The following is a 49,796-nucleotide window of genomic DNA, read 5'->3' on the forward strand; positions in this document are numbered from 1 at the left end:
GGCGAGAAGTTCTCACCGGAGGCAGCCCAGTATGCAATGGACAATCTCGATGCGGACTGGAATAAGAACGCACTGGAAAAGGCGAGAATCTACCAGGATTCGATGGCGATGTCCCCGGATGCGGTTTACGAGCAGCTGACGTCGGAATACGGCGAGCAGTTTACTCCGGAGGAAGCTCAGTACGCGGTGGATAACCTGTAGCAGCGGGCTTCGTTTGTTGATGACGCCAATTGGCCAGAGTCCAGTTGGATGCCTGCTGCAAAAGAACGGCTTCCGCTTCACCAGAATGCATTTGCTGCACACTGAACGGCTGCTGGTGAAGCGGAAACCGTCTCGGCAGTTTTAATGCGTGACCGGGCAGTTGAGCGAGTGTCTGCAGCACAACTTCGGCGCGGTACAATTCGTGCCGTTTATCAACCGCGCCCGCATCGGCGACCGCGGCGGCAAATCAGAAGTAACCGCGACACTGCGCCGCTACGCAGTCGCAGCACCTATCTTGCAGAAGACATCGCTGAGTTTCGAGTCTCCATCACAGAAGAGCAGCGGCAAGCTTTGTTGAGCGGGATTTCCGAGTACTCCGATGGCGATGAAGAAGTTTTCAGAGCGTATGCTCGCCTGTTGAAATCATCGGACTCAAAAGCCATGGAGTAGCCACATTCGCGGGGTGCGAGTCCCCGCCATGGCACTGCCCCGTTCACTCAATCGATAGTGGCGGGGTTTTCTTATGCCCAAAAACAGATTCACCCAGGAGTTAACGCAGGATTCAACGTGCAATAAGTGGCTCTTTTTTGGCTCATTTTTGGCGCAAAATACCCGTGAAAGTACGTGAAAGTGCGTGAAAAAGAGTGAAAGATAGTGAATACTCAGACAAGTAAAAACCCGCCCCCACCAGGCTAAAAGCCAGGTGAAAGCGGGTTTTAAAATCGTGCCCCCGGTGAGACTCGAACTCACACTGGACGGGTTTTGAATCCGTTGCCTCTGCCAATTGGGCTACAGGGGCGCAAAGCCGTCGATAAGCGAAAATGCTCTATCGAAGCGACTTTGACTAGTTTAGTCCATCGACCCCGAATTAGAAAAACGGCGCTGCGCATAAGCGACGACGCTGACGATTGCGGCGCCGAGAATGAACAGTCCGAGGGCGAGTCCCCAGTCGGAGCCGATGCCCTGGAGCTCGTTGTTTTCGGTCTGCCACGGCCAGAGAGCGCGCAGCGAACCGAGCATGAGGCCGGACATGGCGACCAACGTGAGCGCCTGGTGCGTACTCAGCAGCCATTCGAGGAGGCGGATGAACAGGACGATGCCGATCAGCGCGCCGACGAAGAACGTGCCGATGTAGGCGAAGTCACGGTCGTGAATTGCGCCCATGGTCGGTGCGTAGAGTCCGATGACCAGCAGGAAGAAAGAGCCCGAAACGCCCGGCAGAACCAGTGCGCACACGGCAATCGAGGCGGCGATGAGTACAAGCCAGAGAGGCGGCTGCGTCGGCGCGGCCTGTGGCAGGGAAGTAAGCGCGAACAGGGCGATGCTGAAGAACAGGAAGACGGCGATGGCCTTGCCGCGCATGCCCGGCTGACGCAGAGCGCCTGGCGGTAGCTCGTTCAGCGGCATGGTAATCGAGGCGGCGATCATGCCCATGAACAGTGCTCGAGAAGCGACTGGTTGGTTGGTGACGAAGTTCTCCATGATGCCTGCCATGGAGAAGACCACGGCAACCATGCCGATAGCCACCGGGATGAGCAGCCACCAGTCGATTCTGCGAAGGTCCTCCTTGAAGGTGCCCTTCGAAGTTGCCCGCGGCAGGTCGGTGATGCGCTTTGCCGATTCAATCAGGCGTCCGTAGATGCCCGTGATCAGCGCAAGGGTGCCGCCGGAGACCCCCGGAATCGTCTCGGCGAGACCAATGAGGCCACCGCGAACTGCGTTGGCGATGACACCCAGCGGGGTCGGCTTCGGGATTTCAGAGTAGGGGCTCGTGGTCGGCAGCGTGGTCGACTCTGCGCCAGGAGCGCTCGTATTTTCAGTAGACATCGCAGGCCATTGTATGTCTTCCACCTGAGAAGAAGCGTATTTCCGTGTGTGTATTAGTAGCTTCGGGGTGCGATTAAAGACACAAAACAAAAAAGCAGCGCCTGGGGTGGCGCTGCTGATTCAGTGAGTTACGCAGGAGTAGTCGGTGGCAGTGGGGGGGCAGTAGACGGTGGGCAGTGGAGCTGCTTTCTTAGCCGTGCTCAGTTCTTAGCCGTGTTCGATGATCTGCTGCAGGCAGCTGCCCAGGGCCTCCACCGAAATCCTCGGTGCGTTGGCCTCATCGATTAGGCCAGTATCAGAAAGAACTAGGTATCCGACGCAGAGGGAAATAGCCATTTGGCTGCGGTGCACAGCAGCATCGTGGCTAACGTCTTCCGGTCCGTCCTCTTCGACGCGGCGAATCAAGTCATCTGCAACAGCTTCATTGAACCGCTCGGCGATGACTTTTGCAGTTTCCTCGGAGTCGAGGGACCCGACAATCAGCGGAATCATGGACTGTCCGGCCATTCCTTGACCAGTCAAAATAGCGCTGGCCATCCGCTGGCCAAGTTCATTGAAGGGAGCTCGGCTGAGTGTGCCTTTGAACTGGCTGAAGTCAATCAGTTCGGCCATGAGACCTTCTTTGGAGCCGAAGTACTTGATGATGAGCGGCGCGCTAACGCCCGCATCGCTGGCAATTTCCTTCAGCGGCACGCTTCGCAAAGGCTTGCGCGCGAAGTGCCGAGCTGCAGCCGCGATGATGCGGTCGCGGGTGGACTGGGCGCTCCGTTGGAAATCGGTCGAATCGAACTCACTCATGCTGAAGAGTCTAAAGCCATGAAAGCGTAACTACGCCAATTGATTTCAGAGGCATGCGCAGGACGTGGTGATATGTTTTCGCGGCCACCTCAAAGAGGGGGTAATTTCTAGGTGCCTCATTTGGGGCAGGTTCCGTGCATGCTGTTGAACAATCGCTGGAAAATATGGAAAACTCCAGGAAAATAAGGCGAATATTAAAGTTGGATTACAGCATTTCGGAAACTGAAACCAGGTGCCAAGCGACGCTCGAGAGGCTCACTCTTGCGAATCACTGTTCAGGTGGACTAAGGGGCTGCTGAATCCGTTTCAAAATGCAGCCTGATTACCGTAATTATTGTTCACTGAAGCTGACCGGCCAACAGCTCATCCTCCGCAGCTCGCGATTCCTCAGCGCGCATCTCAGTTTTCCTACGCTGTTCAATATTTTCCTACACTGGGATGTCATGAAGAAGACCCTCATGCTTATCGACGGTCATTCCATGGCCTTCCGCGCGTTCTTTGCCCTTCCGGTGGATAATTTCTCAACCACCGGTGGTCAGACAACGAACGCGGTGTACGGCTTCCTTTCTATGCTGTCCAATATCCTCAGCGAGGAAAAGCCCACGCACGTGGCGGTCGCCTTCGATGTCGCCCGCGAGACCTTCCGCAACGAGATCTTCCCGGAGTATAAGGCTCAGCGTGAGAAGACTCCTGAGGAATTCCGTGGTCAGGTGCCGCTTATTCAGCAGGTGCTGAAAGAGATGGGCATCGTCACGCTGGAAAAGGACAACTACGAGGCCGACGACATTATCGCGACGTTGGCTACCCAAGCCAAGCCTGAGGGCTTCGAAACGCTCATCGTCACTGGTGACCGTGACTCGTTCCAGTTGGTCAACGACACCACGACGGTGCTTTATCCAATGCGCGGCGTCACCACGCTGCATCGCTTCACGCCTGCTGCTATCGAGAAGAAGTACGGTCTGACGCCGACTCAGTACCCGGATTTCGCGGCTCTCCGCGGCGACCCCTCCGACAATCTCCCGGGCATTCCGGGGGTCGGCGAGAAGACCGCGACGAAGTGGATTGTTCAGTACGGCACGCTGGCAAACCTCATCGACCACGCTGACGAAATCCGCGGCAAAGTCGGCGATAACTTCCGCGAGCGCGTCGCAAACGTCCAGCTGAACCGCGACATCACCGAAATGGTCAAGGATCTGCCCTTGCCGTACGGTCCGAACGAGCTCGAGCTCCGTCCCGCCGACGCCCAGGGAATCATCGACTTCTTCGACCGCCTCGAATTCGGCGACAACCTTCGCGAACGCGTCTTCCGCACCCTTTCCATCGAAGGCGCGGGCGTCACCGCCTCCACCAGCGACAGTGCGACAAAGCTCGAGGCTGTTTCGCTTGACGACGGCGCCCTGGCTGCCTGGCTCGATAATCTGCACGAGCCGGCCGCGTTGCAGGTCGGGGAGCACACCCTGATGATTGGCTCCGCAGATGAGAAGGGCAAGACCTCCGGCCAGGCTGTTTCTCTCGACTTGGGTGATCTTTCCGCCGAAGATGCCGACGCACTGCGCGAGTGGCTCGCTGGCGACCATCCGAAGCTGGTGCATGACTCTAAAACGGCCATGCATGCACTCTGGAACTACGACTTCGAGCTGGCCGGGGTCATCCACGACACCTTCCTGGCTGCGTATCTGCTGCGCCCAAGCCAGCGCAGCTACAGCTTGGACAACGTCGTCCAGCGTCACCTGGGCCAGACTCTTTCGCAGGCCGAGGGCCAGATGACCCTGCTCGATGGCCCGGCCGAAGACGCTTCCCATGTCGCCGCCGTCATCGACCTGGCTGAGCGATTGGCTGTCGAACTCGACGAGGCCGGGCTCTACAGTGTGTACGCCGACCTGGAAGTCCCGCTCGCCCCAGTGCTGGGTCGGATGGAGCGTGCCGGTATCGCTGTCGATGTTGATGCGCTCGAGGAGCTCCGAAAGCAGGCGCAGGCGGCTACCGATGAGGCGGAGAGTGAGGCTCGCAACCTCGTCGATAAGCCTGAGCTGAATCTCGGATCGCCGAAGCAGTTGCAAGAGGTCCTGTTTGACCAGCTGGGAATGCCCAAGACAAAGAAGACGAAGACGGGCTATTCCACGGCGGCGAAGGAAATTGAGGGGCTGGCGAAGGTCAACCCGCATCCGTTCCTGGATTACCTGTTGAAGTTCCGCGAGTCGCAGAAGATGAAGTCGACCGTGGAGGGGCTGATTAAGGCTGTCGCTGATGATGGCCGTATTCATACGACTTTTAATCAGGCGGTCGCGGCGACGGGGCGTCTGTCGTCGACGGAGCCGAATCTGCAGAACATCCCGGTGCGCACGGAGTTCGGGCGACGGATTCGTGAGGCGTTCGTGGTCGGCGATGGCTATGAGCAGCTGATCACCGCGGACTACTCGCAGATTGAGATGCGCGTGATGGCGCACCTATCGCAGGATCCGGGGCTGATTGAGGCCTACCGACAGGGCGAGGACCTGCACAACTACGTTGGTTCGAAGGTTTTCGGTGTCGGCATCGATGAGGTCACGCCCGAGCTGCGTCGTCGTGTGAAGGCGATGAGCTACGGACTGGCTTATGGGCTGAGTGCTTTTGGTCTGGCGCAGCAGCTCGACATTCCGCAGCGCGAGGCGAAAAAGCTCATGGAGGACTACTTCGAGCGCTTCGGCGGCGTGCGCGATTACCTGCACAAGGTTGTTGAGCGGGCGCGCAAGGACGGCTTTACGGCCACGATGTTCGATCGTCGTCGCTACCTGCCGGAACTCAACGCCGACAACCGCATCGCTCGCGATAACGCGGAACGTGCGGCATTGAACTCGCCGATTCAGGGGTCGGCGGCAGACATTATTAAGATTGCGATGCTCCGGGTCGACGATGCTTTACGACGGGGCGGGCTGCGCTCGCGTGTCCTCCTGCAGGTTCATGACGAACTGGTTGTGGAAGTTGCAGATGGGGAAGAGGGAGCCATCAAGGAGCTGTTGCATCGCGAGATGGACTCGGCGGCTGAATTGTTGGTTCCGTTGGATGTTTCTATCGGTGCTGGTGTGAACTGGGATACTGCTGCGCATTAGTGGTGCGAAGGTCGGGCCGTAGTGCTGGTCGGCGGACTTGATGCGGGCTTGCCGCGGATGTGTTGCGGACTTGAATGTCGCAGCTCAAATCGGTATTGTTCGCTAGGTATGCATTAGCGTGCCGACTTTGCAGCCTCGAGCTCCAGGGACATCGGGTTAACTAATTGCCAATGGCGAGATTCGCCGAAAGCGGATTTGGCCCGGTTGTCCAGGTGTTTCTTTGAGGGGCAAGGCCGAAATTGTCCGTTTTTCGATTTCTATCCGCTTCGGAGCACATCTTATATGTCCACTTCTAACGTCCCTCAGGTTGCCATCAACGACATTGGCACCGCTGAGGATTTCCTGGCCGCTGTCGACTCGACGATGAAGTACTTCAACGATGGTGACATCGTTGAAGGCACCGTCGTTAAGGTTGACCGCGACGAGGTTCTTCTCGACATCGGCTACAAGACTGAAGGTGTCATTCCTTCCCGCGAACTGTCCATCAAGCACGATGTCGACCCTGACGAAGTGGTCGAAGTTGGCGATGAGATCGACGCGCTGGTCCTGACCAAGGAAGACAAGGAAGGCCGCCTCATCCTGTCCAAGAAGCGCGCTCAGTACGAGCGTGCTTGGGGCACCATCGAGCAGCTCAAGGAGAACGACGAGCCGGTTACCGGTACCGTCATCGAGGTCGTCAAGGGCGGCCTGATCCTCGACATCGGCCTGCGCGGCTTCCTGCCGGCTTCCCTCGTCGAGATGCGTCGTGTCCGCGACCTCCAGCCGTACATCGGCCAGGAGATCGAGGCCAAGATCATCGAGCTCGACAAGAACCGCAACAACGTCGTTCTGTCCCGCCGTGCATGGCTCGAGCAGACCCAGTCTGAGGTCCGCTCCGAGTTCCTGCACCAGCTGCAGAAGGGCCAGGTCCGCAAGGGTGTCGTTTCCTCCATCGTCAACTTCGGCGCATTCGTCGATCTCGGCGGTGTTGACGGCCTGGTTCACGTTTCCGAGCTGTCCTGGAAGCACATCGACCACCCGTCCGAGGTTGTCCAGGTTGGCGACGAGGTCACCGTCGAGGTTCTCGAGGTCGACCTGAACCGCGAGCGCGTTTCCCTGTCCCTGAAGGCTACTCAGGAAGATCCGTGGCGCGTCTTCGCCCGCACTCACGCAATCGGCCAGATTGTTCCGGGCAAGGTCACCAAGCTGGTTCCGTTCGGTGCGTTCGTCCGCGTCGAGGAGGGCATCGAGGGCCTGGTTCACATCTCCGAGCTGGCTTCCCGCCACATCGACGTTCCGGACCAGATCGTCTCCGTCGACGAGCAGGTCATGGTCAAGGTCATCGACATCGACCTCGAGCGTCGTCGTATCTCCCTGTCCCTCAAGCAGGCTGACGAGGACTTCACCGAAGAGTTCGACCCGACCAAGTACGGCATGGGCGACTCCTACGACGAGCAGGGCAACTACATCTTCCCGGAGGGCTTCGACCCGGAGACCAACGAGTGGATGGAAGGCTTCGAGACTCAGCGCGCCGAGTGGGAGGCTCGCTACGCAGAGGCAGAGCGTCACCACCAGCTGCACGCTGCCCAGATCGAGCGTCACCGCGCTGCAGCTGCCGAGGCTGCAGAGACCGCTTCGAACTACTCCTCCGAGTCCGGCGAGGCAGCTCCGGCTGCTCCGGCCGCACCGGCTGCAGACAACGCAGGCGGCACCCTGGCTTCCGACGAGCAGCTCGCTGCTCTGCGCGAGAAGCTGGCTGGCAACTAAGCTAGGCCGCTAAGGGCTTATACGTCCCTTTGAGAAATCGCCCCGGCGAGGTTTTCCTCGCTGGGGCTTTTTCGTGCCTTCTTTGCTTTACGACGGGCACCTGCTCGGCCTTGTTCTTATAGCGGCGGCTTGGGGGCTTGCTGCATTTTTGGTCCTGGTGTTGGGGCTTTGGGCCATAAAGGTGGCGCCGCTGTTGCCTAAAGCGGGCTTGCGCTTCACCAGAAGTGGCTTGCTGCACAGTAACGGGCTGCTGGCGAAGCGCAAGCCGTCCTATTGGCCCTAAGGGCCCTAATGTCCTGGTGGCCTTGTCGATTTTGGTGGCTCTGGCTGCCCTTACTGCCGTTGACAGCCCGTCTCTCTACCCATATGATTGGTGACATGACAACAAAGGACGAAGCCAAACAGGTAGATAACGCTAATCACGTAGAGGATTCCTCCCACTCCACAGGCGGTGTGTACTCGCAGGAGGGTAAGGACTTTAACCGCGACACCCGCTATATCAACGACCGCATTGTCAAGAACGGTCGCGAGATAGGCGAGGGGATTAAGACGTGGCCCGTTGAAGCCGGGCGCTACCGTCTTGTTGCGGCTCGTGCGTGCCCGTGGGCACATCGCACGCTTATCGTTCGCAGGCTGCTCGGCTTGGAAGATGCAATTTCGGTCGGAATTCCAGGGCCGGTTCACGATGCCCGCTCCTGGACTTTCGATAAGGGGCCAGGTGGCCGCGACGAAATACTAGGCTACGAGCGCCTGCAGGAGGTATTCCTAAAGCGCTTCCCGGACTACCAGCGAGGCATTACCGTCCCCGCCATCGTTGACATCGAGTCGGGTGAGGTCGTCACCAACGACTTCCCTTGGATCACCTTGGACTTCATTACCGAGTGGGTCGAGTTCCACCGCGACGGCGCCCCGGATCTCTACCCGGAGGAGATGCGTGAGGAAATGGATGAGCTCATGCAGTTCATCTACACCGAAATCAATAACGGTGTCTACCGCTGCGGCTTCGCGGGTTCGCAGGAGTCCTATGACAAGGCTTACGACCGCCTGTTCAGCGCCCTAGACAAGGTTTCTGAGCGCTTAGAGACCCGCCGCTACCTCATGGGCGACCACATCACTGAGGCCGACATTCGCCTTTACACGACCCTCATCCGCTTCGATGCGGTCTACCACGGCCACTTCAAGTGCAACCGGAACAAGATCTCCGAGATGCCGGTTCTATACAACTACCTGCGCGATCTCTTCCAGACACCTGGCTTCGGCGACACCACTGACTTTGTCGACATCAAGCGCCACTACTACGAGGTCCACCGCGACCTCAATCCGCTTGGCATTGTCCCGAAGGGCCCGGAGCTCTCCGACCTGCTCCAGCCGCACGGCCGCGAAGCTCTAGGTGGCAGCCCATTTGGTAACGGTACTGCTCCGGATCCAGTCAACCCGGATCCCGTTGAAGAGGGCCACCGCATCGAGGATCTCGTCGTAAAGCACTAACGTGCCGGGGCGTGTCCACGTACCCTTAGAGACATGCTCAAAGTAGGACTAACCGGTGGCATGGGCAGTGGAAAATCTACGGTCGCCCGTAGGTTTGCCGAGCTCGGTGCCGCCATCATCGACGCTGATCAGATTGCTCGTGACGTCGTCGAACCCGGCGAACCGGCGCTGGCCGAACTCGCCGAAGCTTTCGGCGAGGGCATTTTGCTTGACGACGGCTCCCTCAACCGCGGCGAGCTTGCGAAGCGGGCCTTCGTATCCGCGGAGAAGACGGAGCTGCTGAACTCCATCACTCACCCGCGTATTGAGCAGCGCACCGAAGAGCAGTTCAACGCGGCAGGTGACGCCATCATCGTGTTCGACTCTCCGCTGCTAATTGAAATGGGGCAGTCGGAAGCGCAGGACCTCGTCGTGGTTGTGCATACCCCGGTGGAGGTTCGTCTCGACCGTCTGGTGGAAAGCCGCGGTGTAGACCGAGAGGATGCGAAGCAGCGCATCGCTAAGCAAATCAGCGATGACAAGCGCCTGCAGTTCGCCGATGTGGTCCTGGAAAACTCAGGCACCGAGGAGGATCTCGTGCGCCAGGTCGACCGGATTTGGGAGCGGATTATTCAGCCGCTGAATCAGATTCGTCAGCTGCAGGCCGGGCAGCAAGATAATTCCGCAGCCGGGTGATAGCCTTCTCAATCACCTCGGCGCGCTTGCAGAAAGCGAACCGCACCAGGTAGCGGTACTTTTCTGACTCTGGGTCATCCACAAAAGCGGTGACGGGGATGGCTGCGACGCGGCATTCCTTGACCAGGCGGGTGCAGGTCTCCAGGGCGTCGCCAAGCCCCCAGCTCGAGACATCGGCGACGACAAAATACCCTGCCTGCGGCGTGAAGGCATCGGCGCCAAGGCCCTCCAAGCCCTCGGCGAGGAGCCGCATGTTGCCCTCGAGCTGACCTGCCAGCTCGTCCACCCATGGGGCACATTCCTGCAGGCCACGGGCGACTGCGGGCTGAAGGGGAGTGGCGCCGACATAGCTCAAGAACTGCTTGGCCTTGACGACGCCATCGAGTAGCTCAGTCGGGGCGAGCGCCCAGCCAATCTTCCAGCCGGTGACGTTGAAGGTTTTTGCGGCACTGGACACGACAATGGTCCGCTCGCGCATGCCGGGCAGAGCGCTGATGGAAGAGTGTGACAATCCGTTGAAGTACAGGCGTTCGTAGACTTCGTCGGCAAGCACGAGTAGATGGTTTGCGATGGCGACATCGGCGATGGCCTGCAAGTCCTCGTCCGCGAGGACGGTGCCGGTGGGGTTGTGCGGCGAATTGATGATGATCATGGCCGTTTTGGCGGTGACGGCATCGGCAAGCGCGCTGCGGTCGAGCGACCAGGAGCGTGCCGTGCCGGAAGCTGCGGGGATGAGCGGCACCGCGGTATATGTGCAGTTAGCCAGTGCGATGGCGGCTTTGTACGAGTCGTAGTACGGCTCGATGACGATGACGTGGCTGCCGGGTTCGAGATGCCCCAAGGTGGTGGCGGCAATCGCCTCCGTGGCACCGACCGTGACGAGGCATTCGGTGTCGGCATCGTAGACCTGCCCCGTGCGGCGGGCGCGATCGGCGACGATAGCCTCGCGGAGCACCTTCATGCCGCGGCCGGGGCCGTACTGGTTGTTTCCGCCAGCTATCTGATGCCTCGCCTCCGCGAGCACCTCGTCCGGCCCATCCCAGTCGGGGAAGCCCTGTCCAAGATTGATTGCCTCGTGCTCAGTGGCGAGGCGGGACATGGTGGCGAAGATGGTCTCGCCGAAGGGGCGCAAGCGGGAAACGGTCATGGTTTCACTGTAGGCGGGAGTTTGCGGGCTTGTTGCGATTCCCCATCGGCGAATCGCGGCTGGCGGCCAGCAGTTGCACCGACTGCCGACCGCCACCTGGTGCGCTAGTACATGTAAATCTTCGCGTTGTTGCCGCCGGTGCACACGACAACGTCGTCTTGTGTGCTGCAGCTGAGGTCGTAGGTCTTCCCGGTCGCGGGACTCTTGGCCTTGATGTTTGGCTGCAGGTGGTCGCGGATATTGTCCTCCGAGGCGTTAAGCCCCTCGGTCTGCTGGTTGAAAACGGCCTTCGCAAAGTCGCAGCTGGTATTCGGGCCCGCCGCGATGAGGTTGAGGCCGTACCCATCGCCGTAGATGCAGGTGGTTGCCTGTTCGCCGGCCGCCATGAAGGTAGATCCCGGCGAGGGGTTGTTGTAGATTTCAGCGGTCATGTCCTGACGAAGCCGGCTCCCGTCGCCGTTGTCGCCTCTTTCGCTTGACGACGTCGACGCGCCACCAGTCTCCGCCGTCGATGTATCGCCTCCCTGGTCCGGTGCAGAACCGGTTGGGTTTGGCGTGTTGCCCGAACTCTTGTCAGACACGCCATCCTCGGTCTGAGTAACGGTAGTGGTTTCAACCGGAGCAGCAGATTCGGGCGCTGCTTCAGTTTCCTGTGTTGAGCAGGCGGTGAAAGCCAATGCGGTGGTAGCGAGGATGCCGGCCACAAGGGCTCGGTGTGAGGTTGCTTTTCGAGTGGTGGAACCTGGGCGAGTCGTAGCGGGCGTGTGGACTGGTGTGCGGCGCGAAGTGTTCATAGGCGCCAGGCTAGTTGCTGTTCGGTCAGTTTTCATTACAAAATAAATAACAATTTGGCAAGTGGATGGCTGTTTATCTCGCGATATCGGCTGTTTATCGCTGCTTATTGGCGTAGCCAACCGTTGGATTCCATTCCCAAACTTTCTGACAGGCAGGCCATCCTGGTTTATAGTCCACGCGGGGACGGCGCTTTTGCACCCATCGAATTGCCTGCTCGATTTCGTCGAGGACACTGTCGAGATTCCAATTGATGCATGAGTCTGTGAACCGCAGGACTATCCAGCCGTGCAGCGTGCCGGAGTTGGCCTTCCAGCGATCTGCGATGAACGAGTCCTCGTTAGCGTGGTACGTCTCTGAGTCGACTTCGATAGCTATTTTCCACTGGTCAAGCAGGATGTCGAAGCAGTAGGGGCCGATGTACTGGTTCATTCGGATGCGGTACCCGCGCTTGATTAGTGGACGGGCCAGCTTGCGCTCGAGTTCGCTGCATGAGCCGATTGGCGTGGTGGCGATGGTTTCACGCAGCCAGGCGGGAACTTTCCGCATCCGGCTGAGGTCGTGGTTGAGTCGCTTCTCGCCGTCCCGGCCGGCGTAGTGTGTTTCCAGGATTCTGCGTGCATAGTCTTTTGAAGCTCGTGCTGCCCAGAGTGCTTCGACAACTGGGAGGCCATTGATGCTGGTGTAGGACGGTAGGCGGCTGTGCCTAATGGAGAAGGTCTCGGCCTGAACTGATCCCGCGCCTTCTGCCTGGATAGGAAGTGTCAGGGGAAGTCTCAAGTGGATTTGAGCTGCGCTTTTACCGGTTAGCGCAATGCTTTTGTAATGCCCCGTGATTGCTCGGGCGACTGAGGCGGGAGAGTGGTCGTCAATGTAGAGGCCACGTACCAATTTAATTAGCCTGCCTTGTTGTAGGAGGGCTCTGGTCTTTTTCTCTCCGATGCCGAGTGCACGCAACTCGGCCGTGGTGAAACTTCCCATGGTCGGGACTCTAAGCTTTTTCGGCCCAGGGGATTTTCTGTGAGAGAGGCTCCACGTCCAATCTGTGGACAACTTTCAGGGTGTGGATAACCCAGGCCTCCCGCAGCCTTGCAGCCTTGCAGCCTCGCAGCCGCAGCCGCGGACCATCGATAAGACGGCTTGCGCTTCACCAGGAGTCAGTCCATGCGCACTAAGGGCCAGCTGGTGAAGCGGAACCCGCCTTTGCTGGCCTGGCAGCGACTTTATGCCAGCCTTGTCCAAATCTGTGCCGATTTTAATGTTGGTCCGGAACTCGACAGCCGCTCCTAAGCCCCTGGGCCCCAGCCCTGGACAGCCCAAAGCCCCAGGAAGTAACGTAACCAGCCGCTTTCAAGACAGCCTTCGCTACGCTGGGAACTATGGCATTTGCAGCAGAGCAACCCGTCCTCGCGCACTCGGAGTTCCGTCCCGTCGGTGAAGTCGAGCGCGCTGAGGGAAACTTCGAGGTCATCAGCGAGTTCGAGCCCTCGGGCGACCAGCCGCAGGCAATCGCGGAACTGTCGGAGCGCCTAGATAGAGGCGAGCGCGAGGTAGTCCTGATGGGTGCCACGGGCACCGGTAAGTCAGCCACCGCAGCGTGGTTGATCGAAAAGGTGCAGCGGCCAACCCTCGTCATGGCACCGAACAAGACGCTTGCGGCCCAGCTGGCCAATGAGCTCCGCAGCCTGCTGCCAAACAACGCGGTCGAGTACTTCGTTTCGTACTACGACTACTACCAACCCGAGGCCTACATCGCGCAGACCGATACCTATATTGAAAAGGATTCCTCCATCAACGAGGACGTGGAGCGCCTGCGCCACTCGGCTACTTCAGCGCTGCTGTCGCGTCGCGACGTAGTCGTCGTCAGCTCTGTTTCTTGCATCTATGGCCTGGGTACCCCGCAGTCATACCTCGACCGTTCGGTGTGGCTGAAGGAGGGCGAGGAAGTCGACCGCGACCAGTTCCTGCGCCTTTTGGTGGACATTCAGTACGCCCGCAATGACATTGCCTTTACCCGCGGCACCTTCCGAGTAAAAGGTGACGTGGTCGATATCATCCCGGCCTACGAAGAAAAGGCCGTGCGGGTGGAGTTCTTCGGCGACGAGATTGATTCGCTGTACTACCTCAATCCAGTCACAGGCGACGTCATCGACCAAGTCCCTGAGCTGCGCATCTTCCCAGCTACGCACTACGTCGCAGGCCCGGAGCGGATGGAACGGGCCGTCGCGGACATCAAGGCCGAACTCGCCGAACGCCTGGCGGATCTGGAAAACCGGGGCAAGTTGCTGGAAGCACAGCGTCTGCGCATGCGCACGGAGTACGACCTCGAAATGATTGAACAGGTCGGCTTCTGCTCCGGCATTGAGAACTACTCGCGCCACATCGATGGTCGCGCGCCGGGCTCGGCCCCCGCGACGCTCATTGACTATTTCCCGGAGGACTTCCTCACCATCATCGATGAGTCGCACGTCACCGTGCCGCAGATTGGCGGCATGTTCGAGGGCGATGCCTCCCGTAAGCGCAACCTCGTCGACTTCGGTTTCCGCCTCCCATCGGCGTTGGATAACCGCCCGCTGACGTTCGACGAATTCGATGCCCGCGTGGGCCAGGTCGTGTTCATGTCCGCAACGCCGGGTGACTATGAGCTCGAAAAGACCGGTGGCGAGTATGTGGAGCAGGTTATTCGTCCGACTGGGCTGGTGGACCCCAAGATCGTCGTTAAGCCTACTGAGGGGCAGATCGATGATTTGATCGGCGAGATCCGAAAGCGCACCGAGCGTGACGAGCGCGTTCTCGTCACAACCCTGACGAAGAAGATGGCGGAGGATCTGACCGACTACCTGCTCGAAAATGGCGTGCAGGTGCGGTACATGCATTCGGATGTGGATACGCTCAAACGCGTTGAGCTGCTGCGGCAGTTGCGTCTCGGCGAGTACGACGTGCTGGTCGGTATTAACCTGCTGCGCGAGGGGCTGGACTTGCCCGAGGTTTCGCTGGTGGCAATCCTCGACGCCGACAAGGAGGGGTTCCTGCGTTCGGAGCGCTCGTTGATTCAGACGATTGGTCGTGCCGCGCGAAACGTCTCCGGCGAGGTGCACATGTACGCCGACAAGATCACCGATTCCATGCGGTTCGCCATCGACGAGACGGAGCGCCGCCGCGAAAAGCAGATTGCTTACAACACTGAGCATGGCATCGATCCGCAGCCGCTGCGCAAGAAGATCGCGGACATTCTGGATCAGGTCTACGACAACGCTGACACCGATTACGAAGGCAAGACCGGTGCGGCCGCTGATGCGCTGCTCTCGCGTGCCGACGGCTCGGGCGCGGCCGATGGTGCTAGCGGTAAGCAGATGCCGAGGGCGGAGCTCGAGGCGCTTATCGCGGACCTGTCGGAGCAGATGGCCGCGGCTGCGCGAGAGTTGAAGTTCGAGCTCGCGGGGCGCTTGCGCGATGAGATTTTCGACCTCAAGAAGGAACTTAAGGGGATGATTGAGGCCGGTGTCGAGTAGTTTTTTGCTACTGTTGTGGGAAGTAAAACAGTGTATTCGCGAAAGTGGCTCTGGCCAGTGGGTTCGGGGCAACGACGGCGTTACGCACGATGAACTGTTTTAATGCAACTTCCACAGTGAGGGATAGTTTTCATGAGTGATTACAAGACCATTGTTGTCGGCACGGATGGTTCTAAGTCGTCGCTGCTCGCAGTAGAGCGCGCTGCCTCGATTGCCGCGGCTTTCGATGCCACCCTGGTTATCGGCTGCGCTTACTACGAGACTGCAGAGGATGCGTCCAAGACCCTGCGCCAGGATTCGGTTCAGGTCCTCGGTGATGACCCGGCTCAGAAGAACCTGGCTGCTGCTAAGGAGGCCGCAGAGGCCGTCGGCGCTACCAAGGTTGAGACCGAGGTTCGTTCCGGCTCCCCGGTTGAGGCTCTGATGTCTCTGGTCACTGACCGTCGCGCTGACCTGCTGGTGGTTGGCAACCGCGGTATTAACTCGCTGACTGGTCGTCTGCTGGGCTCCGTGCCGGCTGATGTTGCTCGTCAGTCGGACTGTGACGTCATGATTGTTCACACTGTGAGCTAACAAAACGGTGAGCTAGTAAGACCGTCAGCTAACAATTTAGCTTTCGTTTTAAACCGGCATCTCTTAGTTGAGGTGCCGGTTTTTCTATTGTCGGCCGGTGATAACCCCTTCTTCAACTACAAAAGGCCAGCTAATTCCGTTTCTGGTTAAGACCTGGTTGCGAAGGGATTCAGGAAGAACTTCGGTACGGCTGCCATAGCCCATGAGGTACTCGTCAAAAGCGGGCAGTCGAAGCGTCAGTGAAAGCGCGGCTTCAAGCTCGGCCTCAGCTACGTTCTGCTGCCATGCCGGCATGAAGTACTCATTTTGTGCGAGTCCTTCGCCGGTGAATTCTGTGTCAGTTGGCGTGTGCGGAGAGGCAGAGGAATCGAGGGAGAAAGGAGCTATTAAGTGGTCGATAAGCTTAAAGGCCTTTTTCGCTTGAGTTTTCGTCAGCCCCAGCCACCACGCGAAGTCAGCTACACAGATAGGTCCGCGGGAATTAACATAGCGCCAGGCAATGTCGGCCAGCGTGGATTCAGCTGAGTGTTCTGTGCTGGAGCCCTCCGTGGTATTTGCTGAGAGGCCGCCTTTGAAAGTTACGTCGGCAAGCAGGACGAAGGTATCTTCGGATCCTTTTCGTGGCCCTTGGACGACAGCGCCTTCGCCGCCGAATGTGCGCAGTAGGTGAGGACCTCTTTGTTCCGTGGGGTCTATTCCATGATCTGCGAAAACCTCATAGGCTTCAGTCCGAGTCAGCGGGTCGGACAGGCCACGTGAGCGCAATTCGGAATGAAATGCTGCCCTTGCGGTCTGCACATCATCTTGAGAAAGCCCGAGTGTCGTACGACGTCTTGCTGCTGCCTTTTCGATGCGCGGATTCGTCAACCTCATAATTGCTCCCGCGTCTTGCGCTGAAACAAAGTGCAGGGTGCCTCGTTGAGACCAACAGCGAACGATGTCGTAAGAAGAAATGGCTGCTAAAACATCGTCGGTGGTGCTGCCACTGCGTAGGGCGATGGCATTAACACCGTTCGAATAATTCTGCCCTTGTAGAGCGACCATGCCATGCGTTGCTGATAATGCAGGCGAGTTGAGGTTTGTATTCCAATCGCTGCGTGCTTGACTTGCAGCTAACCCCTGGGCAATGAGACGGCGTGCGCGAAGTTCAGCTAGCTGAGGTAGATAGTTTTGGGACATAATGTCTCACTCATTCTGTACGGCACTATCCTCGTCATTCTAACCATTGCAGCTCCGGCAAAACGCTCGACTGCTGAGGCGCCACAACAATTAGCCCCTGGGTCGCACGAGTCAGTGCAACGTACAGGTCCTGTAGCCCCTGTGGGGATTGCGCCACAATCTGGTCGGGCGCAACGACGATGACCTCGTCGAATTCCAGGCCTTTTGAGGTCGTGATGTCGTAGACCGCGCAGTTGGTGAGTTTGCTGGGGCGAGTAGCAGGTGCGTCATCGGCGGCACTAGCCCCGCCAGCACCATCAGGGTCACCATCTCCATCAGCTCCACCACCGAGAAAATCCCGCACCTCCGCGCGCGTGGCTTCGAGCAACTCGGCGGGCGCGATCACAGCGACCAGGCGGTCCGGCTGCGCAACCTGCTCCACATGCGCCAGAGCCTCCGTCACGGTGCGAGCCTGGACAGGCTTGCGGCCGGTCGCGCGGATCGACTGCGGTGCCTCCAGCTCCGGATCAATCTCGGCCAGGACGCTGGCGGCGACCTCCATCACCTCAGCTGGGGTGCGGTAGTTGACGGTCAGCTCGTGGAGATGCCACCTCGAGCCGATGATGGGTTCCAGCACATCATCCCAGGTCGCGGCACCTGCGGGGGAGCCCGTCTGGGCCACGTCGCCGACGAGGGTCATCCAGCCGTTGGGGCTGCGGCGGCGCAGCATTCGCCAGGCCATCGCGGAGAGTTCCTGAGCCTCGTCGACGATGACATGGCCGTAGGCCCACAGGCGATCCGCCGCCGCCCGCTCGGCGGTGGATCGCAGGTCGCGCTCACGGTGGCGTTCGGCCAGTGCCTCGGCATCGATGACGTCATACGCTGACAAAATCTCGGCCTCGAAGCCGTCGTCAAGATCCTGGGACGCAGAACTGGACAGGGTATCCAACGCGCCCTGCGCTTCCTCGACGCGGGCCTGCCAATCCTCTTCATCGGCCTCCGCGTCACCAACTGGGCCGAGGAGTTCCGCCAGCTCGTCGAGAAGCGGGGCGTCGGAAGGCATCCAGTCGGTGCCTTCCGGCCGGTAGAGAGCCTCGCGCGTCAGCTCGTCGTAATCGGTGGCGGCGTAGTCGATGGCCTCGCGAGAGCTCAGCAGCTCCGACAGCACCCGCTCGGGCGTAAGCGCAGGCCACAGCTCATCGAGGATGTCGGCAACTGCTCCGGATTCGTCGATTTCGTCGCGTAGATCGGCAATGTCGGTCACGGACAGGAGGTTTTCGCCGCCCAGCGGATCGGCACCGATGACCTCGGCCATCTGTGCGGCCAGCAGTTCCACCACGTGATCGCGGAAAATCGGGCGAGCCAGATTGTGGGGTTTACGAGTCCTCCGCGCACGCGTCCGCGCGGCTTTCACCATCTCCGGCGTGATGGTCAGAGTGATGTTGTCGTTCCGGACCTCAAGAGGTTCCGCGGGCAGCTCCTGGTAGGCCCGCACGGCCTCACGCAGGATCGTGAGCATCTCAATCGAGCCCTTAACTTCCTGCGCAACCAAGGGTTCGGGGTTGTGTCCGTCGATAAGCGCGTCGGAACCGCGCACGCCGGGGTAGAGATCGGCGATGGTGGTCAGCACCACGCCCGTTTCGCCGAGGCTCGGCAGCACGCGGGAGATGTAGTCGAGGAAGGTTGTGTTCGGGCCGATGATGAGGACACCGGTTTTCGCCAGCTGATCGCGGTAGGTGTAGAGAAGCCATGCGACGCGATGCAGCGCCACCGCCGTCTTGCCCGTGCCGGGGCCGCCCTGGACGACCAGAGTGCCGCGGGTGGAGTCGCGGATGATGAGGTCCTGCTCGCGCTGAATGGTCTCCACAATGCCGCGCATATGGCCGGTGCGCGCTTGATTCATGACCTCCCGCAGCACCGATTCGCCACCGACGCCCGCTTCAACTTCGGTCTCGTGTGCGCTGTCGGCTTCCTCGCCGGAGAGCCATTCGTCGTCAATGCTGCGGACCTTCCGGCCGTGCGTGCGCAGGTGTCGGCGCAGGCTGACTCCCTCGGGATGCGCGGTCGTGGCCAGGTAAAACGGGCGCGCGCCGTCGGCACGCCAATCCATGATGACCGTGCGGTAGTCGTCGTTTTCATCGGACAGGCCGATTCGCCCGATGTATCGCTTATCGACGGTCGCCCCCGGCCCTTCCTCTGCCAAAGGATTGTCGGGATCTGTGTCATCGATATCGATTCGACCAAAGACCAGGCCGATCTCGGCTGAGCGGTAGCGGTCCAGATTAGCCTGTAGTCGGTGGTATTCCACCTCGCGTTCAACGCGGGCTTGCGGGTCTGGGTCGTCGATGAGCATGACCTGGCGCAGGTACTCTTGGTCGCGCTCGCGTGCCCGGTCGAGGAAGCTGAACGCACGGTCGACGTAGGCCTGTTCGGCAGCAAGGATGCTTTCTTCTTCTCGCTGTGGTGCTGAACTTGCCTGGTCCGGCAGACCTGCCTGGCCAGTGTGGCCAATGCGGCCTGTCTGGTCCTGCCCGGGCTCGGATGCGCGCGACGCCAACCTGGTCTCCTCAACGAATCGCAAAATTAGTGCTAACTGATGTGCTGAATGAATATAAAAATATGAAAACGCTCCCGCACGCGTAGTGGCGTGGGGAGCGTTTAAGTATACCGCTTTAACTGCGGCAGCAAACTTACTGCAGGCGCTTCTGCGCCTTCTTTGCGGACTTCTTGGCCTCCTTGGAAGCCTTGGCTGCGCGCTTGCGCAGTTCCTTGCGCTGCTTGCGAGTGTCCTTCTTGAGATCCTTGCCCAGGTCCTCGGCATAGTCGCGCGCGTCCTCAGCGAGCTCGGTGGCCTTGGCAATCCAGTCGTCCTTGTTGTCCTCGACGTAGCTCTTAGCGGTGTCGAAGGCGTCGGTGAGCTGCTCGCGCCAGCCGTCCTTGTTGTCCTCGACGTATTCACGAGCGCCATCGGTGGCCTCAGAAGCGCGGTCGCGGAGCAGGCCGGCCTTTTCGCGGACGTTCTCGCCGGCGGAAGCGAAGGCTGCGCTGATTTCCTCAGTGCGCTGCTCGGTTTCAGACTTGGTCGGCAGGGCAGCCTGAACCTTCTTGTTCAGCTGCTTGCCTGCCTTCTCAGCGCGCCAAGCGACACCCGGCTTGCCGTCGGTGTCAGCAGTAGCCAGGAAGAGGCCGCCCAGCAAACCGATGTCGGTCAGGAAACCAGTGCGGCGAGCCGCCTTCTCCTTCGAATCCTGGGTTTCCCAGAATGCGTGGCGAGCGAGCATCGTCGGAACTTGTGCAGCGACCAGAGCGGTGGCGGACAGGCGTGGGGCCTTACCCAGAGCGTAGAGGGAACCCGCAGCAACCTTGGTGCCAGCGACGACCTGGACAACCAGCTTCTCGCTATTTGGCACGTACTTGTTGTACTGGTTCGGGGTTACGGAGCGGACGCGGGCAATCAGGTCGCGTGCGCCCTCTTCATGATCCTTCTGGTTCATCAGCGTGTCGACACCGTCGGCAACGAAAACCGAGGCCAGCATTGGTCGGGCAAACTTGCGAATCATCTAAATTCCATCTCCTTTGTCGTCCAGGTGAAACCGTGTTTTTGGCCATCTGGTCGCTGTAATTCACTATTAATCCTACGCAGCCCGGCCTATTTATGTCGCGGGAATGACAAGTTTTTCAGAAGCTGCGGCACCATCCAGCACTGCCAACGACGCTCATCCAGCACTGCCAACCACGCTCATCCAGCGCTACCAACCACGCTGGCGCCAGTTCTCGACCTCGGGGCTCTCGACACCAACTGTGGTGTCTTTGCCGTGGCCGGGGTGAATCACCGAGTCGGCGGGGTAGACGCGGAAGACACGGCTCTCGACATCGTCGATAAGCTGCGTGAAATCCTCGGGCGAGTACGTTTTGCCGACACCGCCTGGGAAGATGCTGTCACCGACGAAGAGGTGGTGTGACGGGGTGTCGTCGGAAAGCGCGCCGGCTTCCTTGGCGGACAGGTCGAGGCAGAGGCCGCCCTTGGTGTGTCCGCGAAGGATGAACGTGGGCAGCGTGATGTCCTCGCCGAACGTGATGGTCTCGCCGCCGTCGAGCTGCTGGTCGGCGGGCTCGGGAATGTCGGCAGCGTCGAGGCTGGACGTGATGTGGCGGGCCGGGAATGACTGCAGGAGCTCGCCGAGCGCCTGAACGTGATCGCCGTGGGAGTGCGTGGTGACAATCGTGCGGACCTGCGCGCCGACGTGCTCAACCAGGCGGATTAGATGGTCGGCGTCGGTGGCGGCGTCGATAAGTAGGGAATTGTCGGGCTCGCGGGAGTCGACCAAAAGGTAGACGTTGTTGTCCATCGATCCGACGGAGGTCTTATAAATAGTGACATTGCCGTAGTCAATGCGCTCAACGCCGCGCGTTCTCGGCGAGTTGGAGTAAGGGCTGATTGTAATGTCGTCGTTCATGCGCCCCAGGGTAATGAGGTGTCTGTCGGCGCGCTAGGAGCGCAACGTAACCACGAGTCTCTGAACACATGTGCGAAAAATTGGTTATGGACTGTAGACTAGTCGGCAGTGAATCGTCGACGAATTGAGGTTTCCCACTGTGGCTGAACGTCTAGTGGTCAGAGGCGCCCGCGAGCATAACCTGCAGGGTGTTGACATCGATTTGCCCAGAGACAAGATGGTGGTTTTCACAGGTCTGTCGGGGTCGGGTAAATCGTCACTGGCATTTGACACAATTTTCGCCGAGGGCCAGCGCCGTTACGTGGAGTCGCTGAGCTCCTATGCGCGCATGTTCCTGGGGCAGATGGAAAAGCCCGATGTAGAGATGATTGAGGGGCTCTCGCCGGCGGTGTCGATCGACCAGAAGTCGACGAACCGCAACCCGCGCTCGACCGTCGGAACCATCACTGAAGTGTATGACTACCTGCGTCTTCTCTACGCGCGCACCGGTACTCCGCACTGTCCGACCTGTGGGGAAGTAATCTCCTCACAGACTCCACAGCAGATCGTCGATCAGGTCATGGAAATGCCGGAGGGCACCAAATTCCAGGTCCTCGCACCCGTCGTGCGCACGCGCAAGGGTGAATTCGTCGACCTGTTTGAACGCCTCGCATCCGAGGGCTACGCGCGTGTCATCGTCGATGGTGAAATGCACCGTCTAACGGATCCGCCGAAGCTGAAGAAGCAGGTCAAGCATGACATTGACGTGGTCATTGACCGTCTCCAGGTGAAGGAGTCGCAGCAGCGCAGGCTCACCGATTCCGTCGAAACGGCGCTTCTGCTTGCCGACGGCGTCGTGGTCATCGACGCCGTCGGGCTAGAGGCGGACGACCCGCGTCGAACCCAGCGGTTCTCGGAGAAGATGGCCTGCCCGAATGGGCACCGTATTGCTATCGATGAGTTGGAGCCACGGTCGTTTTCCTTTAACTCGCCGTATGGTGCGTGCCCGGAGTGTGACGGTATCGGTACCAAGCTGGAGGTGGACACGGACCTGGTGATTCCAGATCCGTCGCTGCCGACGATTGAGGCGATTGCGCCGTGGCGGCAGACGCTGAACAAGAAGTACTTTGAAAAGCTGGTTGAAGGCCTCGCCACCGAGATGAGCTTCGACCCGACCACGCCTTTCGAAGACCTCACAGCGCCGCAGCGCAAGGCCCTGCTGCATGGTTCCAGCCACAAGGTCACGGTGCGTTACCGCAATCGCTACGGCCGTACTCGCCAGTACACCGCACCTTTCGAAGGCGTGATGCCGTACCTGCACCGCAAGCTGTCACAGGCGGAGAGCGACTCTCAGAAGGAGCGTTTCCAGGGGTACATGCGTGAGGTGCCGTGCCCGGCATGTAGCGGTACTCGTTTGCGTCCGGAGATTCTTTCGGTGACGTTGGATTCGGCGGAGTTCGGGCAGAAGAATATTGCCGAGCTGACAGAGCTATCGGTTCACGATGGCTCGGCATTCCTGAATTCGCTGACTCTGGGCAAGCGCGAGGAAATGATTGCCGGGCGTGTTCTGCGTGAGGTGCAGGCTCGTCTGAAATTCCTGCTTGACGTTGGCCTGGATTATCTGTCCCTGTCTCGTTCGGCAGGCACGCTGTCCGGTGGTGAAGCGCAGCGAATTCGTCTGGCCACACAGATTGGTTCGGGGCTCGCTGGCGTGCTCTACGTCTTGGATGAGCCCTCGATTGGTCTTCACCAGCGTGATAACAACCGTCTAATCAAGACTCTGAAAAACCTGCGCGACCTGGGCAATACCCTGATTGTGGTCGAGCATGATGAGGACACGATTCGCGAGGCCGATTGGCTGGTCGACATTGGGCCAAAGGCCGGTGAATACGGTGGACAAATCGTCTACCAGGGTGAACCGTCTGGCATCGTTGACTGCGAGGAATCACTGACAGGTGCGTATCTCTCGGGTCGTCGGGTATTGGCGGTGCCGGAGAACCGTCGTGCGATTGATAAGTCGCGCATGGTGACGGTCAAGGGCGCTCGCGAAAACAACCTGAAGAAGATTGACGTGAAGTTCCCCCTCGGCGTGTTGACCTGCGTTACGGGTGTTTCCGGGTCCGGCAAGTCCACCTTGGTCAACGAAATCCTGGCCAAGGTGATGAGCAACGAGCTCAACGGTGCTCGTCAGGTGCCGGGTCGACACAGCCGCGTGGAGGGGTTGGATCAGCTGGACAAGCTGGTGCAAGTTGATCAGTCGCCGATTGGTCGCACCCCGCGTTCCAACCCAGCGACGTACACCGGTGTGTTCGACAAGATCCGCAACCTCTTCGCCGAGACGCAAGAGGCCAAGGTTCGTGGCTATAAGCCCGGTCGATTCAGCTTCAACGTCAAGGGCGGCCGCTGTGAGGCGTGTAAGGGCGACGGCACCATCAAGATTGAGATGAACTTCCTGCCGGACGTCTATGTGCCTTGCGAGGTTTGCCACGGCGCGCGCTACAACCGCGAAACGCTGGAGGTTCGTTACAAGGGCAAGACCATCGCTGAGGTTCTGGACATGCCCATCTCCGAGGCAGCGGAGTTCTTCGAGCCGATTCAGTCGATTGCGCGTTATCTCAATACGCTTGTCGACGTCGGCCTGGGCTATGTCCGTCTCGGGCAGGCGGCAACCACGCTCTCGGGTGGTGAGGCTCAGCGCGTGAAGTTGGCCAGTGAGCTGCAGAAGCGCTCCAATGGCCGGACGGTCTACATCTTGGATGAGCCGACCACGGGGCTGCATTTTGAGGACATCCGCAAGCTCATGTTGGTGTTGCAGGGCCTGGTGGACAAGGGCAACACCGTCATTGTCATTGAGCACAATTTGGATGTCATCAAGTCTGCGGATTGGATCATCGACATGGGGCCGGAAGGCGGCTCCGGCGGTGGCACCGTGGTTGTAGAGGGCACGCCGGAGGATGTCGCGAACTGTTCCGGCTCCCACACCGGGCAGTACCTGAAGCCGCTGCTTAAGTAGCTTAGGTAGTCGGCTCGTTTCCGTCGGAAATTCCAGGACCGTCGGTGCGGGTGATGCCTTCCATTCTGTCAGCAGCGGGGTCGGCATCTGCTGCGCCGCTCGCACCGGCAGCGTCGGCAGCAGCGCCGGCAGCGTCAGTATCGCTGGCGGTGCCGTCACGGTCCGGTGCCGCCGGCTCCTCGGCACTCTTCTGCTTCGCCCCGGAGACCGCCATGGCCAGCAGAATCAGGCCACAGCCGAGGAACGCCAAGGCGCGGATAACGCCATCGAGCGTTGCCATGTCGTAGAAGATCAGCTTGACGATAGACAGCGCCGCAATCGTTAAACCCGCTGCCAGTCGCGCCGGAATGTGGTGGAACCTCTTCGATAGCACCAGCATGCCGGCAATCGTGGCCCAGAAAATACTCAACAACATGTGTGCAGCGTTGAAGCTCACGCCAATAGTCGTGAGCAGCACGATAAATGGCATACCCAGTGCAGCCAGGCCAATCAGTGCAAAAGCTGGCGGTAGCTGCGACCTCGCTGCCGTCACGGCCAGGCCGACGTCGGCGCACAGCAGGAACAATAGCGAAAGCATTTCTGCCCACGTTGCCGAGTAGTCGTCCGCAGCACCGGCATTCAATGCTGCGGGCAGGATGTAGAGGTGTACTACCGTTGCGCCGAGCAGCCAGGTCAGTGCCGCAATCTTTGTATATGGTGCCACGGCATCCCGGGTTGGTTCAGGAGCCTGTAGTCGTGCGCCAATCGCGCCGTGCTTCGATGCTGTGGCCAGCGCCCAGACAAAGAGCGCGGCACCGATAGAGATTGGGATGAGACCCCAAGAGTGGGGTCCAGTATCGGCTCCTGAGCTCCTTTCCGGGCCTGCCACCGCGAGCGCTAGCCAGGGCAGAATTGCCGTGGCTAAGGCCATTGGGGCGAGATAGCGGAAGATGGCACGGTTCCAAAGGAATACTGCAGCAATTGCGATGAACAGCACGAATCCGCCGTAGAGCAGCAACCAGAGGCTGGAGGTGGACTGTGTGGCGTTGACCGTTGGGACTGCAGCTACAACCGGAGTCGAGAAGGCAACTACTGACGTGATGGTGACCAGATCGTCTTCCCAGGTGCTGGTTTCCGAAGGCTCGTCGTCAAGCTCGGGAGTGAGTTGGCGAGCCAACGCCAGCGGGCCGAACTGGGCAAACGCGAAAAGGGCAATGGTGAGTGCGGCGATTGCGGGCATCACCAGTGCATTGTTGGTCGTGATTACGCCGATGAGAACGTTTGCGCCGAGCAGGAATGCGACTACGTACTTCCGGAAGGGGACGTTCAGGAGGCAGACGATAGCGGCGATGACCATCAGTTGAAGGGTGATTTGCGCGAGCGAGGAGCTCAGCGGGCGGGCGTGGAAGTTGAGGCCGATCGTCGCCCACAGCATTAATCCGGTGTTGATTGTGATTGTCCACGCCGCGGTTGCACTCGACTTCGTCCACCGCGCGCCGTATAGACCGACTGCGGCGAAAGGCAACATGATGACCAGCGTCGCTGCCACCGGAATCCAGTCGAGGAGGTAGGACATCGACATCGTTGTCAGGTGCGCAGCGGCTAGTGATGTCGCAATCAGCGCCGTCACACCAGCAGGCGGTGCTTGACGACGGTGCGCTCGCACAGCCGCGACCGCGAGCACGGCGGCCAACAAGTAAGCCAGGATCACACGACCGGCTGGTCCAATCAGGCCGGATTGGATTGCGACCGCGACGAAAAACGCGATACCGGCAGCGGTGATGAGACCACCGAAGATGGCGATGATTCTGATGATTGCCTTCTCGTTGCGCCACCAGGGCTCGCGAGGTTCGCGCGGTGCCTCTGGCAGCTTCGGTGGCGAGGTGGAGTCTGTGGGAGAAGACTGTGGCGAGGGAGAAGACTGTGGCGACTTCGAATCCCGCCGCCATTGGTGGGCAGAGGGGAAGCCGAACATCGGCTGCGCAGTTGCGTCGCTCTGTGGCAGGGGAGCTGGTTGGTTCCGCCAGTCAGCTTGCGTTGGCGGTGGTGGCACCTGCATCTGCTGAGACTGCTGGGGATACTGCGGTGTGGTCAGTGTCTGCTCAGCCTGCGGTTCCCAACGGGGAGGCGGTGTCTGCTCTAGTGGTGGACGGGGCGCTGGCGGTGGTTGCGGATTGTGTCGATGTGCCCCCTTGAGGTGCTGGCGCAGATTCCGTGCCCATAGTTTGAGGCGAGCGCGGTACGGTCGGCTCGTGCTCGCTTGCCTGGGAAAGGCGTACCTGCCAAGTATGGGTGAGCTGAGCCAGCCGAAGCGAGCTAGCCTCGAGATCTGCCAGAGCATGGGAAAGCCCTGAGACGGAGTCGCCGGTCAGGACAAAATCGCCGGTCGGTGGCTTGCCGTATCGGGCGGAATGCTGATTAGGATTGGTGTTCTCGGCTTTAGGGCCAAAGCCGTTGGAGCCAGTATTCATTGTGACGACTTTAATCGTGTTTGGCCTAAAAACTATGGAGAGAATCTACCAATCTGATTACAATTCGGATTGCGCTATTTAGCGCTCGGTTTCGCGCCGGGGAGCTGATGGTCAATAACCTGGCATAAGAGTCGGTTTTGGTGTGCGAGAACAGCTGTGTTAACATCTCGTCTACGACCGCCAGAATGCGATGCTTGCTGCCTTCGGGGAGCATTTAGTTGCATTCGGCAGCGAAGAGGATTTAAGTCCCACCCTAGGTGCGCCAAAGAATTACGGTAGCGCCGGGGTCCACCCTAATCGGTGATGTCACATCGCACGATTGGAAGGCGTCCTTATACAGTGTGTAGTAATCCGCTGTAGACGCGTGGCTTTTCTTCCTTTCCCGCTTGCTATCGCGGTTTGAAACGAAGATTGTTCAGGTTCAACCTAGGAGGCCACATCAGCGCTGAAGCTCGTATTAACGAGGATATTCGAGTACCGGAAGTCCGCCTTGTAGGACCGAATGGTGAGCAGGTGGGCGTTGTCCGCACCGGTGACGCACTCAAGCTCGCTTACGAAGCAGACCTTGACCTGGTTGAGGTTGCTCCGCGAGCAAAGCCGCCGGTCGCCAAGATTATGGACTACGGCAAGTTCAAGTACGAACAAGCCCAGAAGGCACGCGAGGCTCGAAAGAACCAGCAGCAGACTGTGGTCAAGGAGCAGAAGTTCCGTCCGAAGATTGATGACCACGACTACGAAACCAAGAAGAACAACGTTGTTCGTTTCTTGGAGAAGGGTTCGAAGGTCAAGGTCACGATTATGTTCCGTGGCCGTGAACAGTCTCGTCCAGAACTGGGATTCCGCCTGTTGGAGCGTCTGGCCGCCGATGTCGAAGAGTACGGCACCGTCGAGTCTCGCCCGAAGCAGGACGGTCGCAACATGACTATGGTCCTGGGGCCGGTTCGGAATAAGGGTAAGAAGTAACCGACCTGACCAGAAATGGTTGTAAACGAGATTTTTGCGCCACGAGCGTCAAAGATCGGTAGGGGAGAGTTTTAACATGAAGCAGAAGACCCACAAGGGCACCGCAAAGCGCATCAAGGTTACCGGTTCCGGCAAGCTGCGCCGCGAGCAGGCTAATCGCCGCCACCTCCTGGAGGGCAAGCCGTCCACTCGTACCCGTCGCCTGAAGGGCACCACGGACGTTGCTAAGTCGGACGTCAAGCGCGTCAAGCGTCTGCTGGGCAAGGCTTAGTTTTTCAAGCCTCGTCCCAGGGCAATCGCCCTCTTAATTTCACTAGTTCTTAAAGACAACGAAAAGGAAGTATCACCGTGGCACGTGTGAAGCGGTCTGTTAACGCTAAGAAGAAGCGTCGCGAAGTTCTCGATTCCGCAAAGGGCTACCGTGGTCAGCGCTCCCGCCTGTACCGCAAGGCCAAGGAGCAGATGCTCCACTCCAAGACCTACGAGTTCCGCGATCGCCGCCACCGTAAGGGTCAGTTCCGTCGTCTGTGGATTCAGCGTATCAACGCTGCTGCCCGCGCTAACGACATCACCTACAACCGCTTCGTCCAGGGCCTGAACCTGGCTGGCGTTGAGGTTGACCGTAAGAACCTGGCTGAGATGGCTGTCAACGACCCACAGGCATTCGCTGCTCTGGTCAAGGTCGCTAAGGATGCTCTGCCGGAGGACGTCAACGCTCCTGCTGCTAAGTAAAGCAGCTACGAGGTAACTCGTACGTAGCGTCGGCAAGCGCCTGCGACCGGCAGTGCGCCTGCCAACATCTTTGAAAAACCACCGTCGATTGGGTTAACGAATAACCTCGACGGTGGTTTTTCGTATCCGCACTGGCCTGCTGGCGGTTATGAATCCCGAGCCGCATCACTAGGATTAATCACTATGAACTCTGCGCTGTACTTCAACGACGAGCCGTTTACTCCTCGCACCCCGCGAGTCTCGGCGGCTATTCAGCTCCACCGTGCGGCCAAGCGGAAGAAGGCCGGGCGCTTCCTCATCGAGGGCTTCAATTCCGTCGATGCGGCTATCCGCGCAGAGGCTGTCGTAGAAATTTTCGTCACCGCTGCCGCCGCCGAGCAGTTCCGCGAGCTGCTCACGGGGTATCTCGAATCGGGGACGCAGCGTAAGTCTGTTTCGCTTATCGACGCCGCCGCCGCCCGCTCTTTAAGTGAAACTGTCACCACCACCGGACTCTTCGCTGTCTGCGACACAGGTGCGGTGTCCATTTCGTTGGAAGAGGCCATTGAGGTTGGAAAGCAGTCCGGCTGTCTGGTGATTCCGGTGGAGTGCAATGACCCGGGTAATGTCGGCACGATTGTGCGTATGACTGATGCTCTCGGAGCTGGTGCGGTTATCCTTGCTGGCGATTCGGTTGACCCGTTGAATTCTAAGGCCGTGCGTTCGTCGGCAGGTTCTGTTTTTCATACCCCTGTCGCACGCGAGCGCGATATTGATGTCGTTATGGAGAAAGTCAGGGAAGCGGGCTTTACCACCCTCGCCACGGCGATGGATGGCGCTCTCACGCTCGGCGTTGATGCGCTTCCCGACGGTCCCGTCGCCTGGCTTTTCGGCAACGAAGCCCATGGCCTGTCGGAGGAGATTACGGCCTCGGCGGGGGCAAGTGTGTCCATCCCGATTAAGGGCGAGGCAGAGTCGTTGAACCTCGCCACCGCAGCGGCCATGTGCCTGTGGGAGACGGTTCGGGGTAAGTAGGAAACCTCGATGGTGAGGTGCATGCACGTGTGCAGTTATCCTCGACTATGATTGTTCCATCACAAGAACTGATAGTCCTATATAGAAGTGGTTGACACGTGAGCGATTCGCCAAATCCTATCGATCTTTCCGAGGAAGCCCTCCAGGCGGCTGCGCAGAAGGCCACGGGTGCCTTTGATGCTGCCGGCAACCTGGATGAGCTTTCTGCCGCCCGCCGTGAGCACTTGGGGGATGAAGGCTACATTCCGCAGGCTCGCCGCGCGCTGGGCTCCATTCCGAAGGCTGAGCGCAAGGATGCTGGTCGTCGCGTAAATGTTGTTCGCGGAGCCGTCGAAAAGCACTATGCTGAGCGTCTTGCAGTGCTGGAGGAAGAGGAAAACGCGCGTCGCCTGGTCGCGGAGCGTATCGACGTGTCGGTGGACACCACGCAGAGTCAGCGTGGCGGTATGCACCCAATTACCATCCTGTCCGAGCAGATTGGTGACATCTTCGTGGGCATGGGCTGGGAAATCGCCGAGGGCCCAGAGGTCGAAGCCGAGTACTTCAACTTTGACGCGCTGAACTTCCTGCCGGATCACCCGGCTCGTACTCTGCAGGATACTTTCCACATTGCGCCGGAAGGATCCAAGCAGGTGCTGCGTACGCACACCTCGCCGGTCCAGGTTCGCACTCTGCAGTCACGTGACCTGCCGATTTACGTTATCTGCCCGGGCCGTACCTTCCGCACCGATGAGCTCGACGCCACCCACACCCCGGTCTTCCACCAGGTGGAGGGACTCGCTGTGGACAAGGGGCTGACCATGGGGCACCTGCGCGGCACGCTGGATCACATGGCAAAGGCGCTGTTCGGTCCGGAGACCAAGACCCGCATGCGCACCAACTACTTCCCGTTCACTGAGCCGTCCGCTGAGGTTGACGTCTGGTTCCCGAATAAGAAGGGCGGCGCAGGCTGGATCGAGTGGGGCGGCTGCGGCATGGTCAACCCGAACGTGCTGCGTGCCTCCGGTATTGACCCGGACGTGTACTCGGGCTTCGCGTTCGGCATGGGCCTGGAGCGCACCCTGCAGTTCCGCAACGGCCTGACCGACATGCGCGACATGGTCGAAGGCGACGTCCGCTTCACGCAGCCGTTCGGTATCCGCGGCTAATTCACTGACCTACAGATAGGAGTTTTACTTACATGTTCATTCCACAGTCGTGGGTCACTGAAATCGTTCGCGGCCCAGAGAACACCATCAACCCGGACTGGTCCGTTACCCCGGACGAGTTGGATGAGGGCTTTGTCCGCGTTGGTTTTGAAACCGAGGGGCACGAGCCGCTGGAGAAGGTCGAGGGGCCGCTGGTTTTCGGTCGCGTCGACCACATTGAGGAGCTCGAGGGCTTTAAGAAGCCAATTCGCTTCTGTCAGGTCAATGTCGGTGATGTCAATGGCACCGGCGAGCTGCAGGAGATCATCTGTGGTGCCCGCAACTTTGAAGAGGGCTCCATTGTTATCGTCGCACTGCCGGGCTGCGTGCTGCCGGGTGGGTTCGAGATTTCCGCACGGAAGACTTACGGCAAGATTTCCAACGGCATGCTCTGCTCCGAAGCTGAGCTGGGTATGACCGATTCCTCCGCCGGTATTCTGACGCTGCCGTCGGCCCCAGCTGAGCTGGGTTCGTGCGCCAAGGAATTCATCGGTCTCGATGACGAGAAGTTCGAGGTCAACATCACCCCGGACCGCGGTTACGCGCTGTCGGCCCGCGGTCTGGGCCGCGAGATCTGCTCCGCCTTCAACCTCGACTTCGCCGATCCAGCCAAGGTCAACGAGCTGCCGGTCGAAGGTGAGGTCCTGAACGTCACTATCGACGAGGACACCGACACCCGCCGCTTTGGTCTGCGCCGAGTCACCGGCATCGACCCGAACGCCGAGACCCCGTGGTGGATGCGTCGCCGCCTGCTGCTGGCTGGTCAGCGTCCGGTCAACGTGGCCACGGACGTCACCAACTATGTGATGCTACTGCTCGGTCAGCCGATGCACGCTTTCGACGGTTCCAAGATCGCTGGTGGCCTGCACATCCGCAACGCTAAGGCCGGCGAGACTCTGACCACCCTCGACCACGTGGACCGCAAGCTCGACCCGGCAGACGTTGTCATCTGCGACGACAATGGTATTCAGTCGCTGGCCGGCATCATGGGTGGTCTCACCTCCGAGATCGCCGACGACACCACCGATGTGGTCTTCGAGGCCGCCAACTGGTCGCCGCTGCATGTCTTCCGCAGTGGTCGCCGCCACAAGCTGAGCTCCGAGGCTTCACGACGTTTCGAGCGCGGCGTGGACACCGCTCTGGTCGAGCCGGCTCTGGATCTGGCCTGCCAGCTGCTCGCTGACATCGCCGGCGGCACTATCGACACTGGTCGCACCCTGCTCGGTGAGGTTGCCACCATGCCGACTATTGACTTTGCTGTCAACCGCGCCAGCGAAGTTGCGGGCGTTGATTACCCGCGTGAGACCGTCATTGGACGCCTGCGCGAGGTCGGTTGCGAGGTCGTCGACAACGGTGACCGCCTGGCTGTCACTCCGCCAACCTGGCGCTCGGACCTGACCATGTCCGCTGACCTGGTTGAGGAGATCCTACGTCTGGAGGGCCTGGAAGACATTCCGGTTATCCTCCCAATCGCCCCGGCCGGTCGCGGTCTGACCGAGCGTCAGCTGCGTCGCCGCTTCGTCGGCCACGCGCTGGCTCACAATGGCTACCTGGAGATTCTGCCGACACCGTTCATTGCCAACGATGTCTTCGACGTCTGGGGCCTGGACGCTGATGACCCGCGTCGTAACACCGTCAAGGTCATCAACCCGTTGGAGTCCGACCACGCTCAGCTGGGCACGACTCTGCTGCCGTCCATGCTTGAATCGCTGAAGCGCAATGTTGCTCGCGGCCAGGTCGACCTGTCGCTCTACGGTGTGGAGCAGGTATCCATCGAGCGCGGTAACGGTGTCTCGCCGATGCCGTCTACCGCGGGTCTGCCGAGCGAGGCCGAGCGCGCCGAGCTGCTGGAGTCGCTGCCGGAGCAGCCGCTGCACGTCGCCACTGTCGCCTGCGGTCGTATCCGCCTGGATAGCCCGTGGGGTGACGAGGCCGCGTACACCGTCGCCGACGCCATCGAAGCCGCGCGCATTGTTGCCCGCGCTGCCAACGTCGAGATGGAGATCCGTAACGCTGAGGTGCTGCCGTGGCACCCGGGCCGCTGCGCTGAGCTGCTTGTCGACGGCGAGGTCGTCGGCCACGCCGGTGAGCTGCACCCGAAGGTGTGCAAGGACGCTGGTCTGCCGGAGCGCACCTGCGCGATGGAGATTAATCTCGATGCACTGCCAGTGACGGAGCACCTGCCGGCGCCGGTACTCAGCCCGTTCCCGGCTGTCCACCAGGACGTCGCGCTTGTTGTCAGCGATGAGGTCTCCGCCGCAGAGGTGGAGAAGACTCTGGTGGAGGGTGCTGGTGAGCTCCTCGAATCCATTCGTATCTTCGATGTTTACCGTTCCGAGCAGATGGGCGAAGGCGTTCGTTCACTGGCGTACTCCCTGCGTTTCCGCGCACCGGACCGTACGCTGAAGGAAGAGGAAGCTTCCGCGGCTCGCGAGGCGGCCATTGAGCTGGCCACTACCCGTCACGGCGCTCAGCTGCGTGGCTAAAAGGGGAGACCACAGGGAGAGATACCCATGATTGGCATCTTGCGGCACCGCGGCAACAGGCTGAATAGCGCAGAGGCACGAGAGCAGCGCGTTGGAGTGCGCGCGGTGAGCAGCGCGAAGCCTGCGGCGACTGTGGCTGCAGCTGCTGTCACGGCAGGTCTGTTGCTCACCGGCGCGCCGAGTGCGGCTGCGCTGGTTGGCGGGGAGGCTGCTGCGCCTAGTGTGGCGGCGGACTCCGTGGTGTCAATCATGGTCCAGACCAGTCCCCATACCGGAAACTTTTGCACGGGAACTGCAATCGCCCCGCAGTGGGTAATGACCGCCGCCCACTGCGTGCGTGATGTCCCGCAGCAGGTTGGGGAAGTCGAGGTCGGATTCGGCTCGGATGCCCGGCGTGTACCGATTGATCGCTGGGAGATTGCACCCACCGGTGACGTAGCGCTTGTTCACCTTGCGGGCGACGCAGCTCTTCCGGGGTATCCCGCAATGGAACGTCGTCAAGCGTTTTCGGAGCAAGAAACGGCAGGCACGGTCTATGGGCGATCGCTGCTCGGCGATGTTGCGGATGGCACGCTGCCGTCGGCGACCGTCACCGCTTCGATGTGTCCAGTGAAGTATCAACAATGCGTGCGGGAAGACTCGGTGTTGGCGCGCATGGAGCGCCCCGCGGCGTTGCAGGTGGGCGATTCGGGCGGACCGCTTTTTATCGACGGCCAGCTAGCGGCGGTGTTCTCGGGCGCGGTGGCTTTTGATGGCAGCGTCGCACCGGAGGAGTCGGGTTACTATCTTTACACCACGACGTCATCGGTGGCGCAGTGGGCAGATGGCGTGATGAGCCAGGAGCCAAGCGTCGCGTTCGTTGAGTAATCTGCCGTGCTCGACGAACGCGATGTATGTACCGACGACGGCGTTATATTCATAAGTCACTCACGTCACATCGATAGAATCCCAGCACTTTGGCAACGAATTCTATGAATATCTTGCAACGCAGTGAATAAAAGTGTTGAATGTTTGGCATGAGTATTTCCGTTGCCATTGCCGGTGCGACCGGTTACGCAGGAGGAGAGATCCTCCGCCTCCTGTTGTCGCACCCGGCGTATCTTTCCGGCGAACTGACCATCGGCGCACTAACGGGAGCATCCAACGCGGGTGCCCGTGTGGGCGACATTATGCCTCATGTGGCACCTTTGGCTGATCGTCGTATTGAGCCGACTAATGGTGACACACTTGCCGGGCATGACGTGGTGTTCCTCGGCCTGCCCCACGGTCATTCGGCTGCGATTGCAGAGCAGTTGGGCGATGACACGGTGATTATTGACTGCGGCGCGGATTTCCGCCTGCAGGATGCCGATGAGTGGGAGCACTACTACGGCTCGGAGCACGCCGGTACCTGGACTTACGGTATTCCGGAGCTGCCGGGCAACAGGGAAGGAGTGGCTGCTTCCAAGCGTATTGCTGTGCCGGGTTGTTTCCCCACTGGCGGTACCATTACGGCACTGCCGGCAGTTGCAAAGGGTCTGGTCAAGCCGGATCTGTCCGTTGTTTCCGTCACCGGTACCTCCGGTGCGGGCAAGAAGGCAGCTGTGCCCCTGCTCGGGTCCGAGGTTATGGGCAATCTCCGCGCCTACAACACTGCGGGCAAGCACCGCCACACCGCAGAGTTCCTACAAAACCTCAAGCCGTACGCAGAGGCTCTCACCGTCAGCTTCACGCCGGTGCTCGCTCCGACGTCGCGCGGCATTCTCACCACCATCACCGCTCCGCTTGTCGACGGGGTGACGGAGGCAACCGCACGGGAGGCCTACCTCGAGTTCTACAAGGGTGAGCCGTTTGTGCAGGTGTTGGCCGAAGGGCTGCAGCCGCAGACGCAGTCGGTAATTGGCTCTAACTTGGTTCAGATTCAGGTTGAGGTAGATGAACGCGCCAAGCGTCTGGTGCTGACCTCGGCGATTGACAATCTGACAAAGGGCACCGGTGGTGCCGCAGTTCAGTGCATGAATTTGGTTACTGGACAGAATGAAACTGCAGGACTTCCATTGGTAGGAGTTGCCCCATGATGAAGGAAGAAAAAGAAGGTCTCGTCAACGTCGCTGGTGACGAAGGCGGCGTATGTGCACCTCAGGGGTTCGTGGCCAGTGGTGTCATTGCAGGCATCAAGGTCAGCGGAAACCCGGACATGGCGCTCATCGTAAACCAGGGGCCGGAGAAGACTGCTGCGGCTGTCTTTACTACCAACCGTGTCCAGGCTGCGCCGGTGACGGTATCCAAGAAGCACATCGCTGACGGCAAGCTGTCCGCTGTGGTGCTGAACTCGGGCAATGCCAACGCCTGCAATGGTCAGCCGGGTATTTCCGACGCCCTCGAAGTCTGTCAGAAGGTCGCAGATGAGCTCGGCGTCGATGTTACCGAGATTGGTACCTGCTCCACCGGCTTGATTGGTGACCGGCTGCCGATGGACATTGTTCTGGCAGGTGTGCCGAAGCTTTGTGAGAATCTGGGCAGCGATGCCGCCGCAGGTACGGCTGCAGCAGAAGCCATCTTGACCACTGACTTGGTGGCAAAGCAGGCCGTTGCGCATGGTGACGGATTCACTGTCGGCGCTATGGGCAAGGGTGTTGGCATGATTAGCCCGTCGATGGCCACGATGCTCGGTGTGATTACGACGGATGCGTCGGTAAGCGCAGAAATGGCGCACGAGGCTATTGCCAAGGCGAGCGAGGTTACGTTTAACCGCCTAGATATTGATGGCTCCACATCCACCAATGACACCGTCATCATTTTGGCCAACGGTGCCTCTGGTGTGAAGCCCTCGCAGGAGGAGCTCGACCAGGCAGTGCTCAGTGTGTGTGATTCCATCGCGCGCCAGATGCAGTCGGACGCCGAAGGCGTGACCAAGCGTGTGTCCGTGACCGTGCGTGGCACCGGTGGTGCTGAAGATGCTCTGGTAGCTGCTCGAATCATCGGCCGCGACAACCTCTTCAAGTGTGCGATGTTCGGTTCGGACCCGAACTGGGGTCGTGTGCTGGCGGCTGTCGGCACTGCACCGGTGGATATGGATCCGGAGCACATCACTGTTTCCTTCAACGGTCATGTAGTCTGTCGCGATACCGGTGGCACGCCTGATGCTCGTGAAGTGGATCTCTCCGGCAAGGACATTGCCGTGGAGGTTGACCTCGGTACTGGTAATCCGGAAGAGGCCACGATTCGTACGACTGACCTTTCCCACGACTACGTTCACATCAACTCGGCATATTCGTCGTAAAGGTTTTGAGGAGACTCTGCAATGGTTCACCAGTTGACCGAAGGGCTGTCCTTCGAACAGCGGGCACATGTGCTGGCGGAAGCACTGCCGTGGCTGCAGCACCACCGCGACAAGATTGTGGTGGTCAAGTACGGCGGTAACGCGATGACCGACCTGAAACTGAAGAAGGCCTTCGCGCAGGACATGGTTTTTCTGCGCACCGTGGGGGTGAAGCCGGTGGTTGTCCACGGTGGCGGCCCTCAGATTTCGTCGATGCTCAAGCGCCTGGGGCTGGAGGGAGAGTTCCGAGGCGGTTTCCGTGTCACGACTCCGGAGGTCATGGAAATTGTCCGCATGGTGCTCTTCGGGCAGGTCGGCCGCGAACTGGTGAACCTCATCAACGCCTACGGCCCCTATGCAGTGGGTACCTCTGGCGAGGATGGCGGCCTGTTCACCGGTACTCGACGTACGGTAAACGTCGGTGGCAAGGAGACAGATATCGGGCTGGTTGGCAATATCACCGAGGTGCACTCGGAAACGCTGTTGGACCTGATTGATGCCGGACGTATCCCGGTGGTCTCCACGATTGCGCCGTCCGCTGACGGCAAAGAGGTTTACAACATCAACGCCGACACGGCAGCAGGTGCACTGGCATCGGCAATTAACGCGAACCGTTTGGTGATTCTGACTAATGTCGAGGGTCTCTACACGGATTGGCCGAACCGCGATTCGCTGGTGTCAAGGATTTCCACTTCTCATCTGCGAGAAATCCTTCCGACGCTGGATTCCGGAATGATTCCGAAGATGGAGTCCTGCCTGAACGCAGTGGATCAGGGAGTGCCTGCGGCCCACGTTATCGACGGCCGCCAGCCGCACTCGGTGCTGCTGGAGCTGATGACTTCCGGTGGTATCGGCACAATGGTAGAGCCCGGATAAGGCAGAAAAGACGGACAAGAATTTACCGACATACATGTTAGGCAGGTCGAAAGACGACATGAGCGACTTCAAGCAGCAGTGGCAACACACGATGATGAACAATTACGGCACGCCGCGCATTGAGCTTGTGCAGGGTAAGGGCGCTATTGTCACGGATTCCGAGGGCAAGGAATACCTGGACCTGCTCGCCGGTATTGCAGTCAACGCGTTGGGGCACGCACATCCGGCAATCGTGGAAGCTGTGTCCAAGCAGATTTCCACGATGGGGCACGTGTCCAACATTTTCGCCTCTGAGCCACCGTTGGCACTGGGCGAGAAGCTCATTGAGCTCACTGGCTGGGACACTGATGACACCCGGATTATGTTCTGCAATTCCGGCACCGAGGCCAATGAGGCGGCGTTCAAGCTGGCACGTTTGACGGGACGCAACCGCATTATCGCGACCCACCACGGGTTCCATGGCCGCACCATGGGCGCACTTGCCATGACCGGTCAGCCGGACAAGCGCACCCCGTTCGAACCGATGCCGGGTGGAGTCGAGTTCGTGCCGTACGGTGACATTGACTTCCTCACCAAGACCATCGAATCCGATCCGTTGGGTGTCGCTGCGGTGATTCTGGAACCAATTCAGGGTGAGACCGGTGTGGTCGCACCGCCAGAGGGATACCTCGCTGCCGTCCGCGAACTGACCAAGCGCTTCGACGTTCTCATGATTGTCGACGAAGTACAGACCGGCATCGGCCGTACCGGCCAGTGGTTTGCCCACCAGCACGATGGCATCGTGCCGGATGTCATGACCCTGGCGAAGGGGCTCGGCGGCGGCCTGCCGCTGGGTGCTGTCATCGCCAACGGCCGCGCAGCGGAACTGTTTACTCCTGGTGCGCACGGCACCACCTTTGGTGGCAATCCGGTCTGTGCCGCTGCCGGCCTGGCCGTCATCGAGACGCTGGAAGAAGAAAAGCTGCTCAATCGAGTCACCGAGAAGGGCAAGGTCCTGGCTCGCAAGCTCGCGTCGTTAAGCCATGTCGATCACGTGCGTGGTCGCGGCTTCATGCTTGGACTGGTGCTGCGCGAGAACCTGGCGAAGGAAGCGGTTAACGCCGGTTATGAACGTGGTGTCATTCTGAACGCTCCGCAGGCGAATGTGCTGCGTATTGTGCCGCCGTTGAACCTCAGCGATGAGGAAGTCAACCGCGCCGTCGAGTTGATTGATGCCTGCCTGAACGACGCCGTTGAGGCTGTCGCCAACAAAGGAAGGAATTAGAAACTGATGCTCCGTCATTTTCTCGCCGATGATGACCTGACTCCACAGGAGCAGGCTGAGGTGCTGCAGTTGGCTGCAGAGCTGAAGGTAGCGCCGTACTCCCGACGTCCGTTTGAGGGGCCACAGTCGGTTGCGGTGCTGTTCGACAAGACGTCGACTCGTACCCGTTTCTCCTTCGACGCTGGTATCGCAGCTCTGGGCGGCAACGCGATTGTGGTCGAAACCGGTAACTCGCAGATGGGCAAGGGCGAAACCTACCAGGACACCGCTGCTGTGCTCAGCCGCTTTGTCTCGGCAATTGTCTGGCGCACCTACGCGCAGTCCGGTTTGGAGGCCATGTCTGAAACCGCGACGGTGCCGATTGTCAACGCGCTTTCCGACGAGTTCCACCCGTGCCAGATTCTCGCTGACCTGCAGACCATCATCGAGCACAAGTGCCCGGAGGAAGGCCAGACGGGACTGCGTGGCAAGAAGGCTGTGTACTTTGGCGATGGTGCCAATAACATGGCCAACTCCTACCTCGTGGGCTTCGCCACCGCAGGTCTGGACGTCACCATCTGTGCACCGGAGGACTTCCAGCCGGAGCAGGTCTACGTCGACCGCGCCAAGAAGGTTGCGGAGCAGACCGGTGCGGCCGTGTCCGTGACCGCGGACGTCGATGAGGCCATTGCCGGTGCCGACGTTGTCATCACCGACACCTGGGTCAGCATGGGGCAGGAGAACGACGGCCTGGATCGGCGTACTCCGTTCCTGCCGTACCAGGTCAACGCTGAGCTGATGGCCAAGGCAAATGAGGATGCCATCTTCCTGCACTGCCTGCCGGCATACCGTGGCAACGAAGTTACTGCCGAGGTCATCGATGGCCCGCAGTCGGTAGTCTTCGACGAGGCGGAAAACCGCATGCACGCTCAGAAGGCGTTGCTGACCTGGCTGGTGGAGAGGCAGTAAGGTCATGACCGCAGCACAACCAGGATCTCGCACAGCTCGGCAGACGCGCATCGCTGACCTGCTGGCGCAGCATCACGTGTCCAGTCAGGTTCAGCTCGTCGAGCTGCTTGCCGACGAAGGCATTGAGATTGCGCAGGCGACGTTGTCCAGAGACCTCGATGAGCTGGGAGCCCGAAAGATTCGCGATGGAGCCAACGGTTCGCGGTATTCCATCGTCGAAGATGCACTCGCTGTCTCCAGCGGGGCAGTGGCCAGGATGCGGCGCGTTTTAGACGAGCTGCTGGTCTCCATTGATCATTCGGGCACCATCGCGGTTGTGCGTACACCACCGGGAGCCGCACAGTATCTAGCCAGTGTGATTGACCGTGCGGGACTCAAAGAAATCGTTGGCACAATTGCGGGAGATGACACCGTAATGTGCCTGGCTAGAGAACCACTTTCCGGCGCTGACCTAGCCCAGCGTCTAGCCGCCGGAACGAACCAGTAAACTATTCCACGAAATGCTTTAAAGCACCGATTAAAGGAGCGCTTACCCTATGACCAACCGGGTTATTCTTGCTTACTCTGGTGGCCTCGACACCACCGTTGCTATTCCGTACCTCAAGGAAATGACCGACGGCGAGGTCGTCGCAGTTTCCATCGATGTCGGACAGGGCGGCGAGGACATGGAGTCCGTGCGTCAGCGCGCTCTGGACGCCGGCGCTGTCGAAGCTGTCGTTGTCGACGCTAAGGACGAGTTCGCCGAGGAGTACTGCCTGCCGACCATCAAGGCCAATGGTCTCTACATGAAGCAGTACCCGCTGGTTTCTGCACTGTCTCGCCCGCTGATTGTTAAGCACATGGCGAAGGCCGCAGAGGAGTTTGGTGGCACTCACGTCGCACACGGCTGCACCGGTAAGGGCAATGACCAGGTCCGTTTCGAGGTTGGTTTCGCTAACACCGCCCCGGATCTGAAGATTATTGCACCGGCTCGTGACTTCGCTTGGACCCGCGACAAGGCTATTGCCTTCGCTGAGGAGAAGGGTCTGCCAATTGAGCAGTCCAAGTCCTCTCCGTTCTCCATTGACCAGAACCTCTTCGGTCGCGCCATTGAGACCGGCTACCTGGAGGACCTGTGGAACGCACCGACCAAGGATGTCTACGCGTACACCGAGGATCCGACCCTGAACTTCAGCTCCCCGGACGAGGTCATCATCTCCTTCGAGGACGGTAAGCCGACTGCCATCGACGGCAAGAAGGTTTCCGTGCTTGAGGCCATCGAAGAGATGAACCGCCGCGCTGGTGCTCAGGGCATCGGTCGTCTGGACATGGTTGAAGACCGCCTGGTCGGCATTAAGTCCCGCGAGATTTACGAGGCTCCGGGCGCAATTGCCATCATGACCGCACACGCAGCGCTCGAGGACGTCACCGTTGAGCGTGAGCTGGCTCGTTACAAGCGTCAGGTCGAGGGCGAGTGGGCCAACCTGGTCTACGACGGCCTGTGGTTCTCGCCGCTGAAGCGCGCGCTGGATGCCTTCATCGAGGAGTCCCAGAAGGGCGTTTCCGGTGACATCCGCATGGTCATGCACGCAGGTCACTGCAACGTCAACGGTCGTCGTTCGAACACCTCGCTGTACGACTTCAACCTGGCTACCTACGACGAGGGCGACACCTTCGACCAGACCCTGGCTCGCGGTTTTGTCGAGCTGCACGGCCTGTCCTCGAAGATGGCCGCAAAGCGCGACTTCAAACTGTAAAGCTTCTCCAGAGCGACTAGAGCGAAAGGCCTATTGGAAAAGACAATGGTCGAAAAGCACGGTACCAACGAAGGCTCCCTGTGGGGCGGCCGCTTTGCCGGTGGCCCGTCCGAGGCGATGGCCGCATTGAGCAAGTCCACCCATTTTGACTGGGTGCTCGCGCCTTACGACGTTCTTGCGTCCAAGGCCCACGCCCGAGTGCTGCATGCCCGTGGGCTGCTCAGCGATGCCGACTTTGACACCATGATCGAAGGCCTTGATCAGCTCGGTCGCGACGTTGCCTCCGGCGAATTTGGTCCAGAGCCGACAGATGAGGACGTCCACGGTGCCATGGAGCGCGGTCTGATTGATCGCGTCGGCCCGGAGGTCGGCGGTCGCCTGCGCGCTGGTCGTTCCCGCAATGACCAGGTGGCAACTCTGTTCCGCATGTGGCTGCGCGATGCCGTGCGCGGCGTTGCACTGGATGTCACTGACCTGGTTGCCGCCCTGGTGGCTCAGTCCAAGGCACATCCGGATGCCATCATGCCGGGCAAGACCCACTCCCAGGCAGCGCAGCCGGTATTGCTGGCCCACCAGTTGCTGGCTCACGCGCATCCGCTGCTGCGCGATCTGGACCGCATCCGCGATCTCGACCGTCGACTGGCTGTGTCCCCGTACGGTTCCGGTGCGCTCGCGGGATCTTCGCTGCACCTGGATCCGGAGGCCATCGCGGAGGAGCTCGGCTTCGACTCTGCCACGGACAACTCCATTGACGGCACTTCTTCGCGTGACTTCGCCTCTGAGGCGGCTTTTGTCTTCGCCCAGATTGCTGTGGACATGTCTCGCCTGGCAGAGGAAATCATCTACTGGGCCACCCCGGAGTACGGCTACGTCACTCTGGCTGATGCCTGGTCGACTGGATCCTCCATCATGCCGCAGAAGAAGAACCCGGACGTGGCAGAGCTGACCCGCGGTAAGACCGGTCGCCTGATCGGTAACCTCGCTGGTCTTATGGCCACGCTGAAAGCGCAGCCGCTGGCCTACAACCGTGACCTCCAGGAGGACAAGGAGCCTTTGGTGGACTCGGTTGAGCAGCTAACCTTGCTGCTGCCGGCCCTGACCGGCCTGGTGGCAACGCTGACCTTCCACGAAGACCGTCTGCGCGAGCTCGCTCCGGCGGGCTACACCCTGGCCACGGACTTGGCTGAGTGGCTGGTCCGCGAGGGCGTACCGTTCCGCGACGCTCACGAGGCATCCGGCCAGTGTGTCCGCATCGCAGAGTCCAAGGGCGGTATCGGTCTGGACGAGCTTTCCGACGAGGACCTCGCCGGTATCCACCCGGCACTGACTCCGAAGGTCCGTGAAGTGCTGACTATTGACGGTGCTGTCGCTTCCCGCGATACTCGCGGCGGCACCGCGGGTGTCCGTGTTGCAGAGCAGCTCGCTCGCGTTGACGAGAAGAATACCGAGCTGAAGCAGTGGGCTGAAAAGCCGGTTCGCGGCTAAAGCTGCTAGAGCTAGCAAACCTGCTAGCCCAGCTAACGCAGCTAATTAATCGGTGTGCGGTCAATCGACCGCACGCCGATTTTTTACAGCCCGGGGGGGGGAGTAGAAAAACCAGCAACCCGACAACTGATGACCCGGTAACTATCAACCCGATAACTGGCCACCCGAAAAATTACGGGCTCCACGTGCGAATACGGGCTGCAAATGTGAAACTGTGTAAGTTTATGACACTTTCAGGCCATTTTTCAGGCCATTTTTGTCATAAACGTAGTCAGTAACTCGGCTCGACCCGCCGCCGCCAGTCATAAACGTAGTCAGTAACTCGGATTGACCCGCCGCCGTCAGTAACCCAGTAATGCCAGGGTGCCCCCGAAGTGACGCAGATTACTGATTATTTCTATATCTGTTGCCAGGTTTGGCCGGGTCTCTTACCATAATTTCATGGCGGAAAGTACGCGGTCGAGCGGTGGAAATCGCAGCTCACGAGATAAAAATAAAAATCAGAGTGGTAGCAAGAAAGGGTGCATGGGCCCGGGGGCAATTCTTGCAGTCATTTTGATTGTCATCGCGGCTGTTGCAGTCTATGTCGGTCGCGGCGGTAGTATCCCAGGTTTTTCTGGTGGCAGCTCCGGAGGAAACCGTGATTTCTTCGGTGGTGAAAAGACCGTCGTCAAGGCGATTGTTGGCTCTGAGAAGAAGCCCTTCTTCGAAGACAAAGAGGTCCAGAAGGCTCTTGCCTCTCACGGCTATGTGGTGGAAGTAAAGACGGCGGGTTCGCGTCGGATGGCCACGGATGTGGATCTGGATTCCTTCGACTTGGCGTTTCCGTCGTCGGCACCGGCAGCGGAGAAAATTGCCGAGAAGATGAGTGGCGCTGAGCGGTATGACGTCTTCTACACACCGATGGCGATTGCTACTTTCGACAACATCTTGCAGGCGTTGGAGCGGGAAAATGTTGCTCGCCAACAGGGCACTACGTGGCAGGTAGATATGGCAGCGCTGGCCACGATGCAGCACGACAATGTCCGCTGGCGTGACTTCGCGGCGGACGATTATCCGTCGCCACGCACGGTGCAGATGTCCACGACTGATATTCGTTCGTCGAACTCGGCCGCAATGTACTTGTCGCTCATGTCTTGGATTACCAATGAAGGCCGGATTGTGTCTGACAATGGGCAGGTCAATGCGGTCTTGCCGGAGCTCACCCCTCTGTTCACCGGCCAGGGGTACACGGAATCCTCGTCGGCTGGTCCATTTTCGGACTACCTCTCGCAGGGTGTCGGTTCGAAGCCAATGGTGATGGTTTACGAGTCGCAGTTCCTGGGGGAGAACAGTGCCCCGAACAGCCGGTTGAAGTCGGAAATGCGCCTGGCGTATCCATCGCCGACGATTCTGAGTACTCACGTGGCGCTGGGTTTTAACGACAATGGAGCTGCGGTCGCACGGCTCCTCGCCGAAGACCCTGAGCTTCAGAAGCTGGCGGCCAAGCACGGTTACCGATCCAGCCAGCCTGAGGCGATGGAGGAATTCCAGACGCAGTTGAAGACGGGCCAGGAGGTCTCCACCGATTTTGTGGACTCCATTGATCCGCCGAGTTTCGACATCCTCGAGCAGCTCATTGAGGGTGTTTCCCGTGGATACCAGAGCCCTCCGAGGCCGGAAACGGAAGAGGGGTAAAGCCGAATGAACATGTATAAGGCACCAACTGCCCTCCGCAAAATGCTTCTTGGCCTCGTCGGTGTGCTCGGCATCTTCGCTGTCGCGGCCTGCTCCGACGGTGGCCTGAACCTGCCGCTGGGCTCAGACGATGACAAGACGAATAAAATCAACGTCGATTCTGACCTCAAGGGCTCGACCATGCGTATCGCCGGGGCCACGGAGCTTGCAGAGCTCCAGCCACTGATGCAAAAGGCCTCCGACGACCTCGGTTTTACGATTAACCTCGAGCTTGTCGACGGCACCGTGAAGAACAGCCACGCCCTTGTCGCAGACGAATTCGACAACCAATTTGACGCCACTTGGTTTGCTACCAACCGGTACGTTGATCTGCTCGGTGGGGCTGACAAGCTGGGCGAAGCCAAGAAAGTCGCCACCTCACCGGTAGCCTTTGGTATCCATTCGGCGAAGGCTCGGGAGCTCGGTTGGGATACCAAGCAGCCGACGTGGGCTGAGATCGCGGAGGCTGCGTCGTCAGGCAAATTGACCTACGGCATGACCAACCCCGCGGAATCGAACTCGGGCTTTTCCGGTGTGGTGTCGGTTGCGACCGCGTTCGCCGACACCGGATCGGCGCTGACTACGGGGGATATCAACCGCACCACGCCTGAACTGCAGAAGTTCTTCGAGGGGCAGAAGATGACCTCGGGTTCGTCGGGGTGGCTGCGCGACAAGTTCCTGGATGAGCCGGACTCCGTCGACGCGCTCATCAACTATGAAGCTGTGTTGCAGCAGATGAATAAAGAGGGCGCTGACCTGGAAGTTGTTGTTCCGAGCGACGGTGTCATCAGTGCGGATTACCCGCTGACGCCACTAGCTCAGCCGGCTAACGACCTTGCCGCGCGGCAGACGGAGGCTCTCGGGCAGTGGCTGGAAGCGAACTCGCAGGTTCTCGCCGATCACTTCCTGCGCCCGGTCTCCGATGACGCCAACCTGCCGGAAAGCATGACCAACAGCGTCATTATCGAGCTGCCGTTCCCGGGCGATCGCGCCGTCACGGACCGCCTTATTGAGGCTTACGACAATGACCTGCGCGTGCCCGGAGAGTCGGTCTTCGTTCTCGACACCTCCGGTTCAATGTTCGGTGAGCGCATCGCCGATCTACAGGCGACGATGCGCGCAATCGTCGACGGCAGTGCACGCACCGAAACGGGAAGCGTGGGATTGCGAAACCGTGAGATCGCGACGATCCTGCCGTTCAGCACGACCGTCGGCGAGCCCACGACCACAACAATTGACGGCCCGGAATCGCGCGCGCAGCTCACCGCCGCCGTCGATGGTCTGTACGCAGAGGGCGAGACGGCGCTTTACGACGCACTGATTCAGGCCTTCGACCTTCTCGGCAGCTCGGATAAGAACTCCATCCCGTCCATCGTGGTGTTGACCGATGGTCAGGTAACGTCGGGCAAAAGCTTTGCGGAATTCCGTGATTTCTACCAGTCCAAGGGCGGGAATCTGCCGCCGGTATTCGTCATTCGCTATGGCGAGGCGGATCCGGGAGAAATGCAGGAACTTGCGAATCTGACCGGTGGTAAGGTTTTTGAATCCCGTGAGACCGAGCTTGCTGATGTGTTCAAGGAGATTCGTGGCTACCAGTAAATCCTCCGGAACTTCCTCTGGCGGTGGCTTTCTCAACAGTCCCGCCAACATTGTCGGGCTCATCCTTGCCATCGCCGTCGTGCTGCTGCACCTGGCCGTGGGGCTTGGTTTCCTGTGGCCAGTTGTTGCGATTGCCGCGTGGGGCGCGTCGGTTGCTTTGTTGCCGAGGCAGAGCAAAGAGGCTCAGAAGTCCGTTAGCTCGGCGGCGAAGCCCGAGGTTCCACAGCGTCGCCCGCTCAATCCATCTGAGCTGCGTAGGAGTCTCCACCGGACATTGGGCCGGCTTTTCGATGCACAGCCTGGCGAAGCTCTTGGTAACGCCGCAAATGACCTGGGTGCGACGCTGGAATCCGTCCTGAGCGAGTGGAAGTACCTCAAAGATTATCCCGAGCAGAAAGTAGTCATCGGCGGCATTATCCAGGAGTACTTGCCGCAGACAGTCAACTCCTACCTCGCGGTCCCGGAGCGTCTGCGTCACAAAGCCGAGAATCCGGCTCGGGAGTCCATCGACCTGCTGCATTCCGCGGTGCAGAAGATCCAGGATGCTATCGGCCAGGACAACCTGATTGCTTTGGAAGGTCAGCGTGACACCCTGGCAATTCAGTTCGGTAAGGTAGTGGACTATGAGCCTTGATCCGAAACTCCTTGAAATCCTCGCATGCCCGCGTGACAAGGGGCCGCTTGAATACCTCGAAGACGAGCAGGTGCTGGTCAATACTCGCCTGAAGATTGCCTACCGCATCGACGAAGGCATTCCGGTCATGCTTTCCGACGAAGCTATCGCCTGGGACAAGTAATTGCCTTTCCCGCTTGCCGACGGTTACCGCGCCCTCGACCGCACTGTGCTGTCGGGAGCTCCCATTGAGGCTGCGAAGACACTGCTCGGCTGCGTAATTGTCATCCCCGCTGAGGATGTTATCGCCACCATCACCGAGGTCGAGGCCTATGGTGGCCCAGTTGACCAGCGCTATCCCGACCCGGCCGCGCACTGCTTCATGGGGCCAACCGCACGCAATCGCGCCATGTTTGGCCCGGCGGGACATTGGTATATCTACCGCTCCTATGGCATTCACTTTTGTGCCAACATCACCAGCGCTACGGACGGCACGGGTGGGGGAGTATTAGTCCGCTCCGTACGCATTGAGCAGGGCCTGGATGCGGTGCGCCGTCGCCGCGGTGAAAAGCCAGCAGTTGCGGGTCTCGGACGTGGTCCAGGAAATGTTGGTCAGGCGCTTGGCCTTGACTTAAATGACTATGGGGCAGATGCGCTGGATCCGTCGTCACGCGTGTTTGTGGCGCAGCCAGCGAACGCCGATTCGGTTAGAGACATCCACGCAGGCCCGCGCGTGGGCGTTCGGCGAGCGGCGAATCGGCCGTGGCGGCTGTGGCTTCCGGACGATTCCGTCTCAGCCTATCGGCGCCACAAGAAGGCGGTTGAGGAGTTCTAGGTCACCCTCGCGGTGAACGTCGGCAAGTGAAACGTTACGATAGGGGACGTGACTGAACAGAACATTATCGACGAACTACAGTGGCGTGGCCTGATTAATCAGTCCACCGATGTTGACGCGCTGCGCGAGGCGTGCGAAAACCCCATTACTCTGTATTGCGGTTTTGACCCAACTGGCGATTCGCTGCACGCGGGCCACCTGGTTCCGATGATTATGCTGCGTCGTTTCCAGCTGGCCGGTCACCACCCAATTGCGCTGGCCGGTGGCGCCACAGGCTTCATCGGCGATCCGCGTGATGTCGGTGAGCGTTCGATGCTCAGCCAAGACGCCATTGAGCACAACCTGGAGGCCATCAAGGGCCAGCTGCGTCGTTTTATTGACTTTGAGGGCGATGCCCCGGCGACAATGGTCAATAATGCGGACTGGACTATGAACATGTCCGTCATTGACTTCCTTCGCGATGTCGGCAAGAACTTCTCCCTCAACACCATGCTCGACCGCGACACCGTGAAGCGTCGCCTCGAGTCTGACGGTATCTCCTACACCGAGTTTTCCTACATGCTGCTGCAGTCCAACGACTACGTGCAGCTGCGCCGCAACTACGATTGCGTGCTGCAGATTGGCGGCGGTGATCAGTGGGGCAACATCGTCTCTGGTGTCGATTTGAACAGGCGTATCGACGGCGCCAAGGTGCACGGCCTGACCGTGCCACTGGTGACCGATGCGCAGGGTCAGAAGTTCGGTAAGTCTACCGGTGGCGGCAAGCTGTGGCTGGACGCTGAAAAGACCTCGCCGTACTCCTGGTACCAGTACTTCCTCAACGCTGGTGACTCGGTTGTTATTGACTACCTGCGTTGGTTCACCTTCCTGTCTCAGGAGGAAATCGCGGAGTACGAGGTTGCTGTTGCGGAGCGTCCGTTCAAGCGTGAGGCGCAGCGTCGTCTGGCGCAGGAGATGACCAACCTGGTCCACGGCGAAGAGGCCACCAAGGCTGTTGAGCTGGCAGCGCAGGCCCTGTTTGGCCGCGCTGAGCTGACCGAGCTGGACGAGGCCACCCTGGCGGGCGCCGTCTCGGAGACTGAGGTTGCGGAGATTGCTGAGGGCGAGCCGCGAACTGTTGTCGACCTTCTCGTTGCTGCGGGTCTTGCCAAGTCGAAGGGCGAGGCACGCCGCACCATTAAGGAAGGTGGCGCGTACGCCAATAACCAGCGCATCGAGGACGAAGCGTGGGAGCCGGCTGCCGAGGACCTGCTGCACGGCAAGTGGATTGTGCTGCGCCGCGGTAAGAAGAACTTCGCTGGTGTGAAGTTCGTGTAGGTGCTGGTTGGTCTTTGTGTAGGCGCGCTGCTGATCTCTAGATCAATTGGTGTTTATGCAGCTTGATTCCTTTTAGGTAGCTGGGCTAGGGCTCTGGGCAGTCTAGGGGATTGATGATTTCAGAATCATTGACTCCTGGTCACTCCGGAGCCTTAGTTGTTTTAAAGGGAGCGTAGAAGCCGAAGCAAAGGTGGTAGCGATGAGTCCAAGACATGAAAACCGTGCTGGACGGGGAGGCTCGTTGATGGGTCGGATTATCGCGCGTTTCTCGAAGAAGTCTCAGCGTGCGTCAGAAACGGGCTCCGAACAAGCCCACGATTTTCAGGGTGAGGTTGCTTCTCGGCGGGTGAGCCCGCAGAGCACGCCAGGCCGATTGACGGTTGAAAACCCAAATGTGTTCTACACCGTTGAAGATAGGCAAAACGAAATCGTTATCCGTGAATATGATGCCTTCATCGGTGGCCTTTCCGACATGGTCGGACTGGAGGATGAATTCCAGCGGAATTTTTACGACCGTGAAGTCATTGTCAGGAAAACCACGGACAGTCAGCGAAAGGAGCGAATACATTCTTCCAGAGAAGCCTTCGAGGATTATCACCGAAGACTTCGTGGACAGTAGCTGTAGCTCTTCTTGGGTTTCATCAAAGGAGAGGACTGGCAGCTTCTGGTAAGTCGCTCTACTGCACAGGAAAACCCTAGATCAGATCTATCTACCTGGGGTTTTGTGTCTTTGGGTGGTGTGTGTGTAATGTATTCGGAGGTCAGCGTGGCCAGGCAGTTTATGTGTTTGGTTGGCTGATGTGGGGGAAATGTTTTCGT

At 59.6% G+C, this 49,796-nt stretch carries 43 protein-coding genes and 1 tRNA gene (1 of these 44 cut by a window edge); 32 read left to right on the top strand and 12 right to left on the bottom strand.

Annotation, left to right across the window (positions count from 1 at the left end; all coding sequences use genetic code 11):
• On the top strand, positions 1–201 hold the 3' portion of the coding sequence (locus CHU70_RS01760) for an Ltp family lipoprotein (RefSeq protein WP_147719392.1). The gene continues 558 nt to the left of window position 1, outside the view; only the last 201 of its 759 coding nucleotides appear in the window; its start codon lies off the left edge, out of view; its stop codon occupies positions 199–201.
• A 148-nt stretch (positions 202–349) separates the two neighbouring features.
• On the top strand, positions 350–559 hold the full coding sequence (locus tag CHU70_RS01765; protein ID WP_049190013.1) for a hypothetical protein: 210 nt from the start codon (positions 350–352) through the stop codon (positions 557–559).
• A gap of 367 nt (positions 560–926) precedes the next feature.
• On the opposite strand, the gene CHU70_RS01770 is transcribed toward CHU70_RS01765, so the two are convergent.
• The 3 genes from CHU70_RS01770 to CHU70_RS01780 form a co-directional block, all read right to left on the bottom strand.
• Positions 927–1,000: transfer RNA gene (locus CHU70_RS01770), tRNA-Leu, on the bottom strand.
• Between the two features lie 50 nt (positions 1,001–1,050).
• Positions 1,051–2,028, bottom strand: a complete 978-nt coding sequence (locus CHU70_RS01775; protein ID WP_070652662.1) for a DUF368 domain-containing protein — start codon at positions 2,026–2,028, stop codon at positions 1,051–1,053.
• Positions 2,029–2,235: 207 nt separating this feature from the next.
• The gene (locus CHU70_RS01780; protein ID WP_070652661.1) at positions 2,236–2,826 is read right to left on the bottom strand and encodes a TetR/AcrR family transcriptional regulator; all 591 of its coding nucleotides are present in this window, start codon (positions 2,824–2,826) and stop codon (positions 2,236–2,238) included.
• Between the two features lie 443 nt (positions 2,827–3,269).
• Between CHU70_RS01780 and polA the strand changes: the two genes are divergently transcribed.
• The 5 genes from polA (at position 3,270) to coaE (ending at position 9,824) form a co-directional block, all read left to right on the top strand.
• Positions 3,270–5,915: a DNA polymerase I gene (gene polA, locus CHU70_RS01785; protein WP_147719393.1), complete on the top strand. Its 2,646-nt coding sequence runs from the start codon at positions 3,270–3,272 to the stop codon at positions 5,913–5,915.
• A 282-nt stretch (positions 5,916–6,197) separates the two neighbouring features.
• Positions 6,198–7,661 carry a 30S ribosomal protein S1 gene (rpsA, locus tag CHU70_RS01790; protein WP_005510285.1) on the top strand — a complete coding sequence of 488 codons (1,464 nt, stop codon included), beginning with the start codon at positions 6,198–6,200 and terminating at the stop codon, positions 7,659–7,661.
• A 73-nt stretch (positions 7,662–7,734) separates the two neighbouring features.
• Positions 7,735–7,944 (top strand): hypothetical protein, encoded by a 210-nt coding sequence (locus CHU70_RS01795; RefSeq protein WP_070429619.1) that lies wholly within the window; start codon positions 7,735–7,737, stop codon positions 7,942–7,944.
• 95 nt (positions 7,945–8,039) lie between these two features.
• A complete protein-coding gene (locus CHU70_RS01800) occupies positions 8,040–9,149 on the top strand; it encodes a glutathione S-transferase family protein (RefSeq protein ID WP_370449643.1) in 1,110 nt (369 codons plus the stop codon).
• A 33-nt stretch (positions 9,150–9,182) separates the two neighbouring features.
• Positions 9,183–9,824 carry a dephospho-CoA kinase gene (gene coaE / locus CHU70_RS01805; protein WP_147719394.1) on the top strand — a complete coding sequence of 214 codons (642 nt, stop codon included), beginning with the start codon at positions 9,183–9,185 and terminating at the stop codon, positions 9,822–9,824.
• Here coaE and CHU70_RS01810 read toward each other — a convergent pair.
• The 3 genes from CHU70_RS01810 to CHU70_RS01820 form a co-directional block, all read right to left on the bottom strand.
• Positions 9,757–10,971 (bottom strand): aminotransferase class I/II-fold pyridoxal phosphate-dependent enzyme, encoded by a 1,215-nt coding sequence (locus CHU70_RS01810; RefSeq protein ID WP_070595578.1) that lies wholly within the window; start codon positions 10,969–10,971, stop codon positions 9,757–9,759. The genes coaE and CHU70_RS01810 overlap by 68 nt on opposite strands.
• Before the next feature lie 104 nt (positions 10,972–11,075).
• Positions 11,076–11,765, bottom strand: coding sequence for a hypothetical protein (locus CHU70_RS01815; protein WP_240593373.1), 690 nt, complete (start codon positions 11,763–11,765; stop codon positions 11,076–11,078).
• Positions 11,766–11,859: 94 nt separating this feature from the next.
• Entirely contained in the window at positions 11,860–12,744 is an 885-nt protein-coding gene (locus CHU70_RS01820; RefSeq protein WP_049193954.1) for a DUF559 domain-containing protein, read from the bottom strand.
• A gap of 398 nt (positions 12,745–13,142) precedes the next feature.
• Here CHU70_RS01820 and uvrB point away from each other — a divergent pair, with 398 nt between their 5' ends.
• Both uvrB and CHU70_RS01830 read left to right on the top strand, forming a co-directional pair.
• Positions 13,143–15,275 (top strand): excinuclease ABC subunit UvrB, encoded by a 2,133-nt coding sequence (uvrB, locus tag CHU70_RS01825; protein WP_016422912.1) that lies wholly within the window; start codon positions 13,143–13,145, stop codon positions 15,273–15,275.
• A gap of 132 nt (positions 15,276–15,407) precedes the next feature.
• A complete protein-coding gene (locus CHU70_RS01830; protein ID WP_005511992.1) occupies positions 15,408–15,848 on the top strand; it encodes a universal stress protein in 441 nt (146 codons plus the stop codon).
• An 84-nt stretch (positions 15,849–15,932) separates the two neighbouring features.
• Here CHU70_RS01830 and CHU70_RS01835 read toward each other — a convergent pair whose 3' ends face one another.
• From CHU70_RS01835 to CHU70_RS01850, 4 genes are all read right to left on the bottom strand, one after another.
• A complete protein-coding gene (locus tag CHU70_RS01835) occupies positions 15,933–17,027 on the bottom strand; it encodes a DNA glycosylase AlkZ-like family protein (RefSeq protein WP_065421639.1) in 1,095 nt (364 codons plus the stop codon).
• A 34-nt stretch (positions 17,028–17,061) separates the two neighbouring features.
• A complete protein-coding gene (locus CHU70_RS01840) occupies positions 17,062–19,563 on the bottom strand; it encodes an AAA family ATPase (protein ID WP_147719395.1) in 2,502 nt (833 codons plus the stop codon).
• Between the two features lie 133 nt (positions 19,564–19,696).
• The gene (locus CHU70_RS01845; protein WP_016422909.1) at positions 19,697–20,566 is read right to left on the bottom strand and encodes a DoxX family protein; all 870 of its coding nucleotides are present in this window, start codon (positions 20,564–20,566) and stop codon (positions 19,697–19,699) included.
• A gap of 189 nt (positions 20,567–20,755) precedes the next feature.
• Positions 20,756–21,463 (bottom strand): MBL fold metallo-hydrolase, encoded by a 708-nt coding sequence (locus CHU70_RS01850; RefSeq protein ID WP_070437629.1) that lies wholly within the window; start codon positions 21,461–21,463, stop codon positions 20,756–20,758.
• A 139-nt stretch (positions 21,464–21,602) separates the two neighbouring features.
• On the opposite strand from CHU70_RS01850, the gene uvrA reads away from it, so the two are divergent.
• A complete protein-coding gene (gene uvrA / locus CHU70_RS01855; RefSeq protein WP_070437626.1) occupies positions 21,603–24,455 on the top strand; it encodes an excinuclease ABC subunit UvrA in 2,853 nt (950 codons plus the stop codon).
• A gap of 1 nt (position 24,456) precedes the next feature.
• Here the strand turns inward: uvrA and CHU70_RS01860 are convergent, their stop codons facing one another.
• Both CHU70_RS01860 and CHU70_RS11185 read right to left on the bottom strand, forming a co-directional pair.
• Positions 24,457–26,493: a DUF2339 domain-containing protein gene (locus tag CHU70_RS01860; RefSeq protein ID WP_222709368.1), complete on the bottom strand. Its 2,037-nt coding sequence runs from the start codon at positions 26,491–26,493 to the stop codon at positions 24,457–24,459.
• 43 nt (positions 26,494–26,536) lie between these two features.
• The gene (locus CHU70_RS11185; protein ID WP_187269765.1) at positions 26,537–26,905 is read right to left on the bottom strand and encodes a hypothetical protein; all 369 of its coding nucleotides are present in this window, start codon (positions 26,903–26,905) and stop codon (positions 26,537–26,539) included.
• 411 nt (positions 26,906–27,316) lie between these two features.
• Here CHU70_RS11185 and infC point away from each other — a divergent pair, with 411 nt between their 5' ends.
• The 22 genes from infC to CHU70_RS01970 all read left to right on the top strand — a co-directional run bounded on the left by infC (position 27,317) and on the right by CHU70_RS01970 (position 49,596).
• The gene (infC, locus tag CHU70_RS01865) at positions 27,317–27,868 is read left to right on the top strand and encodes a translation initiation factor IF-3 (protein ID WP_005511730.1); all 552 of its coding nucleotides are present in this window, start codon (positions 27,317–27,319) and stop codon (positions 27,866–27,868) included.
• Positions 27,869–27,944: 76 nt separating this feature from the next.
• On the top strand, positions 27,945–28,139 hold the full coding sequence (gene rpmI, locus CHU70_RS01870; protein ID WP_005511726.1) for a 50S ribosomal protein L35: 195 nt from the start codon (positions 27,945–27,947) through the stop codon (positions 28,137–28,139).
• Positions 28,140–28,216: 77 nt separating this feature from the next.
• On the top strand, positions 28,217–28,600 hold the full coding sequence (gene rplT / locus CHU70_RS01875; protein WP_016422904.1) for a 50S ribosomal protein L20: 384 nt from the start codon (positions 28,217–28,219) through the stop codon (positions 28,598–28,600).
• Positions 28,601–28,783: 183 nt separating this feature from the next.
• Positions 28,784–29,614 (top strand): RNA methyltransferase, encoded by an 831-nt coding sequence (locus tag CHU70_RS01880; protein WP_016422903.1) that lies wholly within the window; start codon positions 28,784–28,786, stop codon positions 29,612–29,614.
• Between the two features lie 98 nt (positions 29,615–29,712).
• Complete coding sequence (pheS, locus tag CHU70_RS01885) at positions 29,713–30,762, top strand: phenylalanine--tRNA ligase subunit alpha (protein ID WP_147719396.1); 1,050 nt, start codon at positions 29,713–29,715, stop codon at positions 30,760–30,762.
• Positions 30,763–30,794: 32 nt separating this feature from the next.
• Positions 30,795–33,287, top strand: coding sequence for a phenylalanine--tRNA ligase subunit beta (gene pheT, locus CHU70_RS01890; RefSeq protein ID WP_147719397.1), 2,493 nt, complete (start codon positions 30,795–30,797; stop codon positions 33,285–33,287).
• A gap of 27 nt (positions 33,288–33,314) precedes the next feature.
• Positions 33,315–34,154: a trypsin-like serine protease gene (locus CHU70_RS01895; protein ID WP_147719398.1), complete on the top strand. Its 840-nt coding sequence runs from the start codon at positions 33,315–33,317 to the stop codon at positions 34,152–34,154.
• A gap of 149 nt (positions 34,155–34,303) precedes the next feature.
• The gene (argC, locus tag CHU70_RS01900) at positions 34,304–35,344 is read left to right on the top strand and encodes an N-acetyl-gamma-glutamyl-phosphate reductase (protein WP_187269946.1); all 1,041 of its coding nucleotides are present in this window, start codon (positions 34,304–34,306) and stop codon (positions 35,342–35,344) included.
• Positions 35,341–36,549, top strand: a complete 1,209-nt coding sequence (gene argJ / locus CHU70_RS01905; protein ID WP_016422898.1) for a bifunctional glutamate N-acetyltransferase/amino-acid acetyltransferase ArgJ — start codon at positions 35,341–35,343, stop codon at positions 36,547–36,549. Before argC ends, argJ begins: the two co-directional genes overlap by 4 nt.
• Positions 36,550–36,570: 21 nt before the next feature.
• Positions 36,571–37,464: an acetylglutamate kinase gene (gene argB, locus CHU70_RS01910; protein WP_016422897.1), complete on the top strand. Its 894-nt coding sequence runs from the start codon at positions 36,571–36,573 to the stop codon at positions 37,462–37,464.
• A 58-nt stretch (positions 37,465–37,522) separates the two neighbouring features.
• Positions 37,523–38,728 (top strand): acetylornithine transaminase, encoded by a 1,206-nt coding sequence (locus CHU70_RS01915; protein ID WP_070605568.1) that lies wholly within the window; start codon positions 37,523–37,525, stop codon positions 38,726–38,728.
• Between the two features lie 6 nt (positions 38,729–38,734).
• Positions 38,735–39,676: an ornithine carbamoyltransferase gene (argF, locus tag CHU70_RS01920; RefSeq protein ID WP_049189988.1), complete on the top strand. Its 942-nt coding sequence runs from the start codon at positions 38,735–38,737 to the stop codon at positions 39,674–39,676.
• A gap of 4 nt (positions 39,677–39,680) precedes the next feature.
• Positions 39,681–40,163, top strand: coding sequence for an arginine repressor (locus tag CHU70_RS01925; RefSeq protein WP_005511719.1), 483 nt, complete (start codon positions 39,681–39,683; stop codon positions 40,161–40,163).
• A 49-nt stretch (positions 40,164–40,212) separates the two neighbouring features.
• Complete coding sequence (locus CHU70_RS01930) at positions 40,213–41,412, top strand: argininosuccinate synthase (RefSeq protein WP_016422894.1); 1,200 nt, start codon at positions 40,213–40,215, stop codon at positions 41,410–41,412.
• Between the two features lie 45 nt (positions 41,413–41,457).
• Entirely contained in the window at positions 41,458–42,897 is a 1,440-nt protein-coding gene (gene argH / locus CHU70_RS01935) for an argininosuccinate lyase (RefSeq protein ID WP_049170381.1), read from the top strand.
• Positions 42,898–43,422: 525 nt separating this feature from the next.
• On the top strand, positions 43,423–44,574 hold the full coding sequence (locus CHU70_RS01940) for a hypothetical protein (RefSeq protein WP_147719399.1): 1,152 nt from the start codon (positions 43,423–43,425) through the stop codon (positions 44,572–44,574).
• A gap of 6 nt (positions 44,575–44,580) precedes the next feature.
• Positions 44,581–46,212, top strand: a complete 1,632-nt coding sequence (locus CHU70_RS01945; protein WP_147719400.1) for a VWA domain-containing protein — start codon at positions 44,581–44,583, stop codon at positions 46,210–46,212.
• Positions 46,199–46,846, top strand: coding sequence for a hypothetical protein (locus tag CHU70_RS01950; RefSeq protein ID WP_147719401.1), 648 nt, complete (start codon positions 46,199–46,201; stop codon positions 46,844–46,846). The genes CHU70_RS01945 and CHU70_RS01950 overlap by 14 nt, the downstream gene beginning before the upstream one ends.
• The gene (locus tag CHU70_RS01955) at positions 46,836–47,009 is read left to right on the top strand and encodes a Trm112 family protein (RefSeq protein WP_070767256.1); all 174 of its coding nucleotides are present in this window, start codon (positions 46,836–46,838) and stop codon (positions 47,007–47,009) included. Before CHU70_RS01950 ends, CHU70_RS01955 begins: the two co-directional genes overlap by 11 nt.
• Positions 47,010–47,660, top strand: coding sequence for a DNA-3-methyladenine glycosylase (locus CHU70_RS01960; RefSeq protein ID WP_070767255.1), 651 nt, complete (start codon positions 47,010–47,012; stop codon positions 47,658–47,660).
• A 48-nt stretch (positions 47,661–47,708) separates the two neighbouring features.
• The gene (gene tyrS, locus CHU70_RS01965; RefSeq protein ID WP_126108063.1) at positions 47,709–48,977 is read left to right on the top strand and encodes a tyrosine--tRNA ligase; all 1,269 of its coding nucleotides are present in this window, start codon (positions 47,709–47,711) and stop codon (positions 48,975–48,977) included.
• 244 nt (positions 48,978–49,221) lie between these two features.
• Positions 49,222–49,596: a hypothetical protein gene (locus tag CHU70_RS01970; protein WP_126108062.1), complete on the top strand. Its 375-nt coding sequence runs from the start codon at positions 49,222–49,224 to the stop codon at positions 49,594–49,596.
• Positions 49,597–49,796: the final 200 nt, after the last annotated feature.

The sequence above is a fragment of the Corynebacterium sp. LK10 genome, assembly GCF_008042455.1.
Classification (GTDB): domain Bacteria; phylum Actinomycetota; class Actinomycetes; order Mycobacteriales; family Mycobacteriaceae; genus Corynebacterium; species Corynebacterium jeikeium_D.

Excerpts from the sequence above, each read along its gene's own strand:
- CHU70_RS01955 (WP_070767256.1), top strand. The coding sequence starts at position 46,836 with ATGAGCCTTGATCCGAAACTCCTTGAAATCCTCGCATGCCCGCGTGAC.
- CHU70_RS01930 (WP_016422894.1), top strand. The coding sequence starts at position 40,213 with ATGACCAACCGGGTTATTCTTGCTTACTCTGGTGGCCTCGACACCACC.
- CHU70_RS01830 (WP_005511992.1), top strand. The coding sequence starts at position 15,408 with ATGAGTGATTACAAGACCATTGTTGTCGGCACGGATGGTTCTAAGTCG.
- polA (WP_147719393.1), top strand. The coding sequence starts at position 3,270 with ATGAAGAAGACCCTCATGCTTATCGACGGTCATTCCATGGCCTTCCGC.
- CHU70_RS01800 (WP_370449643.1), top strand. The coding sequence starts at position 8,040 with ATGACAACAAAGGACGAAGCCAAACAGGTAGATAACGCTAATCACGTA.
- rpsA (WP_005510285.1), top strand. The coding sequence starts at position 6,198 with ATGTCCACTTCTAACGTCCCTCAGGTTGCCATCAACGACATTGGCACC.
- uvrB (WP_016422912.1), top strand. The coding sequence starts at position 13,143 with ATGGCATTTGCAGCAGAGCAACCCGTCCTCGCGCACTCGGAGTTCCGT.
- CHU70_RS01970 (WP_126108062.1), top strand. The coding sequence starts at position 49,222 with ATGGGTCGGATTATCGCGCGTTTCTCGAAGAAGTCTCAGCGTGCGTCA.
- CHU70_RS01820 (WP_049193954.1), bottom strand. The coding sequence starts at position 12,744 with ATGGGAAGTTTCACCACGGCCGAGTTGCGTGCACTCGGCATCGGAGAG.
- CHU70_RS01850 (WP_070437629.1), bottom strand. The coding sequence starts at position 21,463 with ATGAACGACGACATTACAATCAGCCCTTACTCCAACTCGCCGAGAACG.
- CHU70_RS01845 (WP_016422909.1), bottom strand. The coding sequence starts at position 20,566 with ATGATTCGCAAGTTTGCCCGACCAATGCTGGCCTCGGTTTTCGTTGCC.
- CHU70_RS01915 (WP_070605568.1), top strand. The coding sequence starts at position 37,523 with ATGAGCGACTTCAAGCAGCAGTGGCAACACACGATGATGAACAATTAC.
- CHU70_RS11185 (WP_187269765.1), bottom strand. The coding sequence starts at position 26,905 with ATGAATACTGGCTCCAACGGCTTTGGCCCTAAAGCCGAGAACACCAAT.
- CHU70_RS01810 (WP_070595578.1), bottom strand. The coding sequence starts at position 10,971 with ATGACCGTTTCCCGCTTGCGCCCCTTCGGCGAGACCATCTTCGCCACC.
- CHU70_RS01880 (WP_016422903.1), top strand. The coding sequence starts at position 28,784 with ATGAACTCTGCGCTGTACTTCAACGACGAGCCGTTTACTCCTCGCACC.
- pheT (WP_147719397.1), top strand. The coding sequence starts at position 30,795 with ATGTTCATTCCACAGTCGTGGGTCACTGAAATCGTTCGCGGCCCAGAG.
- rpmI (WP_005511726.1), top strand. The coding sequence starts at position 27,945 with ATGAAGCAGAAGACCCACAAGGGCACCGCAAAGCGCATCAAGGTTACC.
- argC (WP_187269946.1), top strand. The coding sequence starts at position 34,304 with ATGAGTATTTCCGTTGCCATTGCCGGTGCGACCGGTTACGCAGGAGGA.
- argJ (WP_016422898.1), top strand. The coding sequence starts at position 35,341 with ATGATGAAGGAAGAAAAAGAAGGTCTCGTCAACGTCGCTGGTGACGAA.
- CHU70_RS01925 (WP_005511719.1), top strand. The coding sequence starts at position 39,681 with ATGACCGCAGCACAACCAGGATCTCGCACAGCTCGGCAGACGCGCATC.
- CHU70_RS01835 (WP_065421639.1), bottom strand. The coding sequence starts at position 17,027 with ATGTCCCAAAACTATCTACCTCAGCTAGCTGAACTTCGCGCACGCCGT.
- CHU70_RS01860 (WP_222709368.1), bottom strand. The coding sequence starts at position 26,493 with ATGCAGGTGCCACCACCGCCAACGCAAGCTGACTGGCGGAACCAACCA.
- CHU70_RS01775 (WP_070652662.1), bottom strand. The coding sequence starts at position 2,028 with ATGTCTACTGAAAATACGAGCGCTCCTGGCGCAGAGTCGACCACGCTG.
- CHU70_RS01895 (WP_147719398.1), top strand. The coding sequence starts at position 33,315 with ATGATTGGCATCTTGCGGCACCGCGGCAACAGGCTGAATAGCGCAGAG.
- CHU70_RS01815 (WP_240593373.1), bottom strand. The coding sequence starts at position 11,765 with ATGAACACTTCGCGCCGCACACCAGTCCACACGCCCGCTACGACTCGC.
- argH (WP_049170381.1), top strand. The coding sequence starts at position 41,458 with ATGGTCGAAAAGCACGGTACCAACGAAGGCTCCCTGTGGGGCGGCCGC.
- argB (WP_016422897.1), top strand. The coding sequence starts at position 36,571 with ATGGTTCACCAGTTGACCGAAGGGCTGTCCTTCGAACAGCGGGCACAT.
- coaE (WP_147719394.1), top strand. The coding sequence starts at position 9,183 with ATGCTCAAAGTAGGACTAACCGGTGGCATGGGCAGTGGAAAATCTACG.
- CHU70_RS01780 (WP_070652661.1), bottom strand. The coding sequence starts at position 2,826 with ATGAGTGAGTTCGATTCGACCGATTTCCAACGGAGCGCCCAGTCCACC.
- CHU70_RS01945 (WP_147719400.1), top strand. The coding sequence starts at position 44,581 with ATGAACATGTATAAGGCACCAACTGCCCTCCGCAAAATGCTTCTTGGC.
- CHU70_RS01940 (WP_147719399.1), top strand. The coding sequence starts at position 43,423 with ATGGGCCCGGGGGCAATTCTTGCAGTCATTTTGATTGTCATCGCGGCT.
- argF (WP_049189988.1), top strand. The coding sequence starts at position 38,735 with ATGCTCCGTCATTTTCTCGCCGATGATGACCTGACTCCACAGGAGCAG.